40 protein-coding genes and 1 tRNA gene (2 of these 41 cut by a window edge) are annotated in these 57,671 nt (G+C 46.3%); 24 read left to right on the top strand and 17 right to left on the bottom strand.

Annotation, left to right across the window (positions count from 1 at the left end; all coding sequences use genetic code 11):
* Nucleotides 1-52 carry the 3' end of a hypothetical protein gene (locus KW844_RS12700; protein WP_218377109.1) on the top strand. It extends 392 nt beyond the left edge of the window, so 52 of the gene's 444 nt are visible here — the last part of the coding sequence; its start codon lies beyond the left edge, outside the window; it ends in the stop codon at nt 50-52.
* A 486-nt stretch (nt 53-538) separates the two neighbouring features.
* Here the strand turns inward: KW844_RS12700 and KW844_RS12695 are convergent, their stop codons facing one another.
* Nucleotides 539-1,282, bottom strand: a complete 744-nt coding sequence (locus tag KW844_RS12695) for a basic secretory family protein (protein ID WP_218377108.1) — start codon at nt 1,280-1,282, stop codon at nt 539-541.
* 309 nt (nt 1,283-1,591) lie between these two features.
* Between KW844_RS12695 and KW844_RS12690 the strand changes: the two genes are divergently transcribed.
* The 11 genes from KW844_RS12690 to KW844_RS12640 all read left to right on the top strand — a co-directional run bounded on the left by KW844_RS12690 (nt 1,592) and on the right by KW844_RS12640 (nt 22,994).
* Nucleotides 1,592-2,185: an RNA polymerase sigma factor gene (locus KW844_RS12690; protein ID WP_218377107.1), complete on the top strand. Its 594-nt coding sequence runs from the start codon at nt 1,592-1,594 to the stop codon at nt 2,183-2,185.
* A 65-nt stretch (nt 2,186-2,250) separates the two neighbouring features.
* A complete protein-coding gene (locus KW844_RS29400) occupies nt 2,251-3,417 on the top strand; it encodes a FecR family protein (RefSeq protein WP_370626492.1) in 1,167 nt (388 codons plus the stop codon).
* 228 nt (nt 3,418-3,645) lie between these two features.
* Nucleotides 3,646-6,891 carry a TonB-dependent receptor gene (locus KW844_RS12680; protein ID WP_218377106.1) on the top strand — a complete coding sequence of 1,082 codons (3,246 nt, stop codon included), beginning with the start codon at nt 3,646-3,648 and terminating at the stop codon, nt 6,889-6,891.
* 18 nt (nt 6,892-6,909) lie between these two features.
* Nucleotides 6,910-8,493, top strand: coding sequence for a RagB/SusD family nutrient uptake outer membrane protein (locus KW844_RS12675; protein WP_255578400.1), 1,584 nt, complete (start codon nt 6,910-6,912; stop codon nt 8,491-8,493).
* An 8-nt stretch (nt 8,494-8,501) separates the two neighbouring features.
* Nucleotides 8,502-10,553: a glycoside hydrolase family 2 protein gene (locus KW844_RS12670; protein WP_218377105.1), complete on the top strand. Its 2,052-nt coding sequence runs from the start codon at nt 8,502-8,504 to the stop codon at nt 10,551-10,553.
* On the top strand, nt 10,550-11,974 hold the full coding sequence (locus KW844_RS12665) for an alpha-L-fucosidase (RefSeq protein ID WP_218377104.1): 1,425 nt from the start codon (nt 10,550-10,552) through the stop codon (nt 11,972-11,974). Before KW844_RS12670 ends, KW844_RS12665 begins: the two co-directional genes overlap by 4 nt.
* A gap of 606 nt (nt 11,975-12,580) precedes the next feature.
* Complete coding sequence (locus KW844_RS12660) at nt 12,581-13,198, top strand: hypothetical protein (RefSeq protein WP_218377103.1); 618 nt, start codon at nt 12,581-12,583, stop codon at nt 13,196-13,198.
* A 78-nt stretch (nt 13,199-13,276) separates the two neighbouring features.
* Nucleotides 13,277-13,349: transfer RNA gene (locus tag KW844_RS12655), tRNA-Lys, on the top strand.
* 358 nt (nt 13,350-13,707) lie between these two features.
* On the top strand, nt 13,708-17,112 hold the full coding sequence (locus KW844_RS12650; protein ID WP_218377102.1) for a hypothetical protein: 3,405 nt from the start codon (nt 13,708-13,710) through the stop codon (nt 17,110-17,112).
* A 30-nt stretch (nt 17,113-17,142) separates the two neighbouring features.
* Nucleotides 17,143-22,623, top strand: coding sequence for a DUF6443 domain-containing protein (locus KW844_RS12645; RefSeq protein WP_218377101.1), 5,481 nt, complete (start codon nt 17,143-17,145; stop codon nt 22,621-22,623).
* A gap of 17 nt (nt 22,624-22,640) precedes the next feature.
* Nucleotides 22,641-22,994 (top strand): hypothetical protein, encoded by a 354-nt coding sequence (locus KW844_RS12640; protein WP_218377100.1) that lies wholly within the window; start codon nt 22,641-22,643, stop codon nt 22,992-22,994.
* Nucleotides 22,995-23,279: 285 nt separating this feature from the next.
* Here the strand turns inward: KW844_RS12640 and KW844_RS12635 are convergent, their stop codons facing one another.
* The 3 genes from KW844_RS12635 to KW844_RS12625 form a co-directional block, all read right to left on the bottom strand.
* The gene (locus KW844_RS12635) at nt 23,280-24,695 is read right to left on the bottom strand and encodes a sialate O-acetylesterase (protein ID WP_218377099.1); all 1,416 of its coding nucleotides are present in this window, start codon (nt 24,693-24,695) and stop codon (nt 23,280-23,282) included.
* 217 nt (nt 24,696-24,912) lie between these two features.
* Nucleotides 24,913-25,650, bottom strand: coding sequence for an SDR family oxidoreductase (locus tag KW844_RS12630; RefSeq protein WP_218377098.1), 738 nt, complete (start codon nt 25,648-25,650; stop codon nt 24,913-24,915).
* Between the two features lie 63 nt (nt 25,651-25,713).
* Nucleotides 25,714-26,580, bottom strand: coding sequence for an AraC family transcriptional regulator (locus KW844_RS12625; protein WP_218377097.1), 867 nt, complete (start codon nt 26,578-26,580; stop codon nt 25,714-25,716).
* Between the two features lie 365 nt (nt 26,581-26,945).
* On the opposite strand from KW844_RS12625, the gene KW844_RS12620 reads away from it, so the two are divergent.
* Nucleotides 26,946-29,090 carry a TIM-barrel domain-containing protein gene (locus KW844_RS12620; protein ID WP_218377096.1) on the top strand — a complete coding sequence of 715 codons (2,145 nt, stop codon included), beginning with the start codon at nt 26,946-26,948 and terminating at the stop codon, nt 29,088-29,090.
* Between the two features lie 97 nt (nt 29,091-29,187).
* Here KW844_RS12620 and KW844_RS12615 read toward each other — a convergent pair whose 3' ends face one another.
* Nucleotides 29,188-31,125, bottom strand: coding sequence for a PKD domain-containing protein (locus tag KW844_RS12615; protein ID WP_218377095.1), 1,938 nt, complete (start codon nt 31,123-31,125; stop codon nt 29,188-29,190).
* Nucleotides 31,126-31,271: 146 nt separating this feature from the next.
* On the bottom strand, nt 31,272-31,649 hold the full coding sequence (locus KW844_RS12610) for a nuclear transport factor 2 family protein (protein WP_218377094.1): 378 nt from the start codon (nt 31,647-31,649) through the stop codon (nt 31,272-31,274).
* Between the two features lie 206 nt (nt 31,650-31,855).
* On the opposite strand from KW844_RS12610, the gene KW844_RS12605 reads away from it, so the two are divergent.
* From KW844_RS12605 to KW844_RS12555, 11 genes are all read left to right on the top strand, one after another.
* On the top strand, nt 31,856-32,926 hold the full coding sequence (locus KW844_RS12605; RefSeq protein ID WP_218377093.1) for a hypothetical protein: 1,071 nt from the start codon (nt 31,856-31,858) through the stop codon (nt 32,924-32,926).
* Nucleotides 32,927-33,092: 166 nt separating this feature from the next.
* Nucleotides 33,093-33,695 carry an RNA polymerase sigma factor gene (locus KW844_RS12600; RefSeq protein ID WP_218377092.1) on the top strand — a complete coding sequence of 201 codons (603 nt, stop codon included), beginning with the start codon at nt 33,093-33,095 and terminating at the stop codon, nt 33,693-33,695.
* 58 nt (nt 33,696-33,753) lie between these two features.
* Entirely contained in the window at nt 33,754-34,944 is a 1,191-nt protein-coding gene (locus tag KW844_RS12595; RefSeq protein WP_218377091.1) for a FecR family protein, read from the top strand.
* A 189-nt stretch (nt 34,945-35,133) separates the two neighbouring features.
* The gene (locus tag KW844_RS12590) at nt 35,134-38,793 is read left to right on the top strand and encodes a SusC/RagA family TonB-linked outer membrane protein (protein WP_218377090.1); all 3,660 of its coding nucleotides are present in this window, start codon (nt 35,134-35,136) and stop codon (nt 38,791-38,793) included.
* Between the two features lie 9 nt (nt 38,794-38,802).
* Nucleotides 38,803-40,224 (top strand): RagB/SusD family nutrient uptake outer membrane protein, encoded by a 1,422-nt coding sequence (locus tag KW844_RS12585; RefSeq protein WP_218377089.1) that lies wholly within the window; start codon nt 38,803-38,805, stop codon nt 40,222-40,224.
* A gap of 25 nt (nt 40,225-40,249) precedes the next feature.
* Nucleotides 40,250-41,182: a hypothetical protein gene (locus KW844_RS12580; protein WP_218377088.1), complete on the top strand. Its 933-nt coding sequence runs from the start codon at nt 40,250-40,252 to the stop codon at nt 41,180-41,182.
* Between the two features lie 149 nt (nt 41,183-41,331).
* Complete coding sequence (locus tag KW844_RS12575; RefSeq protein WP_218377087.1) at nt 41,332-42,261, top strand: ABC transporter ATP-binding protein; 930 nt, start codon at nt 41,332-41,334, stop codon at nt 42,259-42,261.
* Nucleotides 42,262-42,282: 21 nt separating this feature from the next.
* Nucleotides 42,283-44,586 (top strand): Gldg family protein, encoded by a 2,304-nt coding sequence (locus tag KW844_RS12570; protein WP_218377086.1) that lies wholly within the window; start codon nt 42,283-42,285, stop codon nt 44,584-44,586.
* A 12-nt stretch (nt 44,587-44,598) separates the two neighbouring features.
* Nucleotides 44,599-45,933, top strand: coding sequence for a DNA mismatch repair protein (locus KW844_RS12565; protein ID WP_218377085.1), 1,335 nt, complete (start codon nt 44,599-44,601; stop codon nt 45,931-45,933).
* A 10-nt stretch (nt 45,934-45,943) separates the two neighbouring features.
* Nucleotides 45,944-47,257: a DNA mismatch repair protein gene (locus KW844_RS12560; RefSeq protein WP_218377084.1), complete on the top strand. Its 1,314-nt coding sequence runs from the start codon at nt 45,944-45,946 to the stop codon at nt 47,255-47,257.
* 14 nt (nt 47,258-47,271) lie between these two features.
* Complete coding sequence (locus tag KW844_RS12555; protein ID WP_218377083.1) at nt 47,272-50,064, top strand: pitrilysin family protein; 2,793 nt, start codon at nt 47,272-47,274, stop codon at nt 50,062-50,064.
* Between the two features lie 137 nt (nt 50,065-50,201).
* Here KW844_RS12555 and KW844_RS12550 read toward each other — a convergent pair whose 3' ends face one another.
* The 11 genes from KW844_RS12550 to KW844_RS12500 all read right to left on the bottom strand — a co-directional run.
* Complete coding sequence (locus KW844_RS12550; protein WP_218377082.1) at nt 50,202-50,762, bottom strand: hypothetical protein; 561 nt, start codon at nt 50,760-50,762, stop codon at nt 50,202-50,204.
* A 9-nt stretch (nt 50,763-50,771) separates the two neighbouring features.
* On the bottom strand, nt 50,772-51,308 hold the full coding sequence (locus KW844_RS12545; protein WP_218377081.1) for a hypothetical protein: 537 nt from the start codon (nt 51,306-51,308) through the stop codon (nt 50,772-50,774).
* 113 nt (nt 51,309-51,421) lie between these two features.
* Complete coding sequence (locus KW844_RS12540) at nt 51,422-52,303, bottom strand: DMT family transporter (protein WP_218377080.1); 882 nt, start codon at nt 52,301-52,303, stop codon at nt 51,422-51,424.
* Between the two features lie 217 nt (nt 52,304-52,520).
* On the bottom strand, nt 52,521-52,922 hold the full coding sequence (gene nikR, locus KW844_RS12535) for a nickel-responsive transcriptional regulator NikR (RefSeq protein WP_218377079.1): 402 nt from the start codon (nt 52,920-52,922) through the stop codon (nt 52,521-52,523).
* An 11-nt stretch (nt 52,923-52,933) separates the two neighbouring features.
* Nucleotides 52,934-54,121: a porin gene (locus KW844_RS12530; protein WP_218377078.1), complete on the bottom strand. Its 1,188-nt coding sequence runs from the start codon at nt 54,119-54,121 to the stop codon at nt 52,934-52,936.
* A gap of 30 nt (nt 54,122-54,151) precedes the next feature.
* The gene (gene hypB / locus KW844_RS12525) at nt 54,152-54,859 is read right to left on the bottom strand and encodes a hydrogenase nickel incorporation protein HypB (protein WP_218377077.1); all 708 of its coding nucleotides are present in this window, start codon (nt 54,857-54,859) and stop codon (nt 54,152-54,154) included.
* Between the two features lie 13 nt (nt 54,860-54,872).
* Entirely contained in the window at nt 54,873-55,214 is a 342-nt protein-coding gene (locus tag KW844_RS12520; RefSeq protein WP_218377076.1) for a hydrogenase maturation nickel metallochaperone HypA, read from the bottom strand.
* Between the two features lie 10 nt (nt 55,215-55,224).
* Nucleotides 55,225-56,139: an urease accessory protein UreD gene (locus tag KW844_RS12515; RefSeq protein WP_218377075.1), complete on the bottom strand. Its 915-nt coding sequence runs from the start codon at nt 56,137-56,139 to the stop codon at nt 55,225-55,227.
* A gap of 10 nt (nt 56,140-56,149) precedes the next feature.
* Nucleotides 56,150-56,755, bottom strand: coding sequence for an urease accessory protein UreG (gene ureG, locus KW844_RS12510; protein WP_255578397.1), 606 nt, complete (start codon nt 56,753-56,755; stop codon nt 56,150-56,152).
* A 26-nt stretch (nt 56,756-56,781) separates the two neighbouring features.
* Nucleotides 56,782-57,468 carry an urease accessory protein UreF gene (locus KW844_RS12505; RefSeq protein ID WP_218377073.1) on the bottom strand — a complete coding sequence of 229 codons (687 nt, stop codon included), beginning with the start codon at nt 57,466-57,468 and terminating at the stop codon, nt 56,782-56,784.
* 3 nt (nt 57,469-57,471) lie between these two features.
* Nucleotides 57,472-57,671 carry the final stretch of an urease accessory protein UreE gene (locus KW844_RS12500; protein ID WP_218377072.1) on the bottom strand. It continues 262 nt past the right edge of the window, so the window shows 200 of its 462 coding nt (coding positions 263-462); its start codon lies off the right edge, out of view; it ends in the stop codon at nt 57,472-57,474.

Below are 57,671 nucleotides of genomic sequence, written 5' to 3'. Positions count from 1 at the left end.
GGCACTGATACAGGCGTTTCAGGTGGCAAAAGCCCCTGGGGGGGTGAAATAGATCACTTTTTACACTGCAGTTTAATCACAGTTTTGTGCCCGGTCCGTTTCCGATGGTGGTCACTAAAGGCCCCAGTGGCTAAAATAAATCACTTTTGATACTGCAAATTAATCGCAATTTTATTAGTCAGGCCGACTCCCGATGTGGGTCACTAAAGGCCCCGGTGGATTAAAACAGATCACTTTTTACAAGGCAATTTAATCACAGTTTTGTACCCAAAATCGGCGCTCAATGCTGGCGTGGTTTACATGGAGGTTAGTGCCGGACAGCTGCTGTTTTAATTGCTGGTGAGGTGAACTTTATTTACAACTTGACCGCCGCCAACCGCGGTTTCCCATCTCATACATATAAACCGAGTTACCGGCTAGCCCTCTCAGGCTGCCGGTAACCGATTGTACATAGCATTGCCTGAAAAGTTGATCGACCCTTCATCATTCCCTGGTTAGAGAATAATTACAACAATGCTATGATGATTTTTAGGCTGTGCTACAGGGCAGGACTATTAGAGTAGTCGGTCCATAACTGATCCACAGATTTGCCGGTAAGTTGATTCCAGGTGTTGCTGGTATATGTTTTATTACGCAAGGCTGTATTGAGACTGGTAACAATGGTGCTGCTAACATGCAACTCCAGCCAGGCCAGGAAACGTGCAGTTACCCGGTAGGAGTTGGTATAGGATTGTGTGGAACTCCAGGCGGGGAGCGACCAGCCTGCGGGGCCGTTGTTGACACCATATTTATAACGGACATAATCCGCTATCCCTTCTGTAAGCCAGCCGGGTGTACCGCCGGTATAGGCCTGTACCACATGCATTACTTCATGGGTTAACACATCTACATCCTGGGGGTGGCTGCTCATCCACGCTGCACTGTAGGTTACCGTGGTTCCCGACGTATAGGCGACACCGGTATAATTAGGGTCGATTACGAAGGTCACCTGCTTTGTGGCGCCGGAATAAAATCGATTTAGCAATTGCGGATAAATACTGAAATACATGTTCACGAATTTTTGACGCGTGGCATCATCAAATCCGCTGGCATTATTAATAAAAGTAAGTTTATACCCATTACTGGTATAAATAACGGTGCCTACAGGCGTGGTTGCTTCGGTAACTGCTTCAGTAGGAGCGGAGGGAGTAGCTGGCTCCGGAAGTGATGATTTGCTACAGGCAGTAAAAGCCAACGTGGAAAATGCACAAAGTGCAATACATAACAGATTCGGATATCTCATGAGATCCTTGGGTTTCTTAGGGGCAGATAAACGGTCGATCAACAGTAAATTATCAATAACCACAGATAAATCCTATAGCAGAAAATTATCATGACAAATTTAGGAGATTGCTAAATCGATTTTTTATTGCAATAATCAAGCAACGGTCAAACTGCAAATTGACCTCAGTAAAGGAAAAGCGTGATTTTGACACCTGCAATGATATTAATACCATCTTCTTAAAAGATAATGCTTTATTCACCCTACTAGATTAATTGCCGATAATTGTTGCTATTTTAGACCTCCGGGGTCACATATTATAAGGATTGAATGAACTTAACTGAGGATAGGGAACTTTTTTCACGGATTGCCAGTGGGGACGAGTATGCTTTCCGTTTGCTTTATCACCGCTACAACGCAGTGCTGGCAAAGGGCGTGAAGAAATTACTCCGTTCCGACGCTGATGCTGCGGAAGTAATGCAGGAAGTATTCCTGAAAGTATGGCTGCAACGGGATAGGCTCGTGCATATCGATAATCCCGGCGGATGGCTCTACACCATGGCATCCAATCTTTCCCTTAGTCAGCTCCGGCTCCAGGCCCGCGAAAAAGGCCGCACCGAAGATCTCCCCGCCGACGATATCCAGGACAACCTGGACCTATCCGAAAAATTTTACGCCAAAGAACTGCAAAGCATCCTCCGCGATGCCATCGCTGCACTGCCGGTAGCCCGGCGAGAGGTATTCATGATGAGCATGCAGGATGGTAAGTCGCGCCGCGAAATAGCCGACGCCCTCGCGATTTCAGAAAACACCGTAAAAAATCAGTTACTCTCCGCCAGGCGATTTGTCCGGGAATACCTCGAACAAAAAACCGGAAACCCGCTGCCGTTACTACTTATAGCCCTACTGCTGAAATTTTTTTAATTTTTTTTCAAATTGGATAGTACGACAAACCCGTTTTTGCGTCTAGCCGGTAAAAGTATTACGCAGTGGAGTCAACCGCCTATTATAAATATTTAATTACCCGCTACTATAACGGTACCGCCACCCCGGCAGAAACCGAAGAGCTGATGGCGGAGCTGCGTAAAAATGCGGACGATGAACAGTGGCAATCACTCATCCAGGAAATTTTAGCAGCTGAAATACCTGATCCGGCCTATGATCCGGCCAGCTATGAACCTGCTATCCAATCCATCCTCCATAAGCGGGTGCGCCGCCTCTGGCCCCGCCTCGCCGCTGCTGCTGCCGTTATCCTGCTACTGGGCACCGGTACCTGGTACCTCCGGTATCACCGCAACAGCAAACCTGCCACCACTATTGCCAAAGCCACCGATATAAAACCCGGTAAGCAAGGCGCCATACTCACCCTCGACGATGGCTCCCAGGTAGTGCTGGACAGCCTCCAAAACGGGGTGGTAAGCACCCAGCAGGGCGCCAGCGTGGTGCTGCAAAATGGTCAGCTGGCCTATCAGGGCACAGGCAACGGTACGAGCTATAATACCATGTCCACCCCGAAAGGACGCAAATTCAGGCTGCAACTGCCCGACGGTACACTGGTATGGATGAACGCCGCCTCAGCGCTGCGCTTTCCTACCGCCTTCACCGGGGGCGACAGAACCGTGGAACTCAGCGGCGAAGCCTACTTCGAAGTAGCACAGCAGCCCAGCAAACCATTCCGCGTTAAACTGCAGGATGATACCTACATCCAGGTGCTGGGTACCAGCTTTAACGTAAACGCCTACACGGATGAAAACAATATCAGCACCACTTTGCTGCAAGGCGCAGTGAAAATACAACGCAAAGGCATGGCACAACTGCTGAAGCCAGGGCAGCAACTGCTGCTGGATCAGCACAACAGCTTTAACATAGTGAACAATGCAGATACCGCTGCCGTCATGGCCTGGAAAAATGGTATTCTCAACTTCCAGGACAAAAAACTGACTACTGTGATGCGACTGCTGGAAAGATGGTACGATATAGAAGTCGTATACCTGGACACGCCACCGGATATCACCTTCTACGGTGAAATCGGCTGCGATGTAAACCTCTCCAGCGTGTTGAATTTCCTGCAGGAGTCAGGCATCTATTTTAGTATGGAAAATAATAAACTGATAGTAGGAGCAAAAAAATCAGTCAACAGGAACATGGAAAAATAATTCCCGTACATAAGGTTTACCTGTAATTAAAAAGCGAAGGTGCTTCGAACCACCTCCGCCCACAATGGTTACGGCCTAAACGCACAATTGAATTTGTAGGACAACTGTTTATTTTTTATCAAGCCAAACCAGTACAAAGTTATGCAAAAAAATGCTCTTTGTAACCGGCAGCCCTATGCGCCTATGCGAACTAGGGGCCGCCTGTTTCCAACCAAAATGTTGTTAGTAATGAAACTGACTTTTTTCCTGATTACGGCCGCTTTGCTCCAGGCCAGTGCGGAAGGCTACGCACAGCGTATCACCTGGGCAGGCAATAACGTGCCGGTAGAAAAAGTATTCTCGGTCATCCGTCAGCAATCAGGCTACACTATCGTGGCCAGCAAAGATGTGCTGCGTGCTGCCCATCCTGTTACGCTCGACGTGAAAAACACTGCCATCAAGGATTTTCTGGATATGGTGATCAAAGATCAACCATTAAAATACACCATCGAACAGAAATCCATTTTTATCTCCCCTAAACCAATTGCCTTGCAACCCGCTGCCACCGCAGCCCAGCAGGCCATCGACCTCAAAGGGAAAGTGACGGACGAAGCCGGCAATCCATTGCCCGGTGTATCCGTACGCGTTAAAGGTACCGCCCAGGGTACCAGTACCGGCAATGATGGTACGTACTCGTTGCATCTTGCGTCCACCGAAGCGATAGTGCTGGTGTTTTCCTACATGGGCATGCTCCCCCAGGAAGTCACCGTCAACAGCAGCAACTCATCTCTCAATATTATATTAAAAGCCGCTATAGAACAGCAGGCAGAAGTAGTGGTAGTAGGCTACGGTACCAAAAAAAGAAGTGATGTTACAGGATCTATTTCTTCCGTACCTAAAGAGCGACTCAAAAACCTGCCGGTAACCAACGTGCTGCAGGCTGTACAGGGCGCCGCCGCCGGTGTCAACATCATCAACAACTCCACCCGCCCGGGAAGCAGCCCCGCCTTTTACCTCCGCGGCCTTAAATCCATTTCCGCCAGCAACGCTCCCCTGATTGTACTCGACGGGATTCCGTTCAGCGGCACTTACAACGATATTAACCCGAATGATATCGAGTCCATCGACATGCTCAAAGACGTATCCGCCTCCGCGATATACGGCGCCCGCGGCGCTAACGGTGTGATCATGATCACCACCAAAAGAGGTAAATCCGGTAAACCCGTAATCACCTACAATGGCTATGGTGGACCTGAATTTCAGAGCAACGTGGTAAAAAATATGAATGGAGATCAGTACCGTGAAAAGAACCATTGGTACAATATCCAGGCAGGACGCCCTACCGCACCGGATCTCCCGTATCTCTCCGAACAACAAAACTACGCCAATGGCGTAACTCCTGTGGATTGGCAGAAGGAAATCAGCCAGCAGGGATATATCCAGAGCCATGAACTGAGCATCGCCGGAGGAACGGAGAACGTAAAATACTACGTGTCCGGAACTTTCCTCAAACAGGAAGGTACACTCAAAGGCTACCAGTTTAACCGCTCCAGCATCCGCGCTAATATAGACGCTAACGTTACCTCCTGGCTGAAAACAGGAGTGAACATGTTTTTCGTAAACAACAACGAAGACGGTGGCCGCGTATCGCTTTTTAACGCGAATTCTTTGAGCCCATATGGTACCCTGTATAACGACAAAGGTGATTATGAAATTTATCCGATAGCTCCGCAAACACTGTATCAGAGCCCGCTCATTGAACTCTACAACCCTGCCATCAACCGCAATAAAAATATCAATGCCAGTGGTTATGCAGAAGTAGCGCCCGATTTTGTAAAAGGCCTGAAATACCGCGTGAACGCCTCTTACGGCTACCGTCCAAGAAGAACCGGCAGCTACATCGGTCGTAAAATGGGCGATAACCTCGGTACCGCCAACATATACAATGAAGAAAGCAAACAGTGGATCGTGGAAAATGTGCTGAGCTATGCCAAAACCTTCGGTAAACACGCCCTTGATTTTACGGCATTGTACAGCGCCCAGCAGGACCTCCTGTTTACCACCACCCTAACGGCCAATACTTTCGTAAACGACAACCTGGACTATAACAACCTCGGCGCAGCGCAGGTGCAGAAAACATATTCTGCCGACTCCACCAGCACCCTGCTGTCGCAGATGTTCCGCGCCAACTACACGTATGATAGCCGGTACCTGATTACGGCTACCATCCGCCGCGATGGTTTCTCCGGCTTTGGCGCCTCCAATAAATACGGCGTATTTCCTTCCGTGGCTGTAGGCTGGAATATCCAGAACGAACAGTTCATGAAAGACCTGCCTACCTTCAATCAGCTGAAACTGCGCGCTTCGTATGGCCGTTCGGGTAACCAGGCGGTGGGTGCTTATCAGACGCTTACCCGACTCACCACTGATCCATATATCTATGACGGCGTAACCACCATTGGCCTCATTCCGGATAAACTGGGCAATGCCAACCTGAAATGGGAAACCACCACCGGCCTGAACGTCGGGGTTGATTTCGCCATCCTCAACAATCGTTTAAGCGGTAGCATCGAAGGGTATAGCACTAAAACCTACGATTTATTGCTTAGCAGGAAAATCCCATCTCTCACCGGTTATAATACCATATTTGATAATATCGGAAAGACAGCCAACAAGGGACTGGAAATATTACTCAACAGCAAAAACATAGTGGGCGACGGGTTCACATGGTCTACTTCCTTTAACATCTCCTTTAATAAAAACAAAGTAGTAGCACTTTATGGAGATAATAAGGACGATATTGGTAACAACCTCTTTATCGGAAAACCACTGTTAGGGATATACGATTATACCATGGTGGGCATCTGGCAGGAAGGAGAAGACAATAAACTGGACCCCGGTACCAAACCAGGTTACATCAAATTTGCAGATATCAATAACGATGGTAAAATTGATGCCAACGACAGGTCCTACCTCGGTACACAGCTGCCTAAATATATGGCTGGCCTGACCAATACGTTTACGTATAAAAACTTTTCCCTCAATATTTTCATCCAGGATGTACATGGCTCGCTGCGACCAAACAATATCCTCGATAACCGTGACCAGGGCGGTATTGTGAATCTGCCGGCAGATATTCCTTACTGGACGTCCGAAAATAAAATCAATACCAACCCATCCCTGTTTTACAATAACCCGAGAGGTTATAAATATGCGGAAGATGCGTCGTACATCCGTTTGAAAGATGTGACGCTCAGCTATCAGTTCAACAAGGATTTATTATCGCGTTATAAAATCTCCAACCTGATGATGTATGTGAGTGGCCGCAACCTGGCTACCATCACCAAATGGAAAAACTGGGACCCTGAAACATCCCCGTCTACCATCACCTCCACCAACGCCCGCCTCAACAATGGCCAGGGTAGCGGACAACAGAGCCCTGATTTTTATCCGAACACAGCTACTGTCATTTTTGGTGTAAACATCAGTTTGTAAATTTTAAAAGATTCAGACATGAAGAACAGTCGTAAAATATATTGTTTATTGCTGGCGGGTGTGATGACTACCTCCTTTATCTCCTGCAGCAAATCCTTCCTGGATGAGGAACTGAAGTCGTCCTACGCACCGGATAATACGCTGGTGGATGAACTGGGCTTCGAAGCTGCCAGCACCGGTATGCTCAGTATTTTCCGTAACGATTACGGCAACACGCAGGGGCTGATGGCTACCTATTTTGTGGGTACGGACATGGCTATTACAGGGCAGCCAAACGCAGTACAGGCGCCGTTCGACGATTACCGTAACCTGAACTCCTCCGTAACGGCTGCCAGCTCCATCTGGAACTGGTGCTATAAATTAATCAACGCAGCTAATAATATCATCAAGGCGAGCGATAATCCTGGTGCTAGTCTTACCGATGCACAGCGTTTGCTATATAAGGCAGAAGCCAGCTTTTTCAGGGCATATGCCTACAACCACCTTTCAATTTTGTATGGAGGCGTACCGCTGCTGACAGAGCCGGTAACCAAGCCCCGCACGGATTACACCCGTGCTACAGAAGCAGAAGTGATTGCGCTGATCATCAGTGACCTCAACTTTGCTGTGACCAATCTGCCTGATCCGGCAGGCGTTAAAAAGCAGGGCCGCATCAATAAATTTGCTGCTGCACAACTGCTGGCGGAAGCCTACCTGCGTGCCAACAAACCTGCTGATGCGCAGAAAGCCGCGCAGAGCATTATTGATGGTCAGTTTTTTACGCTGGTGAAAAACAGGTACGGTATCAAGGCAAATCAGCCTGGTGATGCGTTTGCGGATATGTTTACCTACGGTAGCATGCGCCGGAGCCAGGGTAACACCGAGGCCATCTGGGTAGTAGAGCAGCAGTATAACATCACTGGTGGCGGTGCTACTTTTGATCAGCGCCGCAGGGAATGGGGACCATTTTATATCAACGTTGCCGGTATGAAGCTGGCGGATTCCCTTGGTGGCCGTGGTATTGGCAGGATTCGCCCTACCAACTGGTGGACGTATGAGCTGTACGAGAAAAAAGACATGCGTAACTCACCTTACAATATTCGCAGGAACTATTGGTACAATGATCCTGCTGGTGCTAAGTATGGTCAGCAGGTGGTGGTCACCGGTTTTGATACCATTCAAAACGTTTATGCACATACCACCAAGTGGTATGAGTTCCAGCCCAATGACCCACAGGGCGCCAGCTCCTTTAAGGACAGGATTATGATGCGTTTGGGAGAGACTTACCTGCTCCTGGCTGAAGCGCAGCTGATGCAGGGTGATCTTGCCGGGGCAGCTGCCAGCATCAATGTGGTACGCGACAGGGCAGGGGCTACACCCGTAGATGCTGCTGCCGTTACCATGGACTACCTGCTGGATGAAAGGGCCAGGGAGCTGACTGCTGAAGAGCTTCGGCGACTCACGCTGATCAGGACTAAAACACTGATAACGCGTACCAAAAAGTTCAATCCCAAAGCAGGACCTACCATCAGCGACTATAATATCCACTTGCCGATTCCGCAGTCAGAAATCGACGTGAACAAAGACGCCGTGCTGACGCAGAACGAGGGATATGTAAAATAAAATAGAACATGAAGAAATCAGGATTGATATGTACCCTGCTTCTGGCCGCCGCTATTGCGCGCGGCCAGGAAGGCAGGCTCACAAAGCCTTTCAACGATGGCTGGCAGTTTAGAAAAGGTGGGTTTACCCCCGGTAACAGCGATAGCGGCTTTGCTACTGTACAAATTCCGCATACCTGGAACAACCGGGATATGCAGGAAGGGAAGGATTTTTATGCAGGCGACGGGTGTTATAAAAAAGTTTTTAAGGCAGATGCTAACCTGACAGGGAAACGATCGTTTCTTCGGTTTGAAGGGGTAGGCTCGGTAGCGGATTTGTATGTGAATGGTCGCTATATTGGCCAGCACAGAGGATCGTACAGCGCTTTCTGTTTTGAAATTACCCATGAGTTAAAGGCTGGAGAAGAAAATACCATTGTACTAAAAGCTAACAACCAGCAGCGGGAAGATGTGTTGCCTGTCAATAATTTCCTGTTCGGAATTTTTGGTGGCATGTATCGCCCGGTGAGCCTGATTGTGACCAACGATATTAACATTACTACAACGGACTATGCCAGTCCGGGTATATACATCCGGCAGGTACTGCAAAACGGGCAGGCCCTGATCCGCGTGAAATCCAAGATTGAAAATAGGCAGGCCCACCATACCCCGGTGGTCGTGAAAACGGAGATCCGGGACCGGGAGCAGCAGCTGGTGGCGAGCCAGGAGCAGCCGCTGGAGGCGAGTCCGCAAGGGATCAATATCACAGAGCAGGAGTTGCGCATCAGCCAGCCACATCTCTGGAATGGGTTAACAGATCCTTACCTGTATAGCGTTACTACCACCATATTACAGGGTGGTAAGGTGATGGATGCGGTGACCCAGCCGCTGGGCGTACGTACGTTTGCGTTAGTGCCGGGAAAAGGATTTTTCCTGAATGGGAAGTCTTATCCGATGCATGGCGTTACGCGCCACCAGGAGTGGCAGGACTACGGCAATGCGCTCAGCAATGCCCAGCACAAGGCTGATCTGGATGTGATCCACGAAGTGGGAGCTACCACTATACGCTTTGCACATTATCAGCAGGCAGAGTACCTGTATGCGCAATGTGACACCATGGGTTTTGTGATTTGGGCGGAAATTCCGTTTGTAAATGCCTCGTCCGGAAAGGAAGGCGATAACGCCAAGCAGCAGCTGACAGAGCTGATACGTCAAAACTTCAACCATCCTGCCATTTATGTGTGGGGCATGCACAACGAAGTGTACAGCAAAACGCCGGATGAGCATGTGGCCGTATTAACGCGGCAGCTCAATGACCTGGCCAAAACAGAAGATCCGGATCGTATAACCACTGCCGTTAGTGGCTATGGGGAGATGACGAGGCCGGCGAACCTGGCTGCCGACATACAAGGCATGAACCGCTATTATGGCTGGTATGAAGGGAAGATAGCAGATCTGGAGAAATGGGTGAGCGGCCTGGAAAAGAACTATCCGGATTACAAGCTGATGTTAACCGAGTATGGGGCCGATGGAAATATTGCGCAGCATACCGATTCTCTGTCGACAAAATTCAATCCGGTGAACGGGCAGTTTTTCCCGGAAACCTACCAAACCGCTACGCATGTACAGCAATGGGCTATTATTGAAAAGCATCCGTATATAGCGGCGTCTTACCTGTGGAACATGTTCGAATTTGCGGTGCCTATGTGGAACAGGGGAGGGGTGAATGCCCGTAACCTCAAAGGGCTGGTTACCTACGACCGTACCCAGCGCAAGGATGCCTGGTATTGGTATAAGGCCAACTGGAATCCTGCGCCTATGGTGTACATTGCTGAACGCAGGAATAATGTGCGTAGCAGTGCGAAGGCTACCGTGGAAGTATTTACCAATATGGAAAACGTAACGCTGCGTGTAAATAAAGGAACGGTGCTGAAAGGTCGTACCGGCGCTAATAGCCGTGACCTGCTTTTTGATAACGTGGTGCTGAAGCGTGGTAAAAATACTATCACGGCTACGGCTACACGTGATGGAAAAACTATTACTGATACTATTATTTGGGAATATAAACCAACAGTGAAATGATGAACCTATTTAAAGTATGCAGTGCTGCGGCCATGCTGCTGGCACATGTAGCTACCGCTCAGGTAAAAGATACTATCCCTTTACAGCACGGAGCGCATCGTATTGGCAACAGGACCGATGCGGATATGCAGCGCTGGCGTGATCTCCGCTTCGGACAATTTATCCATTGGGGCGTATATGCGATACCGGGAGGCATGTGGGAAGGTAAAGTATATCATGGCGCCGCCGAGTGGATACGCAGCTGGAAGGAAATGCCGAATGCTGCTTATGATCAGTTGTACAAGCAGTTTAATCCAACGAAGTATAATCCGGTGGAATGGGCGCAGCAGGCGAAGGACATGGGGGCAAAGTACATGATCATCACTACCAAGCACCATGATGGTTTTTGCCTGTGGCCAAGTAAATATTCCAAGTACACCATTGCCAGTACGCCTTATAAAAAGGATATCCTGGGTCCGATGGTGGATGCTTATAACAAGGCGGGTATTGATGCCTATCTGTACTTTTCCATCATTGACTGGAACCACCCGGACTGGCGCACGAGTATAAAATCGCCGGCGGATTCCGCTGCGATGGCCCGTTTTAAAGTATTTGTAAAAAATCAATTGAAAGAATTACTGGATCGCTATCCTACGGTAAAAGGCTTTTGGTTTGATGGTACCTGGGATGAGTCGTGGAAAAATGATGGTGCTTTCAGTGATGAACTGGAGCAGTACCTGCAGCAGTTACATCCGGGGTTGATTATTGGGAGTCGCCTCCGCGCAGATGAAAAAGGTGCGCGGCATTTCGATTCCAATAACCGCCTGATGGGCGATTACGAGCAGGGCTGGGAGCGGAAGCTGCCAGACAGCATAGCCCAGGTGCATGGCAACGACTGGGAAGGGGTGATGACTGTTCCGGAGAACCAGTGGGGGTACCATCAGCAGTGGTTTGGGCATGTGAAGTCTGCCAATGAGCTGATTGAGATGCTGGTGAAATCCGCTTCGCTGAACGGAAATTTTGTGCTCAACTTCGGGCCTAAGCCGGACGGGACTTTCCGTACGGAAGAGCAGGAGCTGATGCGCAATATCGGCCGCTGGATGAAAGTGAATGGCAGTGCTGTTTATGGTACCGGCTATGCCGGCCTGGAGAAGCAGGATTGGGGCTATTATACCCGTAAAGCCGGTACAGATACGGTGTACATGGTGGTGTGCAATGTGCCGGTGAATGGAAATCTGCGTGTGAAGCTGCCGGCTAAGCAGTCGATTGCGAAAGCCTGGGCGCTGGAGCAGCCCGGTGTGGCGTTGCAGCCGGAACTGGTGAGCAGGGATGAATATTTTATTCCGGTACAACCGAAGGTGTATACGTCGCCGTTAGTGATAGTGTTGAAAGTGGAGCAAAAGGAGCGGGGGCAAGGTAATTTTGAGAAAGCGAAGACGTGAGGTAGTAACCTTTTTTAGATGATAAAACAGCCTGCAGGATAAATCTGCGGGCTATTTTATTTGCGGCAGATTTAATATCTTATTGCGCAAATGAAGGTATACGAATATTTTATTACACATTTTTGGGGCGCCGGGCAGGAGGGTAGGCATGGTGGTCCTGAATTTAATGCCAGAATAAATATAGATATGATGGTATTTTTTTTCCTGCTGGCGCCCATAATTGTATTGACCTTGATAGTTACGAAGATGGGACTATTGGTATTTGTGACCTTGCCATTAAGTCTTTGGGGGATTTCCCGTTTTCAAAAGCGATTTATCTTTACAAGATCCAGGATGAATAAATGTAAAGCACAATATTTATCTGAGCCTCGTTGGAGGCAGGTGCTAGGCATAATTGTATGTTACAGTGTACTGTTTACAATGATGATGAGTCCCATCTGGCAGTTTTTTTTGTACAGCATATATATTAAATATTTCGTGTAGTTATATCATATTTGATATTTCCCTACAAAGATTATCATAGTCGAGCGTAGTTATATTTTGCGGCCTTTGGGAATTTGCGTAATTTAATAGGGATGTACTAGTAACACCTCAAACGAAAAGCAAATGGAAAAGATTCAACCCTTCAAAACCGCTGCAGAAGCGATTGACAGTCTGGACAACGGCGGCCGGTTCTACAATATTTTTACCCACTCCCATGATCAAAAGATCAGCGAAGCAGAAGTGAGCAAGGTGGCAGGGCTGTTTTTTGAGAAGCAGAAGGCGATGCTGTTCCTGGAAATGGCGATGGATAAGCTGGATGCAAGTGCCAAAGCAGAAGTGGTGGGGAGGTTTGATGATAACCTGAAGGCGGGGTATGAAAAGTTTAAGCCGGTGGTATTGTCGCCGGCGGAAGCGCTGAACGGCCCTGATGCGGCGAATGTGATCATTCGTGGTACGCCGAAGTCGGTGCATTCGGATACTTACCTGACAGGATTTATCCTGGTACCGGTGGTGAACGTATTTACGCTGATACCTGTTTCAGAATACTATGATGCCTACGAAATACGTGATGAGGTGAGCGGTGAAGTGATAGTACTGGCAGCTGCCAGGGACAAGGAGCGGCTTCCCGAGACGCATATTATTATGGGAGGAGTGCTGAAAACACCGGATGCTAATGAGGAAGGAAGAGCGCCAGGGAAAAGGTTCCTGGAGGTTTCTTACTACGTGGAGGAGATGCTGTAGTGATATTTTAATTTTTTTTTGGTATTTATTTGTTAATGCATATCTTCGCGGCCCGCTTTGATAGAAAATATCATTGCTGATTCCGTAGCTCAGTTGGTAGAGCAATACACTTTTAATGTATGGGCCCTGGGTTCGAGTCCCAGCGGGATCACAGGAGAAATTATAAACCCTACGTATTAGCGTAGGGTTTATAATTTAGAAGAAAGTCCACTTATATCAAAGCTAACCATTAGACGTAATAATTTTATTGCCATTTATTCTGAATGTTTGTTGTCTTGGTTTTATGGATGGAATCATCGCGGTTTATAGCCCGGGCTGTTTATTTTTTTGCTCTGTTCTATTTTATTTTTTCTTTGATTAGTATTTGACTGCATTATTGTAAGCTTTAGCCACTTGTAGTAGGATGATATTGATTTTTTAATAGGAATGCATTATTTATTACCTAATCTAATAATAGAAATTAATAACAATTTTTTCTGGATTTTCTGTGTAAAACCGTCCCTTTATTTATGAAATATAGCCTAGGAAGGAACTGCGTCAGCTTGTGGCGTATTGGAGTATGCACTATTCTAATTTTTTTCTCCATCAAGGTCAGTGGTCAGGTGGAATTGTCGACAGGGGCACCACAAATAACCTTTCCAATTTTTTCATTTAAGAATGATGCCGGGTTGATGGCGGAAGCACAACTTATTTACAGTGGTGGAAATGGGTTGAAGGTAGATGAGCTGGCATCCGATGTGGGTACTGGATGGGACCTGGATTGTGGTGGTAGCATAACCAGAGTGGTGAAAGATCAGCCGGATGATCAAAAAGGAGGCATTTTTCAAAATGAGAAATATGCCAATGGGTTTCTACACAAACCTAAGCATGGTATAGTCACTACTATACCACAAGGGCTGGGATACATGCCAATCAGCTATGGTGGGAGCTTCTTTTATAAACACAGTTTAGAAGTAATCGAAGACAAAATTCAGGATGAATTTGTAATGCAGGTGAATGGTCGATCTGTGACTTTTGTAATTGGTTATAATAAACAAATTACGATATTGGATGGAGCGAATATTAAAGTGGAACTTGTGGAAGAAGATATGTTTTCACAAAATATTTTATCTACTATTAGCAAGTTCATTGTAACTGATGAATCGGGAGTAAAGTATGTGTTTAGCGATAAGTCCACTCAAAAGATAATATCATATAGTGGCAATGGTTCTAAGAGAGTTCCATTGCAACCTGGAACAACTAGCAACTTTACAGATTTTATATCACCTGGTTTATGGAAGGAAAATCCTTATTCGGTGGTTGATAAATGGTTCCTTACTGAAATTCGGCATCAAGGTGGACAGCAAAAGATCAGTTTCTTATACGATCAATACTATTATAAATACATCCTTGGATATTCCGGCTCACTGACGCTGGAAAATCCGAATTCTGGAAATAGAACCTATACTCAATTTGCAACGTGGGCTATTGGTCAGTCAAAAAGAATAACTAAGATTGTTCTGCCAGACAATTCTGTGGTGGATTTTAGTTATGCAGATAAAGAGCGTGCAGACCTGCCGGGAGCAAAAGCATTGACACGTATTGCAATTTTACGGGATAATATCGAAGTGTCTGGTACAAGTTTTGCCTACAATTACTTCCTGGATAAAGAATATAAGCCCTATGATACTGAGTTCTCCACTGAAGAAAAAGAAAAAGCCAGGCTCTGTCTGTCGAGTGCTGCAAGTATTGGTCGCAATGGCGTATTAGATAAACCTTACTTGTTCGATTATTACAACAGTGGTTCTGTTGGAGGTGTACCGCCCCGTCTGACATCTACTTCTGATCACTATGGATATTACACCGGTTATTCCTTAGCACCTTGGACCACTGATGAAAATATCATCAGTAATATCAAGTGGTTTTACGAGCCGGCAAAGCGTAGACCTGCGCCATGGGTTAGTACCCGCCAATTAGGGTTAATTAAGAGTGTTACTTATCCATATGGAGGGAAGATGGAGTACGTTTACGACATGATTTTCCGAAATAATAGTGGCGCACTGGGAGAGGCAAGTGGAGTATGTGTTACCAAGACTATCACAACAGATGGAATTCAGGCCAATCCTCCTTTAGTAAGAGAATATAATTACAATGCAGATGATGGAAAACCTTCCTTATGGAGTTATGAAGAGCCTTCGTATGCTGAAACGGTCAGAAGCCATATTGCAATTCCCAATAAGGGAACTTTTAATGCTGGAGGATTAGCACGTGATATGTTTATGCCTAGTCTTAAACTTCTCAATTACCATGTACAAGGCAGTAGTGCATTTGCGCAATCGCAAGTTGCAAAGTTTAGTATTTACGTCTATTTTGCAATGAGTGCAATTACTGCAATTATTTCAAATTTTACGACACCTGACCGACAAGAGTTTGACTATGTTGCAACACAATATTCAAATGGTAATGCACAACGATTGAATATTCCCAAGCCGCGGTTTGCAAATGCAACCGTTTATATTGGGACTACTGAAAATAATTTGGGTAAAGAAGTATTTGAGTTCACAACGGATAAAGATTTTCCACAGATAGCCCCTACTGACAAATATTCGATCCGGAGTAGATTTATTCCAAAATTTTATGGCCTCACCAAGAGGAAAAAAATTTTCACAAAAGATGGAGAGATTGTGTCTGATAACTTTTATCATTATACCGGTTGGTTTAAAGAGATACAAGACATTAATAATTACTCCGCAATAATGGACGTAAAGACAACTGTTTCATGCGTACCAGCAGATTTTGACGCTCAGATTCCCAACGTGGTGGCAATCATCAAACCATTCTACCCGTTGATTGGTAGTCCGAAGCTGGAGTACTATGTGAAAAAGTCGTACTCAGGACCATCCAATTTTTCCATTACGCGTACTGATTATAAATACGATGATTACGGAAACTTAATAACGGAAACAAATACCTATCCAGACGGGGTGAAGTTGGAGAATCGTCATTATTATGCTTATAATTATAAAATTCCAGGTGTATTGCAGGCGATGGTATCTAAAAATATGGTAAATGTCCCTATTGCATCTGAGAATTGGCAGATAAGCGGAGGTGAACCAAAACTAATCGGAATGGATGTTGCCGCAATGGAACAACTTGACAATGGGGATATAAAAATAGGAAAATCATATGCCCTCAATATTAAAAAACCCTTGTCTGCATCTGTTGTGGGAAATTTTGATGGGAGTGTTTTGAACAGAGTGAGCGCCTATTGTGATATAGAATTGCAAAATGTGTACGATACTGATGGAAGATTGGTAGAAGTTGTAGCTGGTGGGCGTATGGAGACTAATATTTTCGATGATTTTGGTAATAACATTATTGCCAAGGCATATAATGCATCCAGAAATGACGTAGGATACAGTAGCTTCGAGACTAATGCCAAAGGAAACTGGCTTATCACAGAAAATGGTTTAGGTACAGCCCAGGAAACCATGATGGATGCGCCTACTGGTGAAAGTGTGTTGAATTTATCGAAAGTATTGAGTGTTAGAAAGGAAAATTTAAATCCTTTAACAAAATATAAGCTTACCTATTGGAAAAAGAGCGGGGATATTTCTATTAGCACAAATGGAGGAACTTCAACAAGTCCATTGGTATTGAGTGATAAAAATGGCTGGACCCTGTATTCGGTCGAATTCACAGGAACCGCGACAATTATTATAAGTGGGGCGGGTAAAATTGATGAGCTGAGATTGGTTCCTATCGGAGGAGTTATTAAATCAACCACTTTTAACAGTCAAAACCTTGTTTCCTCAATGGCTTCTGAGGATAATCTGGTTGTGTATTTTGAATATGATGCATTCGGTGTTAGGGTCGCAGAGCGTGATGCTGATCGAAATATCATTCGAAGCTTCAGGTATGAATACAAAAACTAATTAGGTTATCAATTACTAAATAATGTACTTATGAGAACAACTTGTGTTCTTGCCAAAATATATTATACCCTTACTTTGCTACTGTTGTCTATTTATACTTCAGCGCAGTGCATTTCATTAACGGCAGTCGTAGTGAATAAGGACGCAGAGTTCTATGTACCGTCAAAAAATATCAAATACGTACAATGGACGCTCGGTGGCCGGGGGGAAATTAAGGTCAAAGATGCGCAGGATACGCATATTGTCGCTACTTTTCCAATTGAAGGGCTCCATACAATTACAGCTACCTGTCATTATACTGACGGTATACTTACTGAGTTTTGTTGGACGCTTCCTGTTGTCAAACAATTTGCAGGTGGCAGTATTGGGGTTGCAACCACGCCTATAATTAATACTTTTGTTAGTCTAACAGACTTGCTAAAAAGCGTGGAGCCTGGTTCTGGTGGACTTGATGTTTCGTCGGGATATTCGTACTTGTGGCAAAAGTCGACTGATAAAGAAACCTGGATTGATCTGTCGGAGCAAATTTTCGAAGCCTCATACGGGGATTTCTTTCTTGATGGAAAGGTTTTTTTTCGTAGAAAATCTATGGCCTCATCAGAACAAGCCTACAGTAATACAGTAGAGGTTGATCCGATACCTGTTCTATTTGGAGGAACGATTTCTTCTTCCCAAGAGAGCAGTGAATCTTTTCAGCCTGCACCCTTTACTGGCACGCTCCCTACTGGTAACACTGGTGCTGTCAATTATCAGTGGGAATACTCGACTGATCAGTTTGTATGGCAGCCTTTGGCTGGTGCCAATGCTCAGGATTATGCGCCGCCCAAGGTTTCGCTTACTACCTATTTTCGGAGAACTTGTATATCAGGAGAACAAGTAGCTGTTTCAAATGTAGTTCAGGTTAGAATAAAAAATGATCAGGGAAGGAATCAACCGGCGGAAGTCAATAGCTCTCTGGCTTCTCCTGCAGTGGTTATGACAGATTATTCAGCTTTTTCGGAAGATAAGTTCAATAAAGAAATTAGTACTTTAATACTAAAACCCGGTATACTTGATCTGACAGCGGCAAACGCCCTGAATGGAAGTGGTGAGGTGCAACGTAAAATAGAATATAAGGATGGCTTGTCGAGGGTTGTACAATCGGTAATGGTTCATGCAAATCAAAAAGGAGCAGATGCGGTTGTAGGATTATCCTTTAACGATTTTAACGAACAAACTGCCAATTTTTTACCCTATCTAACCAATACCGGATCACCAGGTTCTTTTAAGCCCGATATTCATGTTGCTCAACCTGCTTTTTATGAGACACAAAACAACGACCGATACGGTTATACAATTAAGTCTCTAGAGGCGTCCTCCATTTCTCGTATATCTAGCATAAAGCAACCTGGAAAACATTTCGTTGGTGAAGATATTGCTACAACCGAAGTTATAAGACTAAACAATGCTGTTGATTTGGTCCGATCCTGGACAGTAGAGAATGGTGATGACTATCTCCCGGTTTCTGTTGAGAATGTGAAGCCAGGTACCTTAAATGTTACGGAGGCAATCAGTGAAGATGGTGTTGTTAATCGCAAATATAAAGACAAGACTGGCAAGTTGCTGTTGGAAACCATCTGTATGATAAATGGTGATCCTGCAAGTGATCTAAGAACATACTATGTTTATGATGATATGGGGCGGCTGAGGTTTGTTTTGCCACCATTAGTGAATAAATATTGCATCGATAATAACAGTTGGAGTTTTTCTACCGCCCTGTCACAAAAGGTTTTATCATCATTAGCCTATAGATATACCTACGATAAATATGGTAGGGTGGTTACGGTTGCTGTGCCAGGAAAGGATTATGCTGGTGAGGTTGTTTATGACAGCCGTGATCGAATTATATTTAGACGTAACCCTACTTTTATCTCCAGAAATAAAGGAGAATGGACATTGAATTTTTTTGACTCCCGCGATAGAAAAATCGTCACGGGTATTTATACAGATGTAAATGCGACAAGAGAAAGCTTGCAGCAACTGGTAGATCAGGCAGAACTCAATAATACGGTATTTACATTACGCGATCCCGCTCCTATGGATCTTGTATTGGATCGGTATTCCGGCGAATCAGTTTATGAAGCGCAAAGAGAAATCTTACTGTTGCCAGGATTCGAAGGTCAAAATTTTGATGCCCAAATAAATCCTAGTAGTGTAGGAGGAATTCAGAATATTTCAGTCAATAGTTTTGTTCCTCAAATGGAGCATTTTTCAGCAACCGAAATTAATTATTATGACAACTATGATTTTCCGGGTGTAATTTCATTTGATACACGTTTTCAACTGGATGCAGGAACAAATAGGTATCCTGAGGCTGCAGCACTCTCCAAAAATGTAAGTGGAAAATTAACTGGTTCTAAAATCAGGAACACCAATAATGACGAATGGATGACAGCTACCAGTTATTACAATAACAAGGGACGACTGTTACAAGTTGTTGGTAAGAATTATAAAAATATTGAAGATGTTGCAACTTTTCAATATGATTACCAGGGACATGAAATTTGTAGTTTCAGAACCTATAAAAATCCTTCCGCAAATAATCCGGTAATAGCGGTTCAGCAAAGAACGGATTATAATGATTTTGGGCTACCCTCCACAAGTTTTGTTACATTATTTAATGGAAACGAAAAGACTTCCCGTCAAACACATACCTATGAATATGACGATTTAGGACGTATCAAGACCGACCAGATATCAAACTTGGAATCTGTTGACTATGGGTACGATATGGTAGGGCGTTTGAAAAGCATTAATAGGGATTTTGTACAAAATCCATCTTCTAACCATTATTTTGGGTTAGAATTATCTTATGAAAATGGCTTTTCTCATCCTATTTATGGAGGGCTTTTATCTGGTATAAAGTGGCGTAGAAAAGGTGATGCAGACATTAATAATGCTTATGGTTTTACCTATGATAATGCTGGAAGAATTCAGCGTGCTGATTTTTCCTCAGATAATGGACAGCAATGGACTAATGAAAATGCTAACTTTTCATTAGAAGTACCAGCCTATGACGCTAATGGGAACATTAAACGTCTTAAACAGTATGGAATGACTGTGGGAGGAACCCAAACACTTATTGATGACCTGACTTATATTAATGAAAATGACGGTTGGAGTAACCGCTTACAAGGTGTTGACGATGCTGGAGGAGATCAACACTTGAATGACTTTAAGAATTACCAGAACCGGGTAGACAAAATCGATTACACCTATGATAGAACAGGGAATCTTACACTGGATAAAAATAAAGGTGTTGCCGTCGTTAATAATTTCCTTGTTGGTAAACCTGAAAAGATATTTCAGGAAGCAACACCAGGAAATGCAATTGAATTTGGTTACACTACAACCGGAAATACCGTTTATAGAAAAGTAACGGAAGGTGCAAACGTTGATATATATGATTATATTGGAAATGCAGTATATAAGAATAATGAACTACAATATATTTCTATACCAGGTGGAAGAATAAGAAGGAGCAAAAACGGGAACTTCGCTTTTGACTATTTCATCTTTGACCACCTTGGAAATAACAGAGTGGTTTTGACTGACGAGTCGATGGAGCTCACATATTTGGCCACTCATGAATCAACCCCCAGTCCTAAGCCAGCCATTCCGGAATCCGAATTGTTTGCATTTCCTGCCACGCCAGAAAATATTCCCAATACGCACAAATTTTTTGACTTCGGCGGACAAAATAGACAGTTTATACGGCTCAAATCAAATGGAAACAGCCCGCAGATAGGCACGAATAAGACTTTAAAAGTGATGGCTGGAGATAGAGTTGATTTCTATTCCATGTACTATTATCAGCAAAACAGTCCATCAAATAATACTCCAAATATCCAGCCGGAAGATATTGCGGCTCAATTGATACAGACATTGCTTGGTCCGGTCTCAGCAATTGATGGAAAAGCCTCTTTGCTTAGAAGTAATACCAATGGACTGATCCTGAATAAAAATGAGTTAAGCAATTTCATTGAAAGAGAGCAGAATAGTAACGCTGTAAATGAAGTTCCTAAAGCATTCTTGAATTATGTCATTTTCGATGAAAATTTCAAATTTGTTGACGGCGGGGTAAAACGAGTAAATACCCCGGATGCTATAGGGGAGCTAAGCGGACAACTGGATATTCGTAAAAACGGATATTTATATGTTTACTTGTCGAATGAAAGCCCTACTGATGTCTATTTTGACAATCTTTCAATCAAACATACGACCGGACCTCTGATACAGGAAGATTCATATTATCCATTTGGTTTGCAGATTAATGCATTAAGTAGTCGTGCATTAAATCGTATGCAGAACAATCATCTATTTAACGGAATTGAAAGGATTGACGACCTTAATTTAGGCATATATGACGCTAAATACCGAACCCTTGACCCCCAGTTGGGTCGATGGTGGCAGGTTGACCCGAAGTCAACTGTTAATCTTTCTTCTTCCCCTTATTTGTTAAGTGGAAATAATCCTGTAAATTTTGCAGACCCTCTTGGTGATCTTTGGTATTCAAATGGTAAAGGTGCACTGAAATATTTCAAGGGTATCAAAACGAGAGCGCTGGAATATCTCGGTGAAAAATATTATCGTATTGGGCGAAAAGTATCTTTTAAAGTTGCGGATGCAATTTTTACTTATAACGATCTGAACCTTACCGTGTATGAGCCAACCAAATTGTTAGGTAATGAAGTTGTAAAGAACCTATTGGCTGCACCAATAGCAGAGTTTGGGGGGATGGCATTTGCCAAAAAGATGATGGAACGGGATCTTAGGATAGCAAATAACCCTCATGAAAAAGGTACGTATACTTATTGGGCTTACATTCATGCAATTGAATATAACTCACAATGGGATGCTTATCATGCCTGGGGTGAATATTCTAATTATCATGAAGGAGAAAGTTCTGAGCAATACCGTTCCAGAAGGATGTCGTTTGGTTCAGCTGAAGCAAGAAGAGAATATTCATCAGGTGGCTATAATATATTTGGGGGAGCAGCTAACGTGGAACGCGCGGTTAAAGCTACTATTGAAACTGCTGAAGTAGCTGTTGTTGAAACTGCTGAAGTTACGACATTAGAAGTCGTCGGAGAATCTGCTAAGGCCGTTGAACAGGTTAATGCCGTTTCCTCTGAATTCGAGCTTGTTTCATTAAGAGGATTTGAAAAGGCAAAGCCCAGCGGAGCCACTCCCAACTCAGTTTATACAAAATTGGATAAAACGGGAAAGGTAGCAGTCTCCAATTATATCTACAACGGAGATGGAGATGTGATTTATCAGGTCGATTTTCAGCAACATGGATCCGCTTTGTCTGGTCATGGTCATATTCTGTCACCGGGAGATTTTAGTAGTGGTCATGGCCCGACCGCGCCTCACATTATTTGGACAGATGTACCAAAAGAATATATAGCCATTCCAAAAGATTTAGTACCTTCCATACCGTTGGGAGGGAGAAGTGGAAAGGCGATCTAAAATAAACTATTAAATGCATGCTTAAAGAGATAATTGAAAGATACGGTGATTTTGGTGATGCTATAATCGAGAAGGTAGAATGCAGTATGGGAGCACCCAATAAATTGGTGTGTGTAACGCTCAATTGTATGAACAGCTTAAACAACTATAAATATGAACGAATAGTTCTCTCTTTTATGGATGTTTCGGAGGTTCGTTATGTTCAGGCCAGGAATACAGATAGTACAATCGTTTATAAAGCTTTATGTCTTGAAGAAGACGGGGAAGTAACCATAGATTTCTATCCAGATAATAATGGCAATAAATGGGAGATAAATGAAACATCCGATTGTCTTATAAGAAGTAAAAAGATTGAACTAAAAGTCATGTAACAATGAATTCTTATAATACAGCAGGGTAGTTGAAATATTTGTTATTAGAAGGAAGTGCTACAAATTTGTTCTTCAGGTTGAGAAAATAAAAATTCACAGCTCTGAAGTGAACCCAAATGTTTGGACTGCTTTTTGACTTGGCGGCTTGAGTGCGGTATTTGTACTGGACTCAAGCCGTTCCAGTTTATTTATCGATCCCTATTTTGCTAACCCTCAATCATTAGAGCAACTATATAACCGGCTGAAAAAAGCCAGCAAAGCAACTTTGCTTTGCCGGCTCTCCATTTAACGTATTTTGCTGGTGTCCACCTTCCAGTCGTCCGTTCGGAAGGGGCTTACCGGCAGTCCTTCCTTGCTAAACAGATTAGGCATGGCCGTGTTGCTGAACCCAAATCGTACTGCTACAGGCGCGGCTACACTACCGCTGCTAACTATGATCTTTCCTTTTTCCATCTTTGTACTGGCAGCTACAAAATTTTTATCGGCTCCCGCTATATAAAACTCCGTAGGTGCGTTTCCATTAGTGGTCATAAAGCCATTAGGGGCGTTTTCAAATGACAGGATGATTTTATTGCCATTGATCTCCATCGATTTATACAATGGACTGCGGAAAGCAACCGGCATCATTTGTTGATAAGTATCGCCCAGCGCCATATTGGCCAGTCTGTTGGCAACATCCCGTTTGTTTTTAGGGTGAATATTCTTTACATCGTCTACCAGGTCAGTGATTACCACCATGCCCGTATTATGGAGGGAAAGACTTTTGACCTGCTGTTCCCGGAGAAGGGCGCCCGTGTTGGCGTACTCATAATCGTAAGGGGCTATTTGCACATAGTAAAATGGAAAGTCTTTACTCCAGGCTGTTCTCCAGGCACTGATCATATTTGTAAACAACTGGCTGTAGGTATTGCTGGTGAGTACATTGCTTTCTCCCTGGTACCAAATCACACCACTAACGGAGTATTTGGTAAGTGGGGCAATCATGGCATTGTAGGTCTTGCCGGGTTTATAGGGCCACCAGAGTGCCGGCTGTATTTTTTCTGCTGCGGTACTGAGTTCAGGATTATTTTCCACTACTACTGATGGCGTCCATACTTCTGCCGGTGTGCCGCCCCAGCTGGCGTTTATCAGGCCGATCGGTACGTTTAGCTCCGACTGTAATCTCTTCCCGAAAAAATAGCCCACTGCACTAAAACCTGGTAACGATGCAGGCCCGCAGATTTGCCAGGTACCCGTTACGTTCTCCTGCGGATTGGCAGCGGTGCTCCTGGGAATGTTAAAGAGCCGGATGTTATTCTGCTGACTGCGGGGTATTTCCTCAACTATCTGTTGTAGTTGCTGATAGCTGCTCCATTCCATGTTTGACTGGCCCGAGCATACCCAAACTTCTCCCAGCATCACATTTTCGAGGGTGACGGTATTATTACCCTTAAAGGTGATGGTATATGGTCCCCCCGCAGCCGGCGTGGGGATGGTGGCCATAAAGGTGGCATCCCTGGTGCCATAAACTGTGTCTGACCTGTTGTTCCAGGAAGTGGAGATAATAATTTTTTCCGTAGGATCAGCCCAGCCCCATAGCTTTACAGTGGATTTCTGCTGTAATACCATGTTGCTGGACAGGACGTTTGGCAGGCGGATGTTGGCATAAGTGGCGATGAAGATCAGGAGCATCGCCGGTAGCAATAGGGCAACCTTTTTCATGTTACGTGTTGAATTTGTTTTATGTGATCATAGCGCCAACAGCTTGCGTGCTCGGTATGGTGCTTGTTGGCGAAAGTATAGCGTGCTGTAAATTTTGTTTCTTTAGTTGAAAAATAGTTAATTTAACGGAAACTTCTCGGCAATTTTAGCAACTAAACAAGTATATCCGGGCTCTGATGGAGGACTGTCAAGTTACCGTTGTAAAAGTGAGCCTCCGCTACCACGGTATCTCCCCTGTATCAGGATTATTTTCTTCACTAAAAAACTTCCCTGTTGGCCCATCAGCACCAATCAGCGCATATTTCACAATCCGCTTACCGGCATCTTCCACCGTCCCCGGACCCATATGCCTGTTGAAGTCCGTTTTTGTGAAACCAGGGCACACCGCATTTATTTTGAAAGGCGTGTTTTTAAACTCATATGCTAAAACCACCGTGTACATATTCAGCGCCGCTTTGGAGGAATGATAAATGGCCCCTTTGTAGTCGTAGTACTTATAGGAAGGATCGCTGTGGAGTGTGATGGACCCCTGGCTGGAACTTACATTTACGATGCGGGGGGCAGAAGATGCTTTTAACAAATCAATAAATGCCTGTGTTACCCTTACTGCACCATATATGTTAGTGTCATAGGTTGTCTTGAACTGATCAATTGTTGCATCCAGCGCCGTTTGTGGGTGACCTCCGAAAATACCGGCATTATTAATAAGGATGTCTAATACTTTTGTTTGCCTGCCTATTTCCTGGCGGGCGTTCATAACGGAAGTGTCGTCCGTCACATCCAGCTGAATGGCTGCCACATTGTTTAATCCCATTGCTTTCAATGTACCAGCAGCTGCTATGCCATTATCTAAATTCCGACTGCCCAGGAAGACATAAATCCCTTCCTGTGCCAGTTGCTGCGCTACCTCCAAGCCAATGCTTTTGTTGGCGCCTGTTACTAATGCAAATTTCATGCGGTATGAATTTTATACCACAAAAGTAGCCGGGCCTAAAATAGGGGGGATGGACAAATCGCTTTATTCACCCGACGAATCTTGCCTGGGTAAAAATTCACTGGCGCTCTTTCCTGTACTTTTTTTGAATAACCTGGAAAAATAATCGGGGTCATTAAATCCTAATTCGTAGGCAAGTTCTTTGATAGAAGTATTGGAATAACGCAATTTCCGCTGTGCTTCCGCCATCAGGCGGTTTGTAAAATAGTCCTTTGGGGAGGTGCCGGTGTATTCCTTTACAATCCGGTATAGGCTGTTGGTCGACAGCGCCAGCTTTTCAGCAATGGCGTTAATGGAAGGTTGCTCTGTAAGCGAGGTTTCCACCTCTAATTTGAACTCAATAAACTTTGAAAGGTTTGCATTTAAAATATTAACCGGTTGTGTGTTCTTGAAATAGGCACTGTTTACTTCTGTTAACAATAAATTCAGATATGCTAACGTGATTTCAGTGTCGGTATTACGCTGATTTAACAGCTGATTTAATATGCCGAAAATCAGCATTGTTCTTTCCTTTGCAGCTTTGTCAAGTGTTATGACAGGTGAATTAAACGGGTTGACCAAAAAAGGAAATTGCTGCGGCAATAAGGCCAGTGTATTTTCATCAAACAGCAATTTGAAATATTTAAGGTCCACTGGTTTATCCGGTGGTATAAACAGCTGATTGGGCATGGCAAATAGTAAGTCTCCGGCCGTAAGTGTATACTCCTGTGATGCCACATTATAAGTAATGGAGCCACTTTCAATCAGCACTATAAAGTAAGCAGACAATCTGCGGGGTTGCAGCAGGTTTTTTTGGGTATCCGCTGAATGGTAAGGATGTTCGTTTGAGCGGACCTTTATCCCCAGGTCATCCTGCTGCGTGGTTGTTTGTTTGCCTTTATTTTCCTGCATGGTAAGCGATCAAATTGGGTTGTGACGAAATTCGTACTCTTTTTTAATATTTCATAATCACTTTCCGTTACCCGCTATGATTTGCAAGTGAAATTTATTTTAGATAACAAGAGGCATCGGCTGACATCCTGAAGGGCAGGCGGTTAACGCTGCTTTGCTAAAATTTAGCTATGATTAGCGCAAATGCTACTAATAAGTAACTAATATCTACCATAACTTACAATGAAAATCAATCCGATAAATTAAGTGATTCCGGAAACGTTCCACTCTGAAAAACTATCCTGTTGGCTGTACAAGGCTGAATAGGATGACATCTTAAATACAAAAGCAGCGGGGAGGCACATTTGATCCCCTGTAATGAAGTTATGAAGACGAAATTATTTTTATTCCTGATCTGCATTTTTTCCGGATCATTTGCGCAGGCGCAACAGGTGCCCCTGCAATGGGAGCAGGTAGCGCCAGGTATCTGGAAAGCCGCGGTAGGGCAGCCCGACAAATTAAATCCACTTGTAGCCGCAGGCGGCAGCCCCAGAACGGAGGCCCTGCAAAAGCTGGGAGAACGGGCATTCCCGTTAGCGCAGGCCGACTGTAAAGCAGAGCTGCGGGATGGAAAAGTTTACCTGCGTTTTCCTTTGGAAGAGAAAGAACAGTTATACGGCCTGGGGCTCCAGTTTAAGACCGTTAACCGCCGCGGACAAGTGCTGAACCTGCACATGGACCACTACGGCGGGGTAGACAACGGCCGTTCACATGCGCCCGTACCTTTTTATGTTTCCAGTAACGGATATGGAGTGCTGATCAACAGCGCCCGGTATATCACTGTTTATGCCGGCACTGCGGTGCGGGTCAACAGTGCACATCCGCCAAAGGTATATGACAGGAATACCTCCTCCGAATGGAGTTCCCAGCCTTATTCCGATGCCGTGGAAATACTGGTGCCAACCAACGGTACAGAAGTATATGTTTTTGCCGGAAAAAACTCCATGGAAGCAGTGCAGCGTTACAACCTGCTGAACGGCGGTGGTGTGCTGCCTCCTAAATGGGGCCTGGGTTTCACGCATCGTATGCCTACGTTGTCAACCGCCGACCAGGTAAGGGCAGAGGCAGCGAGTTTCAACGAACATGGTTTCCCGCTCGATTTCATTGGCCTGGAACCAGGATGGCAAACCAAAGCATATCCTTGTACGTTCGAATGGGATAAATCCCGCTTTCCTGATCCGGCCGCGCTGGCAAAGGAACTGAAAGGAAAAGGGGTACGCCTTAATTTATGGCTCAACCCTTACTTGTCACCTGCCTCTTCGCTTTATGAAAAGGCAAAGCCCCTGTCAGGAACGCATACCGTGTGGAATGGCCTGGTACCTGACCTGACTTTACAACCAGCACAGCAACTGTACAAGAACTTATTCAAAACACAACACCTGGACATCGGTATCTCCGGTTATAAAATAGATGAAGTAGATGGTTATGATAAATGGATATGGCCGGACGTAGCTACCTTCCCTTCCGGAACCAGCGCTGAGCAGATGCGGCAGTTATTTGGTGTACTGATGCAACGTGCCACAGCGGAATGGTTTAAAGAAAAGAATACCCGTACCTATGGCCTCGTACGTGCCTCCAACGCAGGTGCTTCATCTCTCCCATATGTTATTTATAATGACTACTATGACCACCATGATTTTATAACAGCATTATGCAATAGCAGTTTTATAGGGGTACTGTGGACGCCGGAAGTAAGGGCTTCCAAATCAGCAGAAGAATGGCTGAGACGTATGCAGTCCGCCTGCTTTTCGCCCATGGCCATGCTGAACGCCTGGGCCGATGGTACCAAGCCATGGAGTTTCCCTGAAGTGGAAGCGCAGGTAAAAGAAGTGGCCTTGCTGCGCATGCAGTTACTGCCATATCTTTATACTACCTTCTCCCAATATTATATGGAAGGTAAACCTCCTATCAGAGCCATGAACCTGGTGGAGGGTTTCTCCTACCAGGATAAGGCAGAAAAAACGGCGCTGGATGGTACTAATAATCCTTACCAGGTAGCTCTGAAAAAGGATGTGAAAGATCAGTATATGCTGGGGGATTATTTGCTGGTAGCCCCTATGTTTGCTGGTCAGGCCGACAGAAAAGTGATCCTGCCTGCCGGTAAATGGTATGATTTCTATACCGGTGAATTCGTAGGGGATGGTGGTATCATCACCGCAAAGCCTGGACTGAACACGATTCCGGTATATGTAAAGGATGGAGGTATTATACCAATGATCCCACCGGTATTGCATACACCGGCGCCGGGTGAGCAGCTTCCGCTGGAGATCCGCCACTATGGAGAATCCGAGAGCAGCTCCCAGCTATACGACGATGATGGTGAATCATTCGACTACCAGCAAGGGAAGTATGTACAGTACCAGCTTAGCGCTAAAAAAGATAAGCAGGGTAAATGGAAAGGCCAGGCAACAGTGGATAATAAGCAGGGAATGAAAGTGGTGTATAAGGATATTAAGTGGCGGTTTATGTAGGCAGCCATAATTGAAAAGGAAAAGAGATGTCGATGGCATCTCTTTTCTTTTTTTAGGGAGATGTTACCCACGCAGCTTTACCATCTCCCGTAAAAAATTAGCGTATAAGCGTAACCGTGCCCTTGCGGCCAAATCTTCTTCCTAAATAATCTACTCCCTGAACCATCCAAACGTAGGTATCTACAGGTGCCGGTTGCCCGTTAATGGTACCATCCCAGCCTCCAGGCAGGTCATTTGATCTGTAAATTTCCTGTCCCCAGCGGTTCCAGATACAAAAGAAATCCAGTTTAGGAACGCCGGCAGCTATTACCCTGAATACATCATTTCTGCCATCATGGTTCGGGCTAAAGGCATTGGGTACATAAAACTCAGGGCCCGTATAGGCTTTGACGTTAATATAGTCGGTAGCGGTGCAGCCTTCCGGAGAAAGCAGCGTTAATTTATAAGTCTGGTCTTTTTGCAGGTAAGCCACCGGGTGAGCGCTGTAGGGATCGTTGAGTCCCGTTGCCGGCTCCCAATGGTACACCAGGCCGGGTTGTGTCCACCCTGCCTGTAACTGCAACGGCTGCCCAATGGCAATGATAGTATCATTTCCCGCCTGCGCATATACGTTATTTACTTTCACCGGCACCCTTACAGCGGGGGAGTTGCAGCCCTCATCGCTAACGCCATACAGTGTAACCAGGTAACTGCCGGTATCTTTATATTGGTGGTGCAGCGATGGTCCGTTGCCTTGTGTGCCGTCCCCGAACTGCCATACATAGCGGCTTACGGGAATACCAGGTGTTAGATTGGTGCTGGTAAAAATGCTGGGATCGCCGAGGCATACACTGGTGCCGGTGGCGGTAACGGAAGGAGCAGCGTTGAACTGAATCGTTTTGGTGGCAGTGCTGGCGCAGCCCTGTGTAGTCGTTACCGTTAGTTGTATGGCATGAGCGCCTGGTTGTGTGTATGGTTGGGCAGGATTGCTACCGCTACTGCTGCTGCCATCATCCCATTGCCAGCGCCAGGCAGCGGGGGAACCTACTGCCACGGTGGTTTTGTCTGTCATCAGCTGGTCCATGCCAATGCAAAATGGATTTGGCCCCAGATCTACTATTGGATAGGAACCCAGCGTGAAAGGGGCTTTAAGCGTATCTGATACACAACCGCTGTTATCTTCAATGACCAGCTTCACGGTATAATTACCGGCCGCCGGGTAAGTATGAACGGGCGGCTGCGGGAGCGTGGTTTGGGTACCGTCTCCCAGGTCCCACCACCAGCGGGTGATGGCGCCAAAAGAACTGGAATAGTCCAGGAACTGCACTGGCGTGCCTTCACAGAATATCTGCTGCGGATCGAAGTTGAATTCCGGGCGCAGGGCAGCACAAAACTGCTGGACATTGGTTTGGCCACCGGTACTGCCGGCAAAGCCCCAGAATACCTCGGGATCTCCTTCAAAGATGTCGTGAACCAGGTCCTTATCAATGCTCAGCCGAAGCTGATGGTCTATGCTTACTTCCAGGTGTTTGGTAACCGCATCCCAGCTGATCCTGAACAGATGCCACTGGCAATCTTCGATATTGTTACTGTTTGCCAGCGCGGTAACCGGGCCTGCCAGGTTGCCGGCGCTGCTGTGATTGGAAAGTCCGTTCATTTGAATGGCCACATGGTCGTAGGATGGGTCGCTTTCATCAAAGTTCTGGTAGGTATCAATGATGACTCCCAGCGAAGGGGTGATGCCTTTAAATCCAATGCCCTGCGCATTCGCGCCCAGGTTGGTCCCTTTTGTTTGCAGGATAAACCCGATGCCATCCGCACCGTCGGCATCGCGGCAGCCAAGGTTGATATCAAACACATAGTCAAATGACTGATCGAGGTTGATTTTATTTTTATTCCAGGCAGTGCCGCTCTGGAAAGTGTTGTCCTGCGTAAGTACATAGCAGTTGCAGCTGTTCTGCCTGGTGCTGCCATTGAGGATATACGGCGTTTGCCCCCAAGCTGGAAGACTGCAAAAGAACAGGAGCGTTCCTGCCAGGGATGCAATAAGTTTCATATCGGGAGGGATTACACGCAGTTGGCATTAGCTGCTGATAACAAGGTACGGCATGGTTTGGTAAGATCAAAGCAGTTTATAGGCGCTTTCATGAAAAAACCCGCCGTAGTGGCGGGTTTTTGGTTATAGTAGCTGTTGTTTAAGCATTATAACTCTTGCCGGTACGACACCTTATCCACAATCTGCCATCTGCCGTCTAACTTCATCAGGTTAAACCGGTCGATGAACCGGAAGGTGTCAAATGTTAAATGCACAACTGCAGCACCGGTATCTCCATCCCAGTTAAATGAAATTACTTCGGGTTGGCATGGTACCACGGTTGCTTGTGCCACCAGGTCCAGGTACTCCTGCAATGGCCACTGGCGTAACTCCCCATCAATGACAGTCCTGATGTTTGCACTTGGGTGAAATGCTGCACGCATCCTTTCCATGTCAATTACCGGGCGTCCTTCGAGATAATGATTAAGTGCGAGTCGGATCAATGGCTCTTCTGTTGTGTTTACTTGGGTTGTCAGGGGTTCCATATTTTTTTTGCGCAAATTTAGCTGTTTTTATTGTCACCCCAAAGGGTGGTGGAAAAACAATGATTTAATCATATAGCAGGAGTTGGGTTAGGGAGAGATTTATTGGAATTTTGAAAAGTGTCACAAGATAACTTTGAGTCTAATGCTTTTTAAAGCAACCATCTAAATCAAAAATAATCCTACATTAGTACGCAATTAATCCCCCTATGAAGCTTTACAAAGAAGTGTACCGCCACGCCGGTACAACCACCATCAAAGAAACATTCTTCAACAAGGGAAAGCAGACCATCGCTACCCTGGATACATACAAGGACACAAATGCAGGCACCCACAGTGCTGAGTTGACCTTATGCATTCACACCGGCGAAAGCTATCAGCTCAGCAGGTACAGCCATACAACGGAGACGTATAAACGATTTGAGAAAGCTGGTCCGGCATTATTGGCAACGGCCAACTGGCATAACGTAAAGGAAGCGCATTACATAAAAGAATGTAAGGTGGAGAAGGGAGTGGTCCTGGAGGAACATACCCACAACATTGCCTATGAGGAAAAGGACAGTGTGAAATATACCTACAACAATGGCAGAATGGTTTCGGAGAAAAGGGTACTGGCAGATGGAAGTATTATCACCACCAACTACGTGTACGACAGCAAAGGCGCCACTTTATCCAAGGCTGTCCTGAAGAATGATATTTTTCAGAGCCAGGTCAACTACCTTTATCAAAATAACGGTTTGCTGGCACTGGAGCAAACATTTCATTCCCACAAAGGCCTGAAATTTCTGGCAGCGGAGAAAAAATATCTCTATAATACAAAAAACCAGGTAGAAAAAACAACCTGGTATGGCAGGTATAATGGTCAGTTATACCTTTATAAAACAACGGAAGCAATCCTTGATAAAGATAGGCTGACTAAAAAATCTGCCGGCATTTCTGCACTGGAAATTGCCATTGGGTATTACGACCTGGATGCCTTGCACCAATATTTCCGGGAAAATAAAATGGAGGGATACATTCCGTATTTCGACAAGGATTTTATTGCCAACAACAAGTTTACCCCCTTACAGCATACGGTTGAAAAGCTGGATCAGCAAGGGAATCCCGTTGAAACCCGCCTCATGAATCCGGAAAAACCGGAAGAGCAGTTAACCATGGCCACTTATCGTAATGAATACAATGAAGCAGACGGACTGGAGTTTGTAATTACCTATATCCAGAATGATCAAAATCAGCAGGAAGAAAATAGTATTAAGAAATTTTATTATAGAGAGGATTAGGTGCCCGAACAACGGATAATTAGTTGTTTTTCAATAATAATTCACAATGATGCTATTTTTTTAAGGTTATAAACCTTAGATTTGTTTTTCATCAATTTTGCATTTTTATGCAAAATCAACATTTTCTGCCAGCGTTTGTGACTTCCCGCACCTATAAATATTAAAATTGTCAACCATCGAAGCATACGGGGAACTAGCATTGATTCAGTCATTTCAGCAGGGCGAACGATTAGCATTGCTGGAAATATATAGCTTATACCAAAAGGCCTTGTGCTTTTTTACCGATCAGCTGATAGGCGATACTATGGCCGCTGAGGATATCGTTTCCGAATGTTTCATTAAAGCTTTTCAGCAAAGAGAAGATTTCCCTTCACTGGCGCAGTTGAAATCATTTTTATATACCGCTGCAAAAAATGCAGCGCTGAATTACCTGAAAGCAGCCAAACGTCATAGTGATATACATCAGGCCATAGGACAAGCAGGGGAGCGCTTTTCTGCCGATGTGGAACATGCTTATATCCGATCTGAGGTGATGCAGCTCATTCACCAGGAAATAGAAAAATTGCCAACTCAATGCCAGCAGGTGGTGCGACTCGCCATCCTCGAAGGCCGCGGCGCCGCTGAAATTGCCGACGAACTGCATATTGCCTATCAAACCGTGCTTAACCAAAAAGCCAAAGGTGTGGCTTTACTGCGTACAGCCATCCTTAAAAATAAGTTACTTTCCTTGCCCATCCTTATCACAGCCCTGACCATGCTGGACCGGTAAAAATATTTTTTAAACAGACCGGTATATAATGAAGTGTTAGTTGTTTTAGTAGTATATCATGAGGGAGAATAGTCATTATATCGCCGAATTAATCGGTAAGTACCTGGACAACAGTATTACTGCAGAAGAACAGCAGCACCTCACGGAATGGACCAACGATTCCGATGCCAACCGTGCACTTTTTGCAGAAATGACAGATGAGCGGCAGCTGACGGCTCATCTGCAACAACTGTACGCTTATGATTCCGCACGGATGATCCGTAAAATCAGCGAAGCCGTTCCTGCATTCGCCGAGCCAAAAGTAATTAGGGTACACCCTCTGAAAAAATGGGGCTGGGCCGCTGCCGCAGCCGTTCTGCTGATCGCAGGTGGCAGTTATTTCTGGTCCACCCATCAAAAGGATGTGGGCCGCCAGCTGGCCGTACACCAGGCAGATATTAAGCCGGGCTCGCAAGGCGCGGTACTCACCCTCGCAGACGGCAGCCAGCTGATACTCGACAGTATGCAAAGCGGCGTAATCGCCAGCCAAAAAGGAGCCTCCGTCATATTAGCCTCCGGTGAATTAATTTATGATCCCACTGCCAGCAAAAATAGTGAGCTGGATTTTAATACCATGACTACGCCTAAAGGCCGGCAGTTTCAGGTTACCCTGCCCGACGGTACCAGGGCATGGCTGAACGCCGCCAGCTCCATCAGATACCCTACCACCTTCGCTGCCAACGAAAGAAGAGTGGAGGTGACCGGTGAAGTGTATTTTGAAGTAGTCAGGAATGTTAACAGTCCATTCTTTGTAGCAGTAGGCAATAAGGCTGCCATAGAAGTATTAGGTACCTCTTTTAACGTGAACGCCTATACTAACGAAGCCGTGGTGCGCACCACACTTGCAGATGGTAGCGTGCGCGTAATCGCCCTGGCCGGCAGTAAAAATACCAGCCTGGTGCTGAAGCCTGGTCAACAGGCAGCAGTGGCTGATCAGCAGGTAAGCCTGGCCGATCAGGCAGACCTGGAAAAAGTAATGGCCTGGAAAAATGGCCTGTTCAACTTCGACGGCGCCAGCCTCGAAGAAGTAATGCGCCAGCTGGAACGCTGGTATGATATTGAAGTAGTATATGAAAATGGCATACCTCGTACCCGTTTTATAGGAGAGATGAGCCGACAAATAGCCTTGACAGATTTGTTAGAGATTTTAAAGAGAACAGAAGTAGACTTTAGAGTGGAAGGACGGAAGTTGATAGTTTTGAATAAATAATTAACAGCATATCGGAATGTAAAAATAAAAGGCCGGAAATACCGGCCCGGGACAATATTGCCTGATAAAATCAACGAAGAAGGAAAAAAAACCGCCACGGATTGCGGCCGTGACGGTATAACCGACTTAGTTATTTCAAATGGTCTTTTGCAATTCTCATTTTTTAAACAACCAAATCTCATGCAATTTATGCAAAAAAAACGCTATTGGCCCCCTGATAATGCAGGGAAGCGTCGTGGCCTTACCAAAATCTGCCTCGCTATGCGTCTTACCATCATTCTATTAACTATGGCTATCCTGCAGGTATCGGCCGCAGGACATGCACAATCCGTTACGATATCGGGTAAAGCTATACCTATCAAACAAGTATTTTCTGCCATTAAACAGCAAACAGGCTATGTTGTATTCAGTAATACCAACGTCATCAGCGAATCGGAAACAGTAGCACTCTCCGCCAAAGAGATGGCACTGGAAGAGCTGCTGGATGAAATGTTGAGCAACCTCCCGGTAACCTGGCTGATCAAAGACAAAACAATTGTATTGTCGCGCAAGACCGCTGCCACTCCCGCAGCAGCGCCACCTATCAGCATCTCCGGTGTGGTCCGCTCCTCCGCAGGGGAACTGCTCCCCGGTGTATCGGTGCGCATCAAAGGCACCGCCAGCGGTACTATCACCGCCGGCGACGGGGCCTTCTACTTCACACACCTCCCTGAAGAAGCCATCCTCCAGATTACCATGGTAGGTTTCGAACCGCTGGAAATTGGCGTCCGTAAATCCGCCAATGGCTATACCGCCTACGCCGTTAAGAAAGAGCAAAGCAGCTCCCTGCTGGTAACAGACGGTAATAACCTGGTGATGAACATCATCCTCAACCGCAAGGACTATGAAATGAATAACGTGGTAGTTACAGGTTACATGAACGTCAATAAGGACAAGTACGTGGGCGCTGTATACTCCATCCGGGCCGATTCCATTAAGATAGCTGGTGAAACCTCCATCGATCAGATGTTGCAAGGCGTGGTGCCTGGTATGTCCGTAATGGTGCAATCCGGACAGGTAGGCGCCGCCCCAAAAATCCGCATCCGCGGTACTTCCACACTGCTGGGTAACCAGGAGCCGCTGTGGGTAGTGGATGGGGTAATCCAGCGCGATCCGTTGCCTATTCCAAACGGAAACGGTTCCCTCGCCGGCGACGTGAAAGAGCTACGCCTCCTGGCTTCTAATGCCATTTCCTGGCTCAACCCAAATGATATTGAAACCATCACCGTACTCAAAGATGCCTCCGCAACCGCCATCTACGGCTCACAGGCAGCCAACGGGGTGATAGTGCTCACCACCAAAAAAGCACGCCCGGGATCATTGTCAGTTTCCTATAACAATAACCTGAGCGTAGGCCAGCGGCCCGACTATAGCATGTACGACCTCATGAACTCACAGGAACTAATGCAGTTTTCTAAAGAGATCTACGAAGGACGCGATAGCTATACCAACACGCTGCTGCCTATCGGCTACGCCGCGTTAATCCAGCAGTTGCAGTCAAAACAGATCGACTATAACACCTACCAGCAACAATACAGAAAGCTGGAACAACAGAATACCGACTGGTTCAAACTATTATTCCGCAACTCTTTTAACCAAAACCACAGCATCAGCATCTCCGGCGGTTCTGAAAAAATTACCAACAGAACCTCGCTGAGCATGCAACAGCAAAAAGGGGAAGCAAAAGGTAATGACCTCACCACCTTCTCCGCATCTTCCAATACCACCCTGCGGTTTGGTAGTCGCTTAACGGTGAACTTCCTGCTCAACGGTACTTTCCGCGAAACAAATGGTTTTGCCTACGGCGTAAACCCTTTTGATTACGCTTACAAAACTTCCCGTACGATCCCGATGTACAATGACGATGGGACCTTTTTCTATCATGAAAAATTAGGAGAAGGCAGTACGGTGTATCCCAATAAGTTCTCCTATCTCTATAACATACAAAATGAATTAGATAACACAGGTAACAAGAATACGGCTACCACGCTGGCATCCACGTTGGATGTACGCTATGAAATAGCCAAAGGACTGGAGTATCAGGGACTATTATCCTATACCTCCGCCACCTCCACGGCTAAATCATATGGTACCGAGTTATCCTGGTATATCACGCAAACAAGAGGATATGAATTCGGCACCGTGCTGGCAAATTCACCGGAGGAATTAGGCAGCCGCCTGCCTTTTGGAGGATTGGCACAATTCGAGAATGCCAGCAACAACGGCTATACGTTCCGCAACAGCCTGGTGTATAACCGCTTCATTGGCCTGCGCCATAATATTACCTTACAAGGTGGTATTGAAGCCAGATCCAGCCTGCTGGAATCCAACAGGAATACCCGTTACGGCTACCTGCGCTATCGCGGTGAAAGCTATGCACCCGTGCCTTTAATGCCGGCATTGCTGACCCGCCAGGGTGCTGACAACCTCAACGAGGCCATGCGCACCAATTCTGGTATCACCAACCAGCGTAGTAACTACCTGAGTGAATATATCACGGCTGTTTACAGCTACGACTCCCGCTATATCTTCAACTTTAACTCCCGCCTGGATGCCTCTAACCGCTTCGGGCAGGATAAAAATAAAAGATTCCAGCCAACCTGGTCTGTAGGTGGCAGATGGCGTGTGGCCAATGAGAACTTCATGAGTTCACAAAAATGGTTGAACGCATTTGACCTTTCTGCAACCTATGGCTACCAGGGTAATGCCGTGGAAGCTGTATCGCCTTACCTGATCGCTACCGACGGTGGTTTGAGTAACATCTTCAAACAGTATACCCTCAATATTAAATCCCTGCCATATCCGGATCTGGGTTGGGAAAAAACCAGGTCGTATAATTTCGGTGCCGACTTCTCCTTCTGGAACGGCCGCCTGAACGCAACTGCCAACTACTACGGCAAAGTGAGTGATGTACTGGCCTCCCGCCAGGTGCCGGTGGAGAATGGTATGAGCGCCGCTACCGTATTTGGTTCCAGGATGGAAAACGTAGGGTATGACCTCATCATCAGCGTGATGCCGGTGAAAACAAAAGACATCACCTGGCAGGTATCCGTGAACACCGGAAAAGCGAAAAATAAACTCACGCAAAACGAAAGAACCAATACGAAAGACGATTACCTGAATGGTACCGCTATTGTAAATGGTGAGCCTTATACCACTTTCTATTCCTATTCCTATGCCGGCCTGAATGGTAAAACCGGTGTGCCGATGTTTAACAACCTGAACATCAAACCAACGGCCAACGACCTGGACTACCTCGTGAGATCCGGTAAACTGGAACCCGATTTTACCGGTGGTTTCAACTCCAGCCTGCGCTACAGGAATATTACTTTCTATGCACAGTTTGCCATGGCTTTCGGTGCCGCCAAACGTGTGCCTGCTTACTATAACGTGAGTGGTGCACCTACACCGGAACAAAATGTACCACGCATCCTGAAGGACCGCTGGAAACAGCCAGGGGATGAGCTGTACACCAATATCCCGGCAGTGCCGCCAGGTAATCCGCGCTACATTGAAATCAGCCTGCCGACCTTAAATCCGGGATTGAGCGTGTCGCCGTATACGTTATATAATATGTCAGACTTTATGGTCGCCAATGCTGATTTTATCCGCTGCCGTACCATCTCTCTCAACTATGAGTTTGATCCGGTAATGCTGAAAAAGGTGCATATAAAACGTTTGAGCACTGCGGTAAGCCTGACCAATCCTTTCCTGATTACGTTTGATAAAAAGTGGAGAGGATATGATCCTGAAACAGCCGGCTGGCCTGCACGCAGAATGGCGTCTATTTCTTTTAACATGACACTCTAACCATAGCGCATGAAATTTAAATCATTAATATTAGCTGGTGTTACAGGTCTGTTGACCTTCTCCGGTTGCAGTAAGTTCCTGGAAGAAAAATCGCAGAGTGAAGTAATTCCTAAAACGGCTATCGACTACCGCGAGCTGTTAATAGGATCTGGTTATATGAATAATTCAGAGCCTATGAACCTGGTGTATTTCATGGATGATGATGTGGACCTGTTCATCGAATACGCCAACGGCCAGGAATCGCCGGTAGGCCAATACGATGCGAAATATAATTATCTCTATTATACCTGGCAGCCCAGGCTGGCCGATATGAACGGAGTAGGGGACCGCATCAGCGAAGATCCTGCTGCTACACCTTATGCCAGTTACTATAAATGGATCATGGGATGTAATGCCGTCCTTGAAAATATTGATCAGTCCATTGGTTCCGATAAGGACAAAGACCGCGTAAAAGCAGAAGCGCTCGCCGTTAGAGCATTCTACTATTTCCGCCTGGCCAACCTTTACGGCGAGCCGTATAATTACAATCCACAGTCGCTCTGCGTGCCGCTGAAACTCAGTTCCGGCATGACGGACAAGCCACTGAAGCAGCACACTGTACAAGAGGTATATACACAGGTGGTAAGTGACCTGAAAGAAGCCGCTGCTATCATGGACCCGCTGCCGATCGTGCGGAAGGATTATCACATCAACCAGCCAGCCATACATATCCTCCTGTCAAGGGTATACCTGTACATGGAAAAATACCAGGAGGCTATTGATGAAGCCAACAAAGTATTTGACCAGGGCGGGGTGTTAACCAACCTGACTGCGCTGGCAGCCAATACCTGGCTCAGCTACGCTAACCCTGAGGTGGAATGGTTGTATGGTGGCAACACCCAACCGAATCAGAGTACCTATATCCCTTCGGCGGCTTTCCGCGGCAGCTTTGATCCGGCGGATGTAAGGATCACCAAAGGTATCCAGGTGCAGTCCAACAATTTTGTACCGCTGGTGGTAAAGCTGCCTACGGGTATCGACCTCGGACAAACGCTCCGTACGCCGGAAGCGCTGCTCAACAGAGCGGAAGCCTATGTGCAGCTGAACAAACTGCCGGAAGCGCTGAATGACCTGAACAGTTTGCGCCGTACACGTATTCCTGGATACACGGATGTAGCCATTGCTGATAAAGCTGCCTTACTGCTGGCAGTGCGGGAAGAGCGACGCAAGGAATTCTGCTTTGAGAACTTCCGTTGGTTTGACCTGCGCCGGTATGGTATGCCGGCCATTTCACACCGCTACCAGCATGAACCGGGAGAACCCATCCTGGAATATAAACTGGCAGAAAAAGATCCGGCTTACACGCTGCCTTTTGCCACCAGCCTGCTGATCAGGAATGCTGAATTGAAACAAAACCCCTCCGGCATGGCGCCAGACAGGGTTGGACAATAATTACTCACAAGCAATATATCATCACATGAAGCATACATTTATAATCAGTTGTATCTGTAGTATGATGCTTTTCGCCTGTAAGAAAGACGAAAAAATAGGACCTCCGGCAGAGCTGGAGCACGACTATACGCTGCCACAGGGCAATGCCCCGGCAGCGGCCAACGATAAGATCCAACAGCTATATAACACCTATGGCTCTTACTTCCTTTATGTATTTACCCAAAAGGATTTTGTATGGGTACCCTCCACAGGCGGCAGCGCTTCCAAGATAGATACGGCCGTATTAGGTAAGCCGGAATATGTAATGGATATGCTGACCTTCCTGGACGACGTTTGGCTGAAATTCCTGCCGGAATCATTCAAAAAAGCACAGGGCATCCCTTACCGGGTGCTGCTGGCCGATACCATTAAAACCAATCGCGGCCCGGGCTATCCACCCAACATGCAATATTTATATTCCGACTATAAGGTGATAGATAAAGCTATCTGCTTTGCCGGTATGAACGACTCCCTGCGCAGAATGACGCCGGCCGATAAGGTGAAGCGTAAGAACGTGCTGACGAGCGCTATCTGGGCCTATTACCTCCAAAATAAAATTGTGGAAATACCAGCGTCTTTTTACAAGCTCACGGACTATGTAACCGCACCGGCGTACCCGATCAATGCGATCAATAATCCGGCGAACCTGGAGGCTTTCCGCCAGCGCGGGTTCCTGCCAGGTAGTTACAATCCCGTGTCCGGTGCTGCTTCAGAATGGTATTACGGTACCTATTCCTGGGGCACGGCACAGCCTACGGATGCCAATGCTTATATCCTGCATCTGACCACCCGCACAGATGCGCAGATGGCGGCGTACCTGAAATACCCGCTGATCAAGCAGAAGTTCGATTTGTTAGTTGCCTATTTTAAGTCCGCGTACAATATTGATGTTCGCGCTATTGCGAATGCGACCTATTAATCCTGACTATCCTTTTCACCCGGGGGCGTACTGCCCCCGGGATTGAAAAGCGGGTCGCCACCTGATTCCCTGCATCTTAAAAAAACACATCAGCAATGTGTAGGCCCTGCCTATACCTGCTATTTTATTGAATAAACAATCCGTAATGAATGGAAAACACCATCGTAAAAGTTGAAAACTTGTCTCACCGCTATGCGGCTCAATGGGCGGTAAGAGATATAAATTTTGAGATCAGCGGTCAGGGCGTTGTTGGCCTGCTAGGATCTAACGGAGCTGGTAAGTCCACCACCATGAACATTATTTGTGGTGTATTAAAACAGACCAAAGGCGAGGTATTCATCGCCGGTGTTAACCTGAAAGATAACCCGGTGGCGGCTAAACGAAATATAGGCTTCATGCCGCAGAAGCTACCACTGCATTATGATTTCACCGTGGAAGAATACCTGACCTACTGCGCCGACCTCCGCATGGTAGAAAAATCGCAGGTAAAGAAATCTGTGGCCGATGCGCTGGAGCGCTGTGGTGTAGCGCATTTCCGCGATCGTTTATTACGCAACCTTTCCGGTGGTTATCAGCAGCGCGTGGGCATTGCACAAGCCATTGTACATAATCCGAAATTTGTAGTGCTGGATGAGCCCACCAATGGCCTGGATCCCAACCAGATTGTAGAAGTGCGCAACCTGATCAAGCACATCTCTACTGATCGTGCTGTATTACTCTCTACCCATATCCTCACCGAAGTACAGGCTACCTGCCGCGAGATCAAAATGATCGAAGAAGGGCAGATGGTGTTTTCCGGCTCCCTGGAGATGTTTAACAACTATATAGAACCCAATACGCTGGTGATTACTCTGGATTCACCGCCATTAAATGAAGTACTGATGGCTCAGGAAGGAATCAAATCTGTAGAGCAGCTTACACCATACCGTTTCCGCCTGGGGTACGACGGAGAAAAGAAAACCGCACAGCGCATTGCTGCTGAAAGTGTGAAAAACGACTGGGGACTGATGGAGCTCGTGGTAGAAAAGAGCTCCCTGGATGCAGTATTCGCCAGGTTGTCCAAGAAAACCAACAAATAAAAACCTGATAAAAAATATTTCATGAGACGTGTTTATAAAATCGCCAAGGCTGAATTATTTACCCTCTTCTATTCGCCCATAGCCTGGATGATCCTGGTCGTATTCGCCTTTCAGACGGGGATGGTATTTGCCGGACTGCTGAAAGAAGTGCTGCATGCACAAAACATAGGATTTGGGAATTCCTTCATCACAGCCAATATATTCGCCGGCCAGATGGGGCTGCTGCCTGCGGTACAAAAGTACCTCTACCTGTATATGCCTTTACTAACGATGGGACTGATGAGCCGTGAATTCAGCAGTGGTTCCATCAAACTATTATATTCCTCTCCCGTTACTTCTTCCCAGATTATCCGTGGAAAGTTCCTGGCCATGATGATCTACAGCGGGTTGCTGCTGGCAGTGATCCTGGTATATGTAGTGATCGGGATGTTTTATGTGGATCATTTTGATCTGCCTTCGGTACTTTCCGGATTGCTGGCCATTTACCTGCTGATGTGTGCCTATTCAGCCATTGGCCTGTTTATGTCGTGCCTCACTTCCTACCAGGTAGTAGCTGCACTGGGAACGCTGGTGCTGCTGGCAGCCCTCAGTTACATGAACCAGGTATGGCAGGATATCAGCTTTGTACGGGATATCACCTACTGGCTGTCCATCTCCGGCCGCTGTAATGAAATGATTCTTGGATTGATCAACAGTGAAGATGTGTTATACTTCGTGATTGTAATCATGATGTTCCTGACGCTGAGCATTCAGAAATTGCAGGCTAACCGCACCCACCAGCGCTTCGCTATCGTTTGGGGCAAGTACAGCCTGGTAGTGGTGGCGGCCATGATGCTGGGATATGCTACTTCCAGACCCATGCTGATGGCTTATTATGACGCATCCGAAACCAAACGTAATACACTCACGCCAAACAGCCAGGCAATCATGCATCAGCTCACTGGCGGGTTAACCATTACCACTTATGTAAACCTGCTGGACAGAGAATATTACAACGGTATCCCCAGCCAGGTGAATGAAGATAAACAGCGCCTGAAACAATACATCCGTTTCAAGCCGGAAACAAAACTCAAATACGTTTATTACTACGATAAGCCTAGTAACAACCCACGCCTCGATTTCGTATATAAAGGTAAAACCCTGGCGGAAATGGCACGTAAAGAGGCAGAACTGCGGGACCTGGATTTTGATATGTTCCTGACTCCGGAGCAAATTAAAAAGCAGGTAAACCTGACCGACGAAGGAAACACCTTTGTACGCCTGGTGGAAAGAGAAAACGGACAGAAGGCCTGGTTAAGGATTTACGATGATATGTTCAAATTCCCGAATGAGGCAGAAGTATCCGCCATGTTCAAACGTATGGTGATGAAGCTGCCCAGGATAGGCTTCCTCGGCGGCCAGGGAGAGAGAACTATAGCGGGAGATCGCATAAAGGACTATACCCTGTTTTCCTCTGTAAAAACCTTCCGTTATGCATTGACCAACCAGGGCTGCGATGTGGAAACACTTGACCTTTCCGGCAACAAGGAAATTCCAAAAGGAGTAGATGTGATTGTGATTGCAGATATGAAAGACGCCATGGACTCCGTAGTGAAAAAGAAAATTGACGCTTACATTGCTGCCGGCGGTAACCTGTTGGTGACCCTGAAACCAGGATCCACGGTGATGGAAGAATTTATTGCGCAGTTTGGCGTAAAAACCATCCCGGGCCAGCTGGTACAGCCTAAACAGGATGTGGCAGCCAATGTAGTAATGTGCGTGGCTACCCCTGCGGCAAAAAAAGTCTCAGAGGTATTTGAAACGATGATAGAACGTCATCAGTATGTGGGGATGGTGAAATCAGCCGGCCTTGTAATGGCGGAAAATAAAGGCTTTACTGCTACGCCTATCCTGCAAACCATTGATACCATGAAAACCTGGAACGAGGTGCATACCATCGATTTTGTAAATGACTCGGCTACTGTGGATGTTGCTGCCGGCGAGCGTTTGGATAGCTTTGTAACTGCACTGGCACTTACCAGGAAAGTAGGTAATAAAGAACAGCGTATTATGGTTTTGGGAGATGCTGATTGCATCAGTAACGGCGGAATGACGCCACCGATCAGAAGATACGGCGCGGCCAACTTCTCCCTCATTCCGGGTACATTCGGCTGGCTGTCGTACGGCACCGTTCCGGTAGATGTAAGTCGCCCACGCTCTTCCGACAACGAAACCACCCTCACCAAAACCAGCCTGAAAGTAGTGAAGTGCGGACTGATGTATGTTATTCCGGGACTCCTGCTGATCGGTAGCACCATCTTGCTCATCAGAAGAAAAAGAAAATAAATCGCTTGCGGTATGAGTTTAATGACAGATAAACAAACGCTTTCGGACCTGAATATTTTTGGTAAGCAGGGATCGGATGGGGTATACGCCATCTTCAATAATACCTATACACGGGGAGCGGCGGAGTTGCTGGAAGAAATGTTCCGTAATCCGTTGTCGGATGTAGCGGCGATCAATGCCCGCAGCGGCGTTATCCGCGCCTTTGCTGCGGAAGAATTACCCTTCCCGTACCAGGTTACCTGGTTTGATGCGGCGGAGCAATACCTGGAAAACACCGATGAGCGGAGTCGCCTCAACGACCAGCAGGATTCGCTGGGCAGGAAGCTGAACCAGCTCATCGCCGGTGATAACGCGTACAAGGGTATTGAAAGAGGGGTAGAAAGTCTGATCAAAATTCTGCAGACGACAGTATCCTTTGCCGGTGCCATACGGGAGCGGCTTAAAAATATCCCGCATAACAACGAACTAACGGTAGCGGATACACTGCTGCAACTGGAAGAAATTCAACCGTTGTTGCAGGAGTCCGTGAAACAGAAATTATCATTTGCCAAGGTAGCGGAGTACGACAAAATACTCCGCTTCCGGCAACGGGATGTGATGAAGCAATTGCTACACCAGCTGTACCTGGCAGACGTTTACTTATCCGTAGCGAAGGTGGCCGTTACGCGGAAATTTACTTTCCCGGTAGCCCTGGAGAAAACGCTGCAGCAGGTCACCCTCGAGGATTTTTACCATCCAGCGCTTACATCTCCCGTAGTAAACAGTATTAAAATTTCATTATCAGATAATGTGATTTTTTTGACCGGTGCAAATATGGCTGGGAAATCCACTTTCATGAAAGCCTTGGGGATAGCCATGTTCCTGGGGCAGATGGGCTTTCCGGTGCCTGCTTCCAAAATGGAGTTTGCAGTAAGAGATGGTATTTTCACTACTATCAATTTGCCTGACAACCTCACGCAGGGCGCCAGCCACTTTTACGCAGAGGTATTGCGGATAAAAAATATTGCGCGGGAGCTGAGCCGGGATAAGTACCTGTTTGTCATCTTCGATGAGCTGTTTCGCGGTACCAACGTGAAAGACGCCTATGAGGCTACCATAGCGGTAACCAGCGCTATTGCCCGCAGGAAGAACTGTATGTTTGTGGTGTCCACACACATCATTGAAGCCGGGGAGGTACTCAAAGAGCAATGCAGCAATATCAATTTCGTATATCTGCCAACGTTAATGGAAGGTAACAGGCCCGTATACACGCACAAGCTGACTTCCGGTATTACGGCGGACAGGCACGGTATGCTGATTATTAAAAATGAAGGAATACTGGATATTCTTAACCCGAAAAAACAATAAAGGAATTACCATGAGCTTTATTGCTGATAAACAAACACTGGACGATTTATCATTGCTCGGGAAATACAATCCCCATTCGGTGTTCAGCCTGTTTAACCAGGTGAAAACAAGAGGAGCGGAGAAGCTGCTGGAAGCCATGTTTCAGCAACCTTTGACAGATGCCGGTCAGATAAATACCCGCAGTGCTATTTTTCAATATTTTACCCAACATCCGGCGGAGTTCCCGTTTGAGGATGCTGCGCTGGATAAAATGGAGGCGTATGTAGAAGAAGGGGCAGATAGTAACCGGCTGCTATCGTTCCTGCATGTGGGCAGAAAGAAGATAGCCGGAATGTTGTTGCGTGACGAGGCTTTTCAGCAGGAGCAGGAAAGGATTAGCAGCACCATGGCGGTGTTGCAGGTTTGCAAAACACTGCTCGTGCAAATCGAAAATAATGGATGGGACAAAAATTCCCCCTGGGAAAAATGGGTAGTGGTCGTGAGGAATGTAGTGCAGGACAGCCGGCTGCAGGGCCTTACTTCCGGGGATATTTCCTTCTCCCAAATGGTTAAACTACACCATCTGCTGACCGGTGTTTTCCGGGAGCAGTTGAAAAATATGCTGGCGCTTACCTATGAACTTGACTTGTATATAGCGGTAGCCAGGGTTGCACGTGACAGTGGTTTCTCCTATGGTGTGGCGTTGCCAAAATCGCATAACACCATTGCTGCCGAAGAAATCAGGCATCCCGGATTGGCAAAAGCGGTGGGTAATCAGCTGACGTTTAGTGGTGCCAGTAATGTGCTGTTTTTAACCGGTGCTAATATGGCTGGTAAGTCCACCCTGATGAAGTCCGCTGGTATCATGGTTTACCTGGCGCATATGGGTTTCCCGGTGGCGGCTAAAAACCTGCGCTTTTCTGTATTGGATGGCATTTATTCTTCGGTAAACGTACCCGACGATATCAACAAAGGGTATAGCCATTTTTATGCGGAGGTACTGCGAGTGAAGACGGTAGCGGAAGAAGTGGCTGCCGGTAAATCTCTCTTCATCATTTTCGATGAGCTGTTTAAAGGTACCAATGTGAAAGATGCTTATGATGCTACTTTGTCGGTTACATCGGCCTTTACATCCTTTCGGGATTGCTTCTTTATCATTTCCACGCATATCTTCGAAGTGGGGCATGAACTGATGAAAGCGGGCGATCAGATACAGTTCCGCTTCCTGCCCACCGTGATGAAAGCGCACGTGCCCACCTACACCTACAGGCTGGAAACAGGTATCACTACTGACCGACAGGGGATGATCATTATCGAGAATGAAGGTATTCTGCAAATGTTATAAAATATAAAACGTATATGCATAAACGTTATAAGGCAGCCGCTGTGCTCATGCTGGTGTCTGCCGCAATACATACCGCCACTGCGCAGGTGATTCCGCTGGATACTGCTGTGCGTACAGGCCGGCTGCCAAATGGATTTACCTACTATATCCGTAAGAATGCGGAGCCGCAGCAGCGGGCGCTGTTCTACCTGGTAAACAAGGTGGGATCAATCCTGGAAGATGACGACCAGCAAGGACTGGCGCATTTCATGGAGCACATGAACTTCAATGGCACTACTCATTTTCCTAAAAATGAGCTGGTGGACTATTTGCAGAAAGTGGGGGTACGATTCGGGGCGGACCTGAATGCCTACACTTCCTACGATGAAACGGTGTACCAGCTGCCGATCCCTACCAATAACCCTGCCCTGGTAACCAAAGGCATTGAAATTATGCGCGACTGGGCACAGGGCGCGCTGTTGGAAACGGACGATATCAATAAGGAGCGCGGTGTTATCCTGGAGGAAAAACGATTGAGAGAGGGACTGGGCGCAAGACTACAGGAAAAAACAATGCCGGTTATTTTAAATAATTCAAAGTATACCTACCGCTCACCGATTGGTACGGATACTATCCTGAAAACATTCCCGGTAGCGGCTATACGACGTTTTTACCATGACTGGTACAGGCCGGATTTACAGGCTTTGATTATAGTGGGAGACATTAATCCTGACCAGGTAGAGCAACAGGTAAAGCAACAGTTTGCCAGTCTTAAAAACCCGGAGAATGCCCGTCCCAGACCTGACTATACCATTCAGCTGACGGGTAAAAACCAGTGGCTGCGCATGACAGATCCTGAAATTACGGCTACTCAGCTGGAAATACTGGTAAAGCATCCAGGCACGGAGCTGAAGACCACCACCGATTACCTCAATGCCGTGAAACGGGGCTTGTTTAACCAGATGATGGCCTACCGGCTGAGTGAGTTGAGTCAGCAGGCAAATCTGCCGTTCCTGGGTGTTAAGGCAGGCATTGGCAATCTTACCGGCGGGCTGGAGCAGTTTGGATTTTCTGTTACCGCCAAGCCGGGCAAGCTGGAGGAAGCTTTTGAAATGGCATGGTCGCAGATGGAGCAGGTGAAACGTTATGGTTTTACGCAACAGGAGCTGGACAGAGCCAAAACCGGTTACATGACTAACCTGGAAAAGGCGAGGAAGGAAGTCAGCAAAACACCATCCAGCAGCTATGTGGCAGAATACCAGCAGCACTTCCTGCAAGGTGCGGCTACACCGGGTTTCGAATGGGAGTATAATTTTATGAAGAAGGAAATGCCGGCCATTAACCTGGCTGATATACAGGAGGTGGCGCGTCAATACATCGCATCTACTAACCGTGATATTTTTGTAGCCGGGCCGGAGCGGGAAAAGGCAAACCTTCCGGATAGCGCCGCTGTAGCAGGATGGCTGGCGAAAGTAGGAGCTTCCTCTTTGCAGCAATATAAAGAAGTAGCGGCCAACGATGTGCTGCTGAGCAAAGTGCCGGCGGGCGGCAAGATTGTTTCCCGTACGAAGATTCCGACGGTAGGCGCAGAGCAGCTCACGCTTAGCAACGGCGTGAAAGTATGGCTGAAACCTACCACGTATAAGAATGATCAGATCCAGTTTATGTCGTTCGCACCGGGCGGCATCAACAAATACAGCAATGCCGACTATCCAACGGCTTCCAATACTATCGGAATTATCGCCGGCAGCGGTCTGGCCGACTTTTCACCGATACAGCTCTTGCGCATGCTGAATGGTAAGTCTGCCGCTGTAGGTGCGTATATAGGTGGCCGTAGTCAGGGTATCAACGGCGGTTGTACCGCGGATGACCTGGAAACCGCGCTGCAATTAATTTACCTGCGATACACCGCGCCGCGTAAAGACACGGTGTTATTTGAAAATGCAATCGCCAGATCCCGTGAGCAGATCCGCAATAAATACGATAATCCTGGTAATGTATTCAGTGATACCGTCAGCACTGTACTGAGCAACTATCATTACCGCCTGAGCCCCATCACGCAGGAGCGGCTGGATAGTGTGAGCCTGGATAAGGCTTATGACATCTACCGGGACCGCTTTGCCGATGCAGCAGATGCGAACTTTGTATTTGTCGGTAACTTCAACACCGATAGCATTGCCCCATTACTTGCAACTTACCTGGGTGCACTGCCGGCATTGAATCGCCATGAACAACCGGTAATCCTGCATTCCAGCGTGCCAAAAGGTAAACTGATCAAAACCGTAGAAAAAGGGCAGGACAATAAAGCCACCGTGCTGCTGGTGTATAATGGCGACTGCAAATACAGCGAAGAGGAAAGCATGCAGCTGCAGGCGCTCTCCGAAATACTTCAGTACCGGCTGCTGACGAGCCTGCGCGAAACTGCCGGTGAAGTATACACGCCATCCGTGCAGGGCGGCATGACCCGGGAACCGGACCAGCGTTTCTCCATTAATGTATCCTTTGGCTGCGCACCGGAACATGTGGAGCACCTGGTAGGACTGGTACAGGAAGATATCAATAACCTGCAAAAAAATGGTGCCACCGGCGATGAGCTGCTGAAATATAAAGCAGGTTTACGTCAGCAATATGAATTGCAGGTGAAGAGCAACGAGTTCTGGCTGCAATATATAGCTGGCAGCGTGGAAAAGAAAGAGGAATTGAAGCCACTTCCGGATGTAGAAAAGCGTTTAAATAAACTTACCGGAAGTTCCATCAGTAAAGCTTCGAAGCGTTATCTGAGCGGTGATAACTGCATCAGGTTTGTAGCGCTGCCGGAGAAAAAATAAGATTCTCATAAGCAAAAAACCATAGATAGCGGCCGGACTTCGGGTCCGGCTGAATTATAATGTCCTGCGTATAATTTTTTAGGGAGATGTTAAATGCGCATGGCAGCGGTGAATCGTTAAATGCTGGGTTTAATATGTTATAATAACCCCTGCTTAAACCTTGGTGGCTGATAATCCCTTATAACGGTGGCTATCCTGGAGATATCCCAGTGTGAAATGTCAATATATACTACCGGTTCATCGTTTTGTATGAATATCAGCTGTGCATGCTTTTGCCTATTGGAGATATATATTGCTGCAATGTAGGCCAACTCATAATCTTCCCATCTGTAGTGTTTATCATCTGTGCTAATGCCTTCCCGGCTAATTATTAACGATTTCGACCTGTCAAGGTCGTATTGCTTCATTATCAATTGCGCTACAAGCGCAATTATTGCTGTAATAACCGCAACCTCGTAAGCAACTTTAAATTCTCCATATAGTAGTGAGATTACAAAAAATACAGCGGAAAATCCAATTATAAGGTACATAGTAGGATTATCAGTACGGAATAATACCTCCCCTTTTTTAGGCTTTCTTGCCGGGTTGTAATACGCAAATCTCCATGCCGGTTTCAGGTCGAAATTGTATTCGTTAAATGTAAATCCGGCTGCTTTGAAGTCTTTCTTAATTGTTTGGTATAGTTTGCTCTCTTTCATCGTGCTGTTTTAGCATTGCTCCTTATATATTGGAGGCTGGAAATCCCGAACCGGCGTAGCCACCGCGCATATATCCATATAGTGGGAAATATTGATGTAAACTAGCGGTTCGTTATCCTTCGTTAATACCAGCATGGCATCTCTATGTTTCCCGAAGACGACTACTGCAATATAGGCTCCGTCATAGTCGTTCCATCTAAACTGATAGCCAGGTATCATGATACCCGTTTTGTCAAAAATTATTTTTTTACGAGGTATAAGCTTTGTTAACAGCAGTATTATCCCCACAATTGAAATCCCAACCAATGCAGGAGTGTATGCTTTTAAAACCAGTGCTATAATAGCCATGACAGTTACTAATGCGACTGTTAGGTACGATGCATACCTGGCTGGATAAATTTCTACCGCTCCAGTTTGTACTTTTATTGCTGCGTTGTAATAGGCATATTTCCAGGCCGGTTTTATCCGGAATTCGCCCTGTGATACATCAATACCTTGTGCTACAAGCCCTTTTCTGATTTTATCAGCCAAAATATGCGCTTCCATAGAAACAGATTGTGTGGGGGGCATAAATGTATAAAAATTCTGTTTTCAACTTATCACCACCGTATTAATCATGTTCCTCCTTTGCATTATCACAGCAGTATCCCACCAAACACCTACTTATCCCGCTTCTGCAAATAAACAACCGCCCTTTTCCTGATATCCATCTCCGATACCACCGTAGCCACCACTATCAATCCGCCACCCAGCAGCAGCCGCCACGACAACTCCTCATCCAGCATAACATACGCTGCCAGGGCGCCAAACACGGGCTCGAGCAAATAGATCACCGCCACCTTTTCGGCACTGATATACTTTTGTGCAATGTTGGAAACCGTATACATATAGGCGGTGGAAAACAGGGCGCAATAGGCCACGCAGGCCCAAAAGCCCGGACTCACCGGTATCCAGGTAGCCTGGTGGTCGAAGATGGCCATGCAGCCGGTTACGACTGCACAGGTAGCAAACATGGGTACAATGGAGGCAATGACGTCTGTGGTGGCGGAGGCGCGTTCCACCGACAGCAGGTACAAACTAAAGCTGACCGCGCTGCCGATACTATACAAATCCCCCGTTGATACCCTGAATTCTCCCTGAATACAAATGATAAACAAACCTACCAGCGCCATAAATGCCGATGCCCACGCCTTAAAAGGCATAGCTGCCCGAAATAGCAGCAGTTTAAACAGCGGCACCAGTACCACCACAATGCCCAGTACAAAAGCTGCCTGAGAGGCGGATGTGTGCTTAATCCCAATGGTAACCAGTACAGTGCCTGCCACTAACGGCAAGCCTAAACGAATGCCGGTGCCCACCGCTGCCATACTAATCCGCCTCCTGAAAAGCAGCGCCAGTACCAGGGTGGCGCCCACAAACCGGTAAAAAAGAAAAGTGGAAGGAGTGGCCTCCCTGATGGCTAGTTTCGTTACGGAATAGGCAATTCCCCAAAAGGCAGTGCCAATAATTAATAATATAAGAAACAGGTGCTTTTTACTCATGGTTAACGACAAACTGCAAATCTAACGCATTGTCAGGATGATTTTGTTACCAACCCCTGTAATCCTCTTCAGCCGCCGTTGTGTCACTCCCTTCAGCTGTTGGATTTCTATTGAACCAGTTTACAACGCAGCACTTCCATCTCCCTAAAAAACAAAAAAAGGGTGCCCCCGTAACCCTTGGGACACCCATGCTTCATCTACTCCTCCCTATCGAACCTTAACTAATCTTCGTCATCGATAATTCACCATGTATAATACCCTTTACGGCCGTGAGCGCATTGGCCAGCTGCTTTAACAGCGAAGCCTTGCCCTTCACAGCTATAATTTCCATGCAGTTGTCGTGGTCCAGGTGGATGTGCTGGGAACAGAGAATCAGATGATGATAGTCATGCTGAATGTCCGTGATCTTATCCAGCAAATCCCGCTTATGATGGTCGAACAGCAAAGTGATAGAACCACCCACCACCTCATCTGCCTGCCATTGCTTTTCCACCTCAATCCGCTGGATCAGGTGGCGGATGGCCTGCGACCGGTTGGGAAACTGGTTGTCCTCCATATAATTATCCAACAACTCCAGTACATTTTTTTCTACGGAAACACCAAATCTTACAACTTTCATAAACTAATAACTTAGAATGCATTTACCAGGTATAACATACCCACAGCAAACAGGCTGGAACGCTGACGCTCATTGGCGTCGGCCATTACATTCCTGTACTTTACCTGGTTGTTATAATAGTAGCCAAACAGTTTCATGTTCTGACTGGCAATAGGCTTGTATTCAAACCCTGCCAGCACACCAATGTTCTCCCGGAAGTTTTTCCCCAGCGGACTGCCATCCTTTGTTTGACTGGAAGTTTCATAAATGCCTTTGGTGGTAATAAACCATCCCGGTACAAACTCATAGTCCAGTCGCAGCACCGCCCCTTTATAATTGATGTCACGCGCAAAGCCCGGCGTATAGGCCGGATTAAGCCCCTGCTGGTACTTATTGATGGAAGGGGAGGCAATATTCACATAATCCACCGGCATGGAAGCCCATTGTAAATCCAGGTAGCCTTTCAATTTTTTCAGCACAATTTTATTACCCAGCGCCACGGCATGATTGGTTTTGCCGGAAGCATACTGCGCAATGTCATAGCTCCAGAAAGTATGCAACTTTTGGTCAAACAACTTACCTAACCAGCTCGCATACACGCCCATGGGGTTTTTAGCACCCTTGAGTCCATCGGCGGCATAACCCGCATTGGTATACGTAGTTTTGAAACTGTTATTATACGTATTATGCAGCTGCAGGAAGAAACCATGATTTTTATTTACCTGGTATCCCAGCCGCATACCCATCAAAAACAAGTTAGTTTGGTAGTTCACAAACTCAGAGTACTGATATTCATACGTGGGGTTGGTTTCAAACTCCCAGTTTCCTACGTAAGCAGCTTGTTTACCTACGTTGACAGACCATTTTTTCTGGTGGCCGAATTTATAGTTGACAGAGGCATGGTCCAGCGAACCCGGGGCATTGTCCAGGTCCCGCTGCGCCTGCGATCTGTTAAGGCGGTAGCGTATTCTGAAATCCAGATCGGGGACAATCGTACCCATAAACTCAAGACGGGCTTCATTGAGTCGCAAGGACGATTGCTTATCCCCATCCGGTATTTCCAGCGAGCTGCGCAACAGCACATTCATATGTACATTTTGCAGCAGCGCCGGCTTATTAGTTATTAATACCGAAGTAGTGTCAGCGGCAGGTGCTGTTTGGGCAAACAGGTAGCCGGAGGCACCAATAAGGTTTATGGTCAGAAAGACTTTCAATTTCATATGTTCGATTCTGTTTTGTAGCAAAAAAGCCTACTGTTTCCGGGCTTTTTTCTCTTTTACTTTTTCTTCCAGCCAGCTGCACCACTCATCAATACCTTCCCCGCTCAAAGTGCTCACCTGCATGGCAGAAAGATCAGGGTTTACCTCCCGGGCATCTTTGATGGCTGCCTCTACGGAAAACGGCACGTAAGGCAGCAGGTCCGCCTTGGATACCAGCATCAGCTCACTGGTCAGGAACATGCGGGGATATTTTTTAGGTTTGTCATCCCCTTCGGTAGATGCCAGCAGCGTTACACGGTAATCTTTTTTTTTTTCAAGCAGAAGACGGCATACGAGATTGCCCACGTTCTCGATAATCAGCAGGTCCACATGCGTCAGGTCTATATGATCCAACGCCTGGTAAATCATTTGCGCTTCTATATGGCACATGCCGCCAGTCACAATCTGCAACGCGTTAATGCCCACATCACGCAGGCGCACTGCATCTCTTTCTGTTTCCGGATCACCCACGAGTACGGCTATACTGAGTTTATCCCGCAGGCGTCTTCCGGTTTCCTGTAACAGCGTGGTTTTGCCGCTACCCGGTGAAGAGCATATATTGATGATCAATACATCCGGCACTTTATCTTTAATCGCTTTGGCAACAAAATCATTTGCCTTTAAGAGGTTTAAAGTAGTATTGTCACACTGCACGGAACCGGCAGGCATTCTGTTGCTTTTAGGTTTTGTATCAATCATGGTAATTACTTTTTTAAGTGAGAAATTCAACTTTGCTGATGCGCAGTTCTTCCCCCTGCACAATTTTTCTGGAAGGTGTACCACATGCGCACACGAACTTATGACGGATCACTTCAAACTGCTGATGGCAGGTTTCGCAATGCGCTATAATTGGTAGCAGCACTACTTCCAGGTCGATATGCGCCAGATGTGGCTCATCCCGTATCAGCGCTTCAAAGGCATTCTGGATCAGGATAGGTTGTACATTGCATAAAAGGCCAGCTTCCACCTGCACCTTAAGGATGCGGTCAAATTTATCCGGATGGCTCTCCTGCAGCGTATTGAAAATATCCCTGACTATCGGCACTTCATGCATAGCTTAATTTTTATTTTATCGCCACTGCTTTTTTGGTGCTAGGCTTTTTGGGCACCGGCATGGCTTTCTTTTTCACCGCCTTTTCAGGCGCTACCACGGGTGCTGGTGCAACTTGCGCTGTATGGTATTTAATAAAGCTCCAGCACATATCCCCAATGTTAGACAGCCACTCATGCATCGATTCCCCGCTGTCGCCCAAGGCTCTTATCAGCAGCGCATTTTTGCCGCATTGGGTAAACCCATAGCTCATGTCCACAAACTGCTCTGTCAGCACTTCATCCAGTTCTTCCTTGAACGCTGTGGCATACTCGGATACAATCAGCAGTGTGCCCTGGTGGGTATGCCCTTCCATAAACAGCATTTGCTCCAGTGGCTGTTTACGGGGCTCCATGAGCTGGTTGTCATAAAATATCAGCTTGCCTCCAACATATACTTTTGTTTGACTGTGCAGCCTGGAAAATTCAAAACGCTCCCCGGAGTGGATACGCCCGCCACCGATGATATCGCCCCATATCAGGTGGCCATTTGGCGCCACATCAATCAGGTTCTCCGTATGAAAAATGGCGTTTTTGAAGGGGATAGTAGGCATCGGCAGGTATTGCAACAGCGCGTGTTCATCCACCTTTACCTGCATTGCCTGACTCGCGCCTTTTTTCATAGGATGCACTTTGTTGAACGACTGCGTAAACAGCTTCATTTCCGTGTGGGCAGGGGAGTGTACGGTTACCTGCAGTGCGTCACCATCCATTACACCGGGGGAGTAGCACATCAGCATTACCTCCAGGTGGTTGTGCAAAAGCTTGGAGCCATAGTGCACCACTTTATAGGGAATGTCAAAATAACTGTTCACCAGCAGGGTTTTTGCCCCCTCCCGCTTGCAGCTAATGTCAACCCTGCTTGTCAGTGAATTATCCCTATTTATCATTGGCTATATATTATGCTTCGAGTAATGCGTATTTCTTAATCCAGGCTATCACGTCACCGAGTCCCTGCTTATCACGGATGTTGGTTTTGAGGAATGGTTTTTCGCCACGCATTTTTTTAGCGTCTCTTTCCATTACCTCCAGGCTTGCACCCACATAAGGCGCCAGGTCAATTTTGTTGATCAGCAATAAATCGGAACGGGTAATGCCAGGGCCTCCTTTACGGGGAATTTTTTCACCCTCCGCCACATCGATTACGAAGATGGTTACATCTGCCAGGTCCGGGCTGAACGTTGCCGCCAGATTATCGCCGCCACTTTCAATAAATACAATCTGCGTATCGGGGTGCAGTTTTACCAGCTCTTCCACCGCTTCCAGGTTCATGGAGGCATCCTCGCGGATGGCCGTATGCGGGCACCCGCCTGTTTCTACACCACGGATTCTTTCTGCCGGCAGTTTGGAATTTTTGATCATAAACTGGGCATCTTCTTTCGTATATATATCATTGGTAACTACGCAAATGCTGTAGTCATCGCTCATTACGCGTGTGAGTGCTTCTATCAGCGCTGTTTTCCCGGAACCTACGGGGCCGGCTACCCCTATTTTTACATATTTCATTTTCACAAGAATTTAAAGTTTGATGATCAGGAGATGTAAATGCGGGTATACAGTTTTTCGTGCTGCATACATTTAATCTCTTGCCCTATACAACACAGTCCCAGCTGCTGCTCGTCCATGTCCTTTTGTTTATTTACCAGCTTCGTAATTACCGGCTGCAGCGCAAACAGTATTTTTTGACCGGCAGTCTGGCTGATGGGTACTGTTTTAGCGCAGTTAGTGATGATGCCGTTGAGGGAGTTATAATAAAAAGCACTTAATGCATCTTCAGTGGTAATGCCTGCTGCCTTTACATATAAACCAAATGCAATAGCGTAGTGGCCGTGCATTTCCCCGGTTTGAATTGCCTCCGCATACTTCCTGCACACAGGATACAGCTTCAGTTCATTAGCCAGTTTCAGAAAGCGGATGGCCAGCTTTTTACTGGCATCCCTGATTTCATAAGGTGCTTTTAAAGCTGTTACCAGTGTATCCAGCTCCGTTAGCTGATCCCATCCTTTTTTTCCGCCTGGCAGTGCCAGCGTTTTAAAGAGGAAGGCTGCATCGTTGTAATAGATGCTGTGTTCGAGCATTGTCCGCGCATATTCGGCAGCAGAAGCATTATCATGTACAATTCCTGCATTTACATAGGACTCCAGCCCATAGGAATGCGTAAAGCTTCCGATGGGGAACATAGAGTCGTTTACCTGCAACAGTGTTAATAGTTTCTGCATACATTAATCATTTGTAGGATGATTGCCGTGGCCATGAGCCCGCAGCATATGAGTCTGCAATAATTTGCGTTCTTCTATGCGGGGCTCATAACCGGCTCGCTGAAGCTGCATATACAGGGGCGATTCATACGCCACACTGATACTGTCTGCCTCATCGATGTAAATGGGGATATGTTTGTTGCCGATCTCAAAACAAATAATCC

The organism is Chitinophaga sp. sic0106, assembly GCF_019219075.1.
Taxonomy (GTDB): Bacteria; Bacteroidota; Bacteroidia; order Chitinophagales; family Chitinophagaceae; genus Chitinophaga.
The sequence above is the reverse complement of the archived record's forward strand: the minus strand, read 5'-3'. Positions and strand labels throughout refer to the sequence as shown.

Coding starts and splice junctions, on each gene's coding strand:
- KW844_RS12695 (WP_218377108.1), bottom strand. CDS start 1,282: ATGAGATATCCGAATCTGTTATGTATTGCACTTTGTGCATTTTCCACG.
- KW844_RS12690 (WP_218377107.1), top strand. CDS start 1,592: ATGAACTTAACTGAGGATAGGGAACTTTTTTCACGGATTGCCAGTGGG.
- KW844_RS12680 (WP_218377106.1), top strand. CDS start 3,646: ATGAAACTGACTTTTTTCCTGATTACGGCCGCTTTGCTCCAGGCCAGT.
- KW844_RS12675 (WP_255578400.1), top strand. CDS start 6,910: ATGAAGAACAGTCGTAAAATATATTGTTTATTGCTGGCGGGTGTGATG.
- KW844_RS12670 (WP_218377105.1), top strand. CDS start 8,502: ATGAAGAAATCAGGATTGATATGTACCCTGCTTCTGGCCGCCGCTATT.
- KW844_RS12665 (WP_218377104.1), top strand. CDS start 10,550: ATGATGAACCTATTTAAAGTATGCAGTGCTGCGGCCATGCTGCTGGCA.
- KW844_RS12660 (WP_218377103.1), top strand. CDS start 12,581: ATGGAAAAGATTCAACCCTTCAAAACCGCTGCAGAAGCGATTGACAGT.
- KW844_RS12650 (WP_218377102.1), top strand. CDS start 13,708: ATGAAATATAGCCTAGGAAGGAACTGCGTCAGCTTGTGGCGTATTGGA.
- KW844_RS12645 (WP_218377101.1), top strand. CDS start 17,143: ATGAGAACAACTTGTGTTCTTGCCAAAATATATTATACCCTTACTTTG.
- KW844_RS12640 (WP_218377100.1), top strand. CDS start 22,641: ATGCTTAAAGAGATAATTGAAAGATACGGTGATTTTGGTGATGCTATA.
- KW844_RS12635 (WP_218377099.1), bottom strand. CDS start 24,695: ATGAAAAAGGTTGCCCTATTGCTACCGGCGATGCTCCTGATCTTCATC.
- KW844_RS12630 (WP_218377098.1), bottom strand. CDS start 25,650: ATGAAATTTGCATTAGTAACAGGCGCCAACAAAAGCATTGGCTTGGAG.
- KW844_RS12625 (WP_218377097.1), bottom strand. CDS start 26,580: ATGCAGGAAAATAAAGGCAAACAAACAACCACGCAGCAGGATGACCTG.
- KW844_RS12620 (WP_218377096.1), top strand. CDS start 26,946: ATGAAGACGAAATTATTTTTATTCCTGATCTGCATTTTTTCCGGATCA.
- KW844_RS12615 (WP_218377095.1), bottom strand. CDS start 31,125: ATGAAACTTATTGCATCCCTGGCAGGAACGCTCCTGTTCTTTTGCAGT.
- KW844_RS12610 (WP_218377094.1), bottom strand. CDS start 31,649: ATGGAACCCCTGACAACCCAAGTAAACACAACAGAAGAGCCATTGATC.
- KW844_RS12605 (WP_218377093.1), top strand. CDS start 31,856: ATGAAGCTTTACAAAGAAGTGTACCGCCACGCCGGTACAACCACCATC.
- KW844_RS12595 (WP_218377091.1), top strand. CDS start 33,754: ATGAGGGAGAATAGTCATTATATCGCCGAATTAATCGGTAAGTACCTG.
- KW844_RS12590 (WP_218377090.1), top strand. CDS start 35,134: ATGCAAAAAAAACGCTATTGGCCCCCTGATAATGCAGGGAAGCGTCGT.
- KW844_RS12585 (WP_218377089.1), top strand. CDS start 38,803: ATGAAATTTAAATCATTAATATTAGCTGGTGTTACAGGTCTGTTGACC.
- KW844_RS12580 (WP_218377088.1), top strand. CDS start 40,250: ATGAAGCATACATTTATAATCAGTTGTATCTGTAGTATGATGCTTTTC.
- KW844_RS12575 (WP_218377087.1), top strand. CDS start 41,332: ATGGAAAACACCATCGTAAAAGTTGAAAACTTGTCTCACCGCTATGCG.
- KW844_RS12570 (WP_218377086.1), top strand. CDS start 42,283: ATGAGACGTGTTTATAAAATCGCCAAGGCTGAATTATTTACCCTCTTC.
- KW844_RS12565 (WP_218377085.1), top strand. CDS start 44,599: ATGAGTTTAATGACAGATAAACAAACGCTTTCGGACCTGAATATTTTT.
- KW844_RS12560 (WP_218377084.1), top strand. CDS start 45,944: ATGAGCTTTATTGCTGATAAACAAACACTGGACGATTTATCATTGCTC.
- KW844_RS12555 (WP_218377083.1), top strand. CDS start 47,272: ATGCATAAACGTTATAAGGCAGCCGCTGTGCTCATGCTGGTGTCTGCC.
- KW844_RS12550 (WP_218377082.1), bottom strand. CDS start 50,762: ATGAAAGAGAGCAAACTATACCAAACAATTAAGAAAGACTTCAAAGCA.
- KW844_RS12545 (WP_218377081.1), bottom strand. CDS start 51,308: ATGGAAGCGCATATTTTGGCTGATAAAATCAGAAAAGGGCTTGTAGCA.
- KW844_RS12540 (WP_218377080.1), bottom strand. CDS start 52,303: ATGAGTAAAAAGCACCTGTTTCTTATATTATTAATTATTGGCACTGCC.
- nikR (WP_218377079.1), bottom strand. CDS start 52,922: ATGAAAGTTGTAAGATTTGGTGTTTCCGTAGAAAAAAATGTACTGGAG.
- KW844_RS12530 (WP_218377078.1), bottom strand. CDS start 54,121: ATGAAATTGAAAGTCTTTCTGACCATAAACCTTATTGGTGCCTCCGGC.
- hypB (WP_218377077.1), bottom strand. CDS start 54,859: ATGATTGATACAAAACCTAAAAGCAACAGAATGCCTGCCGGTTCCGTG.
- KW844_RS12520 (WP_218377076.1), bottom strand. CDS start 55,214: ATGCATGAAGTGCCGATAGTCAGGGATATTTTCAATACGCTGCAGGAG.
- KW844_RS12515 (WP_218377075.1), bottom strand. CDS start 56,139: ATGATAAATAGGGATAATTCACTGACAAGCAGGGTTGACATTAGCTGC.
- ureG (WP_255578397.1), bottom strand. CDS start 56,755: ATGAAATATGTAAAAATAGGGGTAGCCGGCCCCGTAGGTTCCGGGAAA.
- KW844_RS12505 (WP_218377073.1), bottom strand. CDS start 57,468: ATGCAGAAACTATTAACACTGTTGCAGGTAAACGACTCTATGTTCCCC.